The following is a 56,336-nucleotide window of genomic DNA, read 5'->3' as shown; positions in this document are numbered from 1 at the left end:
CGGGTCGGCACGAAACCAGCCGCAGTGTGGCCGGTGATGGAGACGCGCAAGGGGGTCGCCTTGAGCGGGACCGCAAGCTTCTCGATCAGCCGGCGGGTGCGGTCGTAAGGCACCTTGGAGCCATCCGCGAACATTGAACGGCCGTCCTGGTCGACGATCTCGAGGTTGAGGCCCTGCTTGGTCTCCTCGAACATGATGTGCTTGGACATCTCGGTCAGTTCCGGCATGTCCTGCAGCGCCTGACGCAGCGAGGCCGCAGCGAGCGCAAAATTCCGATCGATCTTCAGCTTCGCGCCCGAGGTACGGTCGCGATCTTCCTGGTCCGGCGTCGGCGTATTGGAGGCGTCCTCGGGGGCGATGTGATCGACGTTCTTCAGCCGCGGCCGGGTCGGCAGACCATCCGACTCGACGATGCCGGCATATCGCGCTTCGCTCTGGACGCCGAAGGCGTCGCGCATGGAGCCGGCGACGACCTTCAGCTTGTTGGCATCCTGGGTCGAGAACGCGACGAGCATCACGAAGAAGCTCATCATCAGTCCCATCAGGTCGGCGAAGGTCACGAACCAGCCGTGACCGCCTCCATGTGCATCGCCGCGTTTTTTCTTGGCCATGATCTAGCCCCGGCGCCCGGCTTCAGGCCGGCACCGGCTCGCCTTCAGCGTGACGATGCTTCTCCGGCAGATAGGCCAGCAGCATCTCACGCACGAGCGTCGGGCTCTTGGAGTCGCGGATCATCAGGATGCCGTCGATGATCAGGGTGCGGTTGGTCTCTTCATCGAGCAGCTTGCCGTGCAGCTTGTCGGCGATCGGCAGACAGAACAGGTTCGCGACGAGCGCGCCGTAGAGCGTGGCAAGCAGCGCGGTCGCCATGAACGGTCCGAGCTTGGAGGGGTCGGTCATATTGGCGAACATCTGCACCATGCCGATCAGGGTGCCGATCATGCCGAAGGCCGGGGCGCAGTCGCCGATGGCGCGGTAGATCTTGCTGCCCTCGTCGAGATGCATCAGGAAGTTGTCGCGGTCGCGCTCGAGATTGTCGCGGATGAAATCGAGGTCGTAGCCGTCGGCGACGTAGCGGATGCCCTTGGCGAGGAACGGCTCGTCCGTCTCGACCTTTTCGAGACCAACCGGACCCTGCTTGCGGGCGATCTCGGCGATCCGGGCGAGCTCGTCGACCAGATCGTGCGCCGACAGGCGGCTCATGGTGAACGCGAATTTGGCACCGAGCGGCAGGCCATGCAGCAGCGCGCTCAGGGGAAAGCGGATCATGGTGGCCGAGATCGAGCCGCCGAAGATGATGATCACAGCATGTTCGGAAACGAACATGTGCAGGTCGCCGCCCATGAGGACCATCGTCGTGATGACGATGATGCCCGCCGTGAGACCGACGCCCGTCATGATATCCATGGGAGACTCCAACGCGAACGCAACAACGGCCGTCCTGGCCGCTGGCGCGGCCCAACCCCGAACCGCATCGGAAACCCTAGAGCGCCGCCCTTAAAGCCGCGTAAAGGTTAAGTTCCGCCGGTGCGACGGAGCGGCGCGGTGCGTCGAAAGGAGGGCGGCCTTGCCGGCCCACGACACGAATCTCAACGCTTTGCTAACCATAAATGAGCTGTCAGGACGAAAGTCCTGTCAGCTCGAGGCTGAGCGCGCGCAGGCGCCTGCGCGCCTCGGGATCGTAGGCCTGCGGATTGGCGCGCGCCTCGTTCATGCCGTTGAAGAACAGGCCGCTTCGGCCCGCGACCTCCTCGCCCTCAACGAGATGCAGGATCGCCGCGCCACCCTGCTCCACGGTCGAGATCGGCGTGATGCCGCCGGCGCGGACCATCGTGGTGTTCATGTAGGTCGCCGGATGCAGCGCGTTCACGGTGACGCCGGCGCCCTTCAGTTGCTCCGCGAGATCGATGGTGAACATGATCTGCGACAGCTTGCTCTGCGCATAGGCGCGCGACCCGCTATAGCCTTTCGTGATCATGACATCGTCGAAGTCGATCGGATGCTGGCCGAGGGAAGCGACGTTGACGATGCGTGAGGGCGCGGCCGCCTTCAGTAGCGGCAGCAGCAGATGGGCAAGCAGGAAGCCCGAGAGGTAGTTCACGGCAAAGCGCAGCTCGTAACCGTCGCGGCTCTCCTGCCGTGCCGGCCCGTCGTTCTGCGAGCCGATGCCGGCATTGCTGACGAAGACATCGAGACGTTGATGATCGCGGATCACCGCGGCCGCAAGCTCGCGCGTACCCGCCATCGACGACAGATCGGCTTGATAGAAGATCGGCGCTCGATGACCCGCCTCCACGATCTCGTCGATCAGCGCTTTCGCCCGCGCCGCGTCGCGGCCATGGATCAGGACGTGAGCGCCTTCGGCGGCAAGGCGGCCCGCGACATAGCGCCCGACGCCGTCGGTCGAGCCCGTGATCAGCACCGTCTTGCCGCGCATATCCATGGCTCTTACTCCACGTTCAATGAATCTCCGCCGAGCGCTTCAGCGCGGCCTTGAGCTTCTCCAGCGAGAAATCGGGGCTGCGCGCGATCTCGAGGATCGGCGTCTCGCGGCGGCCGCAGAGCTCGGCGGCCTCGGGGAGTTTTGCTGCGAGATCCAGCGGGATGACGATGGCGCCATGCCGGTCGGCGTGGATCAGATCGTCGGAATTCACCGTCATGCCGGCAACACGAACCTGACCGCCAAAGCTTTCCGCGTGCACCCAGGCATGCGACGGGCCGATCGAGCCGGCCAGCGCCTGGAAGCCGGGCGCCCATTGCGGGACGTCGCGGATCGAGCCATCGGTGACGACGCCGAGGCAGCCGAGCGCCTTGTGGACGTTGCTCTGCACCTCGCCCCAGAACGCGCCGTAGCCGATGTCAGGACCATCGACGTCCTGGATCACCGAAATGCGCGGGCCGTGACCGGTGCCGACATATTCGTAATATTCGATGCGGCGCTTGGCCTGCTCCGCGGCCGGTAGCGGAGACTTCTGCACTGCGCGGATCGTGACAGTGCGGGCATAGCCGACCATCGGCGGCAGCTCGGGGAACGGGCAAACCAGCTGCTTGGTGGTGAAGCCGATCAACCGCCGCTCCGGGGCGATGACTTCCATCGCGTTGCAAATCGTCGGCGTGTCGTAGCGGCCCAGCGCTTCGAGGACGGCAGCGGGCAGCGGCCCGGTCACGGTATCAGTCACGGCGTTCTCTCCCAGATTGGCGGCCGCTGTTGGCGCGGTGCCGCCGATACCGGGCGATATAGCCGAGATCGGGCCTCAGCCCAACTCGAGCGCTCTCATGGCAGATATCCGCGTGCGTTTCCTCAGTGCAGCCGTCCGGGCCGGTCGTCGTCGTCGTGAGGCGGCTCAGACAGGCTCGCCATTGTTGGCGCCGACGGCGGCGACGAGATCTCGCCACCCGCAGCCGCTGCGGCTTCCGCTGCACGCGCCTGATCGCGGTAGGATTTGTAGCCGAGCGGCAGGCCGAGCAGATACAGCACGGTCCCGATCGAGAGCACGTACCAGGGATAGCTGATCAGAAGCGCGATGAAGAAGATCACCGCGACGAACGCCGGCAACACCAACTCCGGAGGCACCCGCATCCGCATGCTCTTGCCGGAGAACACCGGCAAGCGCGACACCATCAAAAAGGCGATCAGCAGCGTGTAGCCGGCCGTCAGGGCCGCGGGCCAGCGTCCCAGGTCGAGGAACGCCGCATATATCGGCAACATCACGGTGATGGCACCGGCCGGCGCCGGCACACCGGTGAAGAAATTGGAGGCAAATGCCGGCTTGTTCGGATCATCAAGGGTGGCGTTGAAGCGCGCGAGCCGCAGGCACATGGAAATCGCAAACACCATGGCCGCGATCCACCCGGCGTTGCCGAGCTCGTGCAACTGCCAGAAATACAGCATCAAGCCTGGCGCCACACCGAAATTGACGAAGTCGGCGAGGCTGTCGAGCTCGGCGCCGAATTTGGACTGACCCTTGATCAGACGCGCAATGCGCCCGTCGATGCCGTCGAGCGCGGCTGCAAACACGATCGCGTAGACGGCGAGCGCCATCCGTCCCTCGATCGACAGCCGGATCGCCGTCAGCCCGGCGCAGATCGCCAGCAGCGTGATGACGTTCGGCACCAGCATGCGCACCGGAATCGGGCGGAACCGCCGGCGCCGGACGTCGGGATTTTTGAAGTCATAGGGCGTCATAGCTCGTCCTCACCTTCAGGCAGGATATAGCAAGCCATGCGTCCCTCCGCCATTGTGGCCGAAGGCCCCCCTCCCGACACCGGCTTCCTGGTTAACCGGTGCGATAAACGCGGCCGGGGTCGTCCCCGGTGAGGTCGGCTAGGATCGTCTCACCGGCGATTGCGGTCTGCCCTTCCGAGACCAGCGCCTTGGTGCCGACAGGCAGATAGACGTCGAGCCGCGAGCCGAAGCGGATCAGGCCGAACCGCTCGCCGGCGCCGACCGCCTGCCCCTCCCTGACGAAGCAGACGATGCGCTTGGCCACGAGGCCCGCGATCTGGATCACGCCGATGCGGCCCTGCGGCGTCGAGATGACAAGCGAATTGCGCTCATTGTCCTCGCTCGCCTTGTCGAGCTCGGCATTGATGAACAGTCCCGGCCGATAGGCGATGCGATCCACCCTGCCCGCGACCGGGCTCCGGTTCACATGGCAGTTGAACACGCTCATGAACACCGAGATGCGCGGCAGCGGCCGGTCGCCGAGCCCGAGCTCGGCCGGCGGCAGCGCCATGGTGATCATCGAGACGCGGCCGTCGGCGGGCGACACCACGAGGCCGTCGCGCACCGGCGTCACGCGCGCGGGATCGCGGAAGAACAGCGCGCACCAAACGGTCAGGATGGTGCCGATCCACCCGAGCGGCGACCAAAGCCAGAACAGGATCAGGCTTGCCAGCGCAAAGCCGCCGATGAAGGGATAGCCCTCCTTGTGGGTCGGCGGGATCTGACGCTGGATCGAATCGAGAATGGACATCGCTCTCTGCCGCTGAAGGGGTTGATAGCGCGGGTCGTCCCGCGCACCGGGGTTGTTTAGGCCAGACTTGGGACCGGAGACAAGCTCACTCCGCGGCGGCCTGCGCCGTGAGAGCGTCCTGGACCGGCGGCGGCTCCCGATTGGGCGCCGCGCCCGAATCGGCCATCCGGGCCAGCTTCTCGCGTGCGGCCTCGGCCTCGCGCTGTCTGTTCCACATGCTGGCATAGAGACCGCCCTGCGCGAGCAAGCCGGCATGTGTGCCGCGTTCGGCGATGCGGCCTTGGTCGAGCACGATGATCTCGTCGGCGCCGACGATGGTCGAGAGCCGGTGCGCGATCACCAGCGACGTGCGGTTTTTCGCGACACGGTCGAGCGCGCCCTGGATTTCGTGCTCGGTATGGGTGTCGAGCGCCGAGGTCGCCTCGTCCAGGACGAGGATCGGCGGCGCCTTCAACACCGTGCGCGCGATCGCGACGCGCTGCTTCTCGCCGCCCGACAGTTTCAGGCCGCGTTCGCCGACCTGAGTCTCGTAGCCGGCCGGCGCCATGCGAATGAAATGGTCGATCTGCGCCAGCCGCGCCGCTTCCTCGACCTCGGCATCGCTGGCGTCCCAGCGGCCGTAACGGATATTGTAACGGATGGTATCGTTGAACAGCACCGTGTCCTGCGGCACCATGCCGATCGAGGCGCGCAGACTCGCCTGCGTGACTTCGCGGATGTCCTGGCCGTCGATCAGAATCTTGCCGCCGGAGACGTCGTAGAGACGGAACAACAGCCTCGAGATGGTCGACTTGCCCGCGCCGGAGGGGCCGACGATCGCGACCGTCTTGCCGGCCGGCACTTCGAAGCTGATGCCCTTCAGGATCGGCCGCGTCGGTTCATAGGCGAAGCGAACGTCCTCGAACCGCACCGTGCCGGTGGAGACGGCCAGCGGCGCCGCGTTGGGGGCGTCCTTGATCTCGGCCTCACGGCCGATCACGGCGAACATCTTCTCGATGTCGATGATCGCCTGCTTGATCTCGCGATAGACCATGCCCATGAAATTCAGCGGCTGGTAGAGCTGGATCATCATGGCGTTGACCAGCACGAAATCGCCGACCGTGTTGGTGCCGTTGCGCACCCCGATCGCGCACATCAGCATGGTCGCGGTCAGCCCGAGCGTGAAGATCACGGCTTGCCCGGTGTTGAGAACGGCAAGCGAGGTGTAAGTGTGGATGCTGGCTTCCTCGTAGCGCGCGACCGATTTGTCGTAGCGCTGGGCTTCGCGGGCCTCGGCGCTGAAATACTTGACAGTCTCGTAATTGAGCAGCGAGTCGATGGCCTTGGTGTTCGCCTCGGTGTCGGAATCGTTCATCTTGCGCCGGATGCCGATCCGCCACTCGGTCGCGATGTAGGTGTAGTACATGTAGAGCGTGACCGTGATCAGCGTCGCGACCACGTAGCGCCAGTCGAACTGCCAGAGCAGCACGGCCATCAGCAGCGAGACCTCGACGATGGTCGGGATCAGCTGCAGGATCACCATGCGCACGATGACCTCGATGCCCTCGCGGCCGCGCTCGAGAACGCGCGTCAGACCGCCGGTCTTGCGCTCCAGGTGAAAGCGCAGCGAGAGCTCGTGCATGTGAATGAACGTGATAGTGGCGAGCTTGCGCACCGCATGCATGGCGACGCGGGCGAAGATGCCGTCGCGCCATTGCGTTAGCACCGCCATCAGGATGCGCGTCACGCCATAGCCGGCGGTCAGGAGCAGCGGCGAAGCCAGCATCCAGAGATGCCAATTGTCGGCGGCCACCGGTACGGTGTGGGCGCCGGTCAGCGCATCGGTTGCCCATTTGAAGCTGAACGGCACCGTCAGCGTGATCAGCTTGGCGGCGAGCAGCAGCACCATCGACCAGACCACCCGCATCTTCAGGTCGAAGCGGTCGCTCGGCCAGATATAGGGCCACAGATGCGCCAGCGTACCCATCAGGGTGGCCCGCTCAGGCGGGCCGTCGGCGGAATTGGGAACGTCGGCGCCGTGGGGCGATTGAGGTTGGTCCATCAAGAAGCCTGAAGAGCCCGCCGGGTGCGGGCGTCACTGCGAATAAGGATTTTCGCTTGTCATATAGAGCCTTCACGACGTCGGCGCACCCCGCCAGATGGCGAATCTTCGATTGCTTGTCGCTATTTACCGGTAGATTTCCGGGAGTATCGAATCACCGTTTGGGCTTGACGCCTCTTCGCTGCAATGCATCATGGCACCAATGAGCACGATCAAAACCGTCTGTGTCTATTGCGGCTCCGGCCCAGGAACCAATCCCAACTTCATCGAAGCGGCGAAAGCGCTCGGCAAGGCGTTGGCGGAAAATAAGATCCGCCTCGTTTATGGCGGCGGCTCGCTCGGCCTAATGGGGGCAGTCGCAACCTCGGTGCTGGATCACGGCGGCACCGTCACCGGCATCATCCCCGACTTCCTGCGGATGCGCGAGAATGCGCTGACGCGCGTGCAGGAGATGGTCGTCACCCCCGACATGCACGAGCGCAAGCGGCTGATGTTCGAACGCTCCGACGCTTTCGTCGCCTTGCCCGGAGGGCTCGGCACACTCGAGGAGCTGGTCGAGCAGCTGACCTGGCAGCAGCTCGGCCGTCACGCCAAGCCCGTGCTGCTCGCCAACATCGATAATTTCTGGGAGCCGCTGTTCTCCCTGGTGGCTCACATGCGCCAAACCGAGTTCATCCGCACGGGTCTTTCCGTCGACATCCTGAAGGCGGACAAGGTCGAGGAAATCGTGCCACGGCTGCGTGCCGCGGCTGCACAGATTCCCGACAGCCAGCGCGATCTCGCGCCGGACGTGGCGCGCAAGCTTTAGCTCGCAGGAAACGTCACCGCCTCGATGCGGTTGCCGTCGGGGTCGGTCACGAAAGCAGCGTAGTAGCGCACGCGATCGTGCGGGCGGATGCCCGGCGCGCCCTCGGATGCGCCGCCGGCGGACAAAGCAGCCGCATGAAAGGCATCGACCTCGCCAGTCGTCTTCGCCCGCAAGCAGATGTGCACGCCGCTCTCCGACGGGACAGGCGGCATCGCCTCGCGTAGATTGATCCAGAACTCCGGATAGGCCTTGCCGAAGCCGATCGTACGCGGCCGCGTGACGAGGCGGGTGAGGCCGAGGGCAGCGAGCGTAGCCTCGTAGAATCTTGCCGAGCGTTCGAGCTCACTGACGCCGACGGAGATGTGGTCGATCATGGCCTGCCCCCCTCACCCTCCGCTGTCATCGCCCGGCTTGGCCGGGCGATCCAGTACTCCGAGGCGCCGCGGCGTTCCGGAGAAGCCCCGGCGTACTGGATACCCCGCTTTCGCGGGGTATGACAGCCGTCGTGGGGCTCACGCCGGCGCGCCTGATTTCACCAGCTTGTAGATCACCGAATCCATCAGCGCCTGGAACGAGGCGTCGATGATGTTCGGGGACACGCCGACCGTGGTCCAGCGGTCGCCGTTCTCGTCCTCGCTCTCGATCAGGACGCGCGTGACCGCGCCGGTGCCTCCATTGAGGATACGGACGCGGTAGTCGATCAGCGTCAGCCCCTCGATGTATTTCTGGTATTTTCCGAGGTCCTTGCGCAAGGCAACGTCGAGTGCGTTGACGGGGCCGTTGCCTTCGGCGGCCGAGATCAGGTGCTCGCCGGCGACATCGACCTTGACCACGGCCAGCGCTACGGTGACCCGCTCTCCGAGCGCGTTGTAGCGCTGCTCGACATTGACGTCGAACTGCTCGACCTCGAAATAATGCGGCACCTTGCCGAGCGTGCGGCGCGCCAGCAGATCGAACGAAGCGTTGGCGGATTCATACGCGTAGCCTTGCGCCTCCCTCGCCTTCAGCTCCTCGACCAGCCGCGTCAGCTTGGGATCGCTCTTGTCGTAGGCGATGCCGGCGCGGTCGAGCTCGGCGATGACATTGGAGCGGCCGGCCTGGTCAGACACCAGCACCTTGCGGTGATTGCCGACCAGCTCCGGCAACACATGTTCGTAGGTCTGCGGATCCTTCATCACCGCGGAGGCGTGAATGCCCGTTTTGGTGACGAACGCGCTCTCGCCGACATAGGCCGCATGCCGGTTCGGCACGCGATTGAGCATGTCGTCCAGCGTGCGCGAGACCTTGACCAGCGTCGCCAGCCTCGAAGGCGTGACCGAGATCTCGAAGGCGTCCGAAAACTCCTTCTTCAATTTCAACGTCGGGATCAGCGAGCAGAGATTGGCGTTGCCGCAGCGTTCGCCAAGGCCGTTCAGCGTGCCCTGGATCTGCCGCGCACCGGCGCGCACCGCGGCGAGCGAATTCGCCACCGCCTGCTCGGTGTCGTTATGGGCGTGGATGCCGACGTGATCGCCGGGGATAAGCTTCGTGACCTCGGTGACGATGGTTTCGATCTCATCAGGCATGGTGCCGCCATTGGTGTCGCACAACACCACCCAGCGCGCGCCGGCGTCATAGGCGGCCTTGGCGCAGGCGAGCGCAAAATCCGCGTCCTCCTTGTAGCCGTCGAAAAAATGCTCGCAGTCGAGCATGACCTCGCGGCCGGCCGCCTTTGCCGCCGCGACGCTGTCGCGGATCGAGGCCAGGTTCTCTTCCTTCGTCGTCTCGAGCGCGACGCGCACCTGATAGGCCGAGGATTTCGCCACGAAGCAGATCGCATCGGCCTTGGCTTCCAACAGCCCGGCGACACCGGGATCGTTGGAGACGGAGCGCCCTGCCCGCCGCGTCATGCCGAAGGCGGTGAAGCGCGCATGGTTGAGCTTCGGCTTATGGCCGAAAAATTCGGTGTCGAGCGGATTGGCGCCGGGATAGCCGCCCTCGACATAGTCGATGCCGAGATCGTCGAGCATGCCGGCGATGATCTGCTTGTCTGCAAGCGTGAAATCAACGCCATTGGTCTGCGCGCCGTCGCGCAGCGTGGTGTCGAACAGATAGAGGCGCTCCTTGCTCATTGCGCAGCTCCAAGCGTCTTCTTCATCGTGGTGTTGGCGAGCCATTCGTCATTCATGGTGACGCTGTTGCGCTGCTGGGCCGTATAGCCGCGCCTGGCGAAGAAGCTCTGCGCGGTGTCGCTGGCATCGACCGTGAGAGCCGTCGCACCGCGGCCGCTGGCGAGCTTCTCCAGCGCATCCACCAGCATGGTCGCGATGCCCTGCCGGCCGACAGCGGGATGCACATAGAGCATGCGGATGTGATCGGTGCCGCGCAGCGAGGCGAAGCCGACCGGCGAGCCGTCGAGCGTCGCGATCAACGTCAGGTCGGCCGCGAGCCGCTTGCCGAACTCCTCGGTCTCGGCCGCCGCCATCCAGGCCTCCTGCTGTGCCTCGCTGTAATCGTCGCCGGTCAGCTCCTGGATGCTGGCGGCGAAGATCGCGGCGAGCATCGGAACGTCGGCAGGCAGGAACGGCCGAAGTGCGGGCTTGGGGTGCGCTTGTGCCATCGACTTCACCACATCCCGTAGAGTTTCAGCACGATGGCCACGGCAGCGCCGAGCAGCAGGATCTTCAGCGCGATGTAATAGAACCAGTGCCGCGGGAATGGCGTATCGGGCCGGGTCATCGCGCAACCTCCCAGGTGGTCCCGTCTTTGGAATCCTTGATCGCGACTCCCATTGCGGCGAGCTGATCGCGGATGCGGTCGGATTCCCCAAAATCCTTGCGTGCGCGCGCAGCGGTCCGCTCCGCGATCAGGCTCTCGACTTGCTTGGCGTCGATCCCGCTCGCCTGCTGCTTGCGCGCTTCCCATTGCGCAGCACTCTCGGAGAGGAAGCCGAGCAGCCGCAACGAGCCCGCAAGGGCAGGTATGTCGCTGCCGCGCAGGCCATGCAGCGCCGCGATGGCCTGCGGCGTGTTGAGGTCGTCGAGCAGCGCTTCGACCACGGACGCGGCCGCCTTGGCGGGTTCGACGTCGGCGGCGATCCGATACCAGTCGTCGAGCGTCCTGGCGCTCTCTTCCAGCGACTTCATGGTCCAGTCGATCGGCGACGTGTAATGCGTCTTCAGCATGTTCAGACGCAGCACCTCACCCGGCCAATCCCTGAGCAGCTCGTGGATGGTGATGAAGTTGCCGAGCGACTTCGACATTTTCTCGCTCTCGACCTGCAGGAAGCCGTTGTGCATCCAGTAGTTCGCCATGCGCTGCTGGTGGAAGGCGCAGCAGGTCTGCGCCACCTCGTTCTCGTGATGCGGAAACACGAGATCAATGCCGCCACCATGGATGTCGAACTGCTCGCCGAGATGCTTCCAGGCCATGGCCGAGCACTCGATGTGCCAGCCCGGACGCCCCTCGACCTTGATGCCTGATGGCGACGGCCATGACGGCTCGCCCGGCTTGGACGGCTTCCACAGCACGAAGTCGGTCGAGTCCTTCTTGTACGGCGCGACGTCGACCCGGGCGCCGGCAATCATCTCGTCCAGCGACCGCTTCGACAGCGCGCCATAGCGCGGCAGCCCGGAATTGGCCGCGTTCATCGCCTGGGGCGAGAATAGCACGTGATCCTCGGCGACATAGGCAAAGCCGCCCTTGACCAGCCGCTCGATGATCTCGCGCATCTCGCCGATATGTTCGGTCGCGCGCGGCTCGACGCTCGGCCGCAAGCAGCCGAGCGCGTCGACGTCGGCGTGAAACTGCCTGCCGGTCTCCTCCGTGACCTTTCGGATCGCCTCGTTCAGCGGCAGGCCGGGGAAATCCCGCGCGGCACGGTCGTTGATCTTGTCGTCGACGTCGGTGATGTTGCGGACATATTTGACGTGTGCCTCGCCATAGAGATGGCGCAGCAGCCGAAACAGCACGTCGAACACGATCACCGGTCGCGCATTGCCGATATGGGCGAAGTCATAGACGGTCGGTCCGCAGACATACATGCGGACGTTCTTCGCATCGAGCGGCACGAAGGTGCGCTTCTCCCGGCTCAACGTATCGTAAAGACGCAATTCCATTGGACACCCGTCGGCTGTTGGCCGGGCGTCAGTGCTCTCAATGTGTTTTGAGAAAAGACGGCTCCAGCCAGCGAATCGCTAGCTCGTAATCTCGCGGCAAATAATGCAGATGGCGAGGAGACCGTTCATGGGGCGACATATGGGCCATGAGGCTGGCTTCCGTCAAGGGAGCCGCGAAATCGCCGCTTTATGTCCGCAAAGCGCCGGCCGCCCGCGCAGATGGTTCATCATCGTTAACCATTTGAGCCCATTCTGGAACCGGCGGTTCCCGGTTTTTGCCCCAAGGTGTTTTCATGCGATCCTTGCTCGCGCTCATTTCCTGCGCCTCCATCCTCGCGGCCTCCAGCGCCTTCGCCGAGACCCGCGTCTTCATCATCGCCAACCAGGCCGAGGGCTACGGCGTCGACCAATGCCTGGCCAAAGGCGAGAAATGCGGCGCCCAGATCGCCCACACCTATTGCCAATCACGACAGTTTGCGCAGGCATCGAGCTACCGCCGGCTCGATCCCGACGAAATTACCGGCTCTGTCCCCAAATCCGGCGCAAACTGCTCCCATGGCCATTGCGACGAATATGTCGCAATCACCTGCCAGCGCTGAATTCGCTCGGAACTGGCGGACCTTAGGACCCACCTTCGGCCCCTGAAACGACGTGACGATGCCGCAGGAAGCGGCTAATGGAGGGCGCGCTTCGCCCCCCCAGATCACGCCCGGCCGTGACCTCGCTAGAATGGCGGATATGCCTGAATTTTTCTCTCTCTCCCGTCCACGCTCCCTGCTTGCCTGCACCGTGCTTCTCAGCGTCGTGCTCGCCGCCGACGCCTTGGCCCAGGCCGGCCCGCCCGGACCGCCTCCGCCCGTCCAGGGCGGGCTCGGGCCGAACCCGATGTGCGTGCGGCTGGAAGGACAGCTCGCCGCGCTCGACCGTGGCACGAACGGTGATCCCGCCCGCGAGGACCAGATCCGCCGCTACCAGGATTCCCAGAGCCGCCAGCAGGCCGAGCTCGACCGCGTCACCATGCAGGCCAAGCGCATGGGCTGCGATTCCACCGGCTTCTTCTCGCTGTTCAACGGCCAGTCGGCGCAATGCGGTCCGGTCAACACCCAGATCCAGCAGATGCGCGCCAATCTGGACCAGATCAACGGCAGCCTCGAACGCCTGCGCAGCGGCGGTCCCGGCGGCAGCCCCGAACGCGACAGCCAGCGCCGCTCGGTGCTGATTGCGCTCGCGCAGAACAATTGCGGCCCGCAATACGCCAATGCCGTGCAGTCGCAGGGCGGCAACTTCCTGACCAACCTGTTCGGTGGCGGCAACAACCCGAACAACCCGCCGCCGGGCGCGCCACCTGCCGATTTCGGCGGCCCGCAATCCGGCACCTATCGCACCGTGTGCGTGCGCACCTGCGACGGCGCCTATTTCCCGATCTCGTTTGCGACCGTGCCGGCGCGCTTCCCTGATGACGAGAGAACCTGCAAGGCGCTGTGCCCGGCGGCCGAAGCCGTGCTCTACGCACACCGCAACCCCGGCGAGGACATGAACTCCGCGGTCTCCATCAGCGGCCAGCCCTATACGGCGCTGCCGACCGCGTTCAAATTCCGCAGCGAGTTCAACCCGTCCTGCTCCTGCAAGGCGGCGGGCCAGAGCTGGGCCGACGCGCTGAAATCGGCCGACGACAAGGCCGCCGTCGAGCAGCAGGGCGACATCATCGTCACCGAGGAGAGCGCCAAAAAAATGCAGCAGCGGCAGCTCACCAAGGGCGCGCCGGCGAATGGAAAGAAGGGTGCAGCTCCTGCGCCGGCCACCGCCGCAGCACCGACGGGGCCCCCTGCAGATGCGAGCCCCACCACCACATCCGAGAACAAGCCCATCCGCTCGGTCGGCCCGCAGTTCTTGCCGCAACAGAAGTAGCTCCGGCTGCACTGTGAGTTCGTGGTCCACCTCTCCCCGGCGGGGAGAGGTCGGATTGCTTTGGCGCGTAATTGCGCCTGAGCAATCCGGGTGAGGGGCCGCGGCACCCAGTGAGACAAAAACCCCTCACCCGGATCGCATTGCATGCGATCCGACCTCTCCCTATGGGAGAGGTAAGCAACAACTCACCCCTCGAACGCGTCGATCGAGGCCTTGCTGCCGCGCGAGACCAGCGTCTCGTCGGGCGCGGGCAATGTCTCGCCGCGATCGCGGAAGCGGTTGGTGATGGGATAACGGCGATCGCGGCCGAAATTTTTCCGCGTCACCTTCACGCCGGGCGCGGCCTGGCGGCGCTTGTATTCGGCGACATTGAGGAGATGGTCGATGCGGGTCACGGTCTCGCGGTCGAAGCCGGCAGCAATGATCCGGTCGAGCGGCTCCTCGCGCTCGACCAGACGCTCCAGGATCGCATCCAGTACGTCGTAAGGCGGCAATGAATCCTGATCGGTCTGGTTGTCGCGTAGTTCGGCCGACGGCGGACGCGTGATGATGTCGGGCGGGATCACCTCGCCCGCGGGTCCGAGCGCGCCGTCGGGCTTCCAGCTGTTGCGCAGCGCCGCCAGGCGGAACACCTGCGTCTTGTAGATGTCCTTGATCGGATTGAAGCCGCCGTTCATGTCGCCATAGAGCGTGGCATAGCCGACCGACATTTCCGACTTGTTGCCCGTCGTCACGACCATCAGCCCGATCTTGTTGGAGATCGCCATCAAGAGCGTGCCGCGGGTGCGCGCCTGGAGGTTCTCCTCGGTGATATCAGGCGGCAGGTTCTTGAAGAGGCCGGACAGGATGGTCTCGAAGCCGGTCACGGCTTCGGCGATCGGCAGCACCTCGTAGCGGATGCCGAGATGGCCGGCGAGCTCGCCGGCGTCGGCAATGGAATGCGCCGCGGTGTAGCGATAAGGCAGCATCACCCCGTGCACCTGATCGGCGCCCAGCGCATCGACCGCGATCGCCGCGCACAGCGCCGAGTCGATGCCGCCGGAGATGCCGAGCAGCACGCCGGGAAAACCGTTCTTGCCGACATAGTCGCGCAAGCCCAGCACGCAAGCGGCGTAGTCGGCGCGGTCGCCTTCGGGCTGCTCCGCGATCGGACCGGTGCAGCGCCAATCGCCGCCGGTCCTCGTGAAGCGCAGCGTGGTGATGCTTTCCGCGAATGCCGGCAGTTGCGCCGCGAGCGAGAGATCGCCGTTGAGCGCGAACGAGGCACCGTCGAACACGAGTTCGTCCTGGCCGCAGACCTGGTTGAGATAGATCAGCGGCAGGCCGCTTTCGGTCACCCGCGCAACCGCCACCGACAGACGCACATCGTTCTTGTCGCGGGCATAGGGCGAGCCGTTCGGCACCAGAATGATCTCGGCGCCGGTCTCGGCCAGCGTCTCGACCACGTTCTCGTAGTCCTCGGATTCTTCCAGCCAGATGTCCTCGCAAATCGGCACGCCGATCCGCACGCCGCGCACGGTGACGGGACCCGCCGCAGGCCCGCGCGAGAACAGACGTTTCTCGTCGAACACGCCGTAGTTCGGCAGATTGCATTTGAAGCGAAGCGCGGCGATACGCCCGCCATCGAGCAGCGCGCAGGCATTGTAGAGCTTACCGTCCTCGACCCAGGGCGTGCCGACCAGCATCGCCGGGCCGCCGTCGGCGGTCTCGCGCGCCAGCGCTTCGATGGCGGCGCGGCAGGCGGCCTGGAAGGCCGGCTTCTGCACCAGATCTTCGGGCGGATAGCCGGCGATGAACAATTCCGGAAACAGCACGAGATCGGCGCCATCGGCGATCGCACGCGCGCGCGCCGAGCGAACCTTGGCGGCATTGCCCTCGATGTCGCCCACGGTCGGATTGAGCTGGGCGAGCGTGACTGCAAATGCGTTGAGACGTTCGGTCATGGCCGCCGTCCTCGTCTTAAAGAAATCCCAATCGCTCGATGATGGCGATGATCCAGAACGCGCCGGCCATCAGCAGCGCAACGCCGACCGCGGCCGAGCCCATGTCCTTGACCCGGCCGATCTGCTTGTCGTGATCCATGGTGAGGCGGTCGGCGAGCTTCTCGATCGCGGTGTTGAGCAGCTCGACCACCAGCACGAAGGCGACCGCACAGACCAGCTCGACCGCGCGCATCGCGGTCGCCGCGACGAGCCACGCCACCGGCAGCGACAGGATCAGCGCAAATATCTCCTCGCGGACGGCCTGCTCCGAGCGGAACGCAAAGGCCAGACCGTTGCGGGAATTGATCGTGGCCTTCCAGATGCGCAGCAAGGTCTCAGAGCCCCGCTGCGGTCGGCATCGGCCGGACCTTGCCGGCGCGTTCCTGCTTCAGCAGTTCGGCGATCAGGAAGGCCATATCAATGGATTGCTCGGCGTTGAGGCGGGGATCGCAGACCGTGTGGTAGCGGTCGTTGAGATCCTCGTCCGTGATGGCGCGGGCGCCGCCGATGCATTCGGTGACGTCCTGGCCGGTCATCTCCAGATGCACGCCGCCGGCATGGGTGCCTTCCGCCGCATGGATCGTGAAGAACGACTTCACCTCCGACAGCACGCGGTCGAACGGCCGCGTCTTGTAGCCCGTGGTCGACGTAATGGTGTTGCCGTGCATCGGATCGCACGACCAGACCACCACCCTGCCCTCGCGCTTCACCGCGCGGATCAGGCCCGGCAGGTGATCGGCAACCTTGTCGGAGCCGAAGCGGTTGATCAGCGTCAGCCGGCCCGGCTCATTGTCGGGATTGAGCACGTCGATCAGCTTCAACAGCTCGTCGGGTTTGAGCGACGGGCCGCACTTCAGGCCGATCGGGTTCTTGATGCCGCGGAAATATTCGACATGGCCGTGATCGAGCTGGCGGGTGCGGTCGCCGATCCAGATCATGTGGCCCGAGGTCGCGTACCAGTCGCCGGTAGTGGAATCGACGCGGGTCAGGGCCTGCTCGTAACCGAGCAGCAGCGCCTCATGGCTGGTGTAGAAATCGGTGGCGCGCAGCTCGGGATGGCTCTCCAGATCGAGGCCGCAGGCGCGCATGAAATTGAGCGCGTCCGAGATGCGATCGGCCAATTCCTTGTAGCGGCGGGACTGCGGACTATCCTTCAGGAAGCCGAGCATCCACTGATGCACGCTGCCGAGATTGGCGAAACCGCCGGTCGCGAAGGCGCGGAGCAGGTTCAGCGTCGCAGCCGACTGGCGATAGGCCATCAGCTGGCGCTGCGGATCCGGCACGCGCGCTTCCTTGGTAAAGGCGATGTCGTTGACGATGTCGCCGCGATAGCTCGGCAGTTCGACGTCATTGACCTTCTCGGTCGGCGAGGACCGCGGCTTGGCGAACTGGCCGGCGATGCGGCCGACCTTCACCACCGGCACCGCGCCGGCATAGGTCAGCACCACCGCCATCTGCAGCAGCACGCGGAAGAAGTCGCGGATGTTGTTGGCGCCATGCTCGGCAAAGCTCTCGGCACAGTCGCCGCCCTGGAGCAGGAAGGCCTCGCCGGCCGCGACACGGGCCAGCGCCTTCTTGAGATTGCGCGCCTCGCCGGCAAACACCAGCGGCGGAAAGGTTGCCAGCTGCGCCTCGACGTCGGCCAAAGCCTTGGCGTCGGGATAGTCGGGCACCTGTAGCACCGGCTTGCTGCGCCAGGACTCGGGCGTCCACCGCTCGGACATCGCAATCTCTCCGTGAAGCAAAAAAGTGCAACCTGATCTGTGGGTTGCGAGGGCCGCCTTATACACAGGCTGGCACGACACCGCCAGTTGTAAATCCGTTTTGCATTGCAAACCCTTGCAGGAAAAGCTGAATTCGCATTTGCTAGAGGTCGCCTGAGGAAACCGGCAAGACAGCTTCCATCCATGGATGCGCGACTGGACGACGTTTTCATCGACGAGATCAGCTTGCCGGCGACCGACGGTTATGCGCTGGCCGGCACCCTGTTCCTGCCGCGCGGCACCAAGCGACATGCCGTGCTGATCAATTCGGCGACCGCCGTCCCACGAAAGATCTATCGCGGCTTCGCCTCCTACCTCGCCCATCGCGGCTGCGCGGTGCTCACTTACGATTATCGCGGAATCGGCGACTCCCGCTTACCGGCCATGGTCGGCTACAACAGGCCGAAATCGCTGGTCGGCTTCAAGGCTTCGATGTCGGACTGGGCCGCGCAGGACGTCACCGCCGCGGTGCGCTGGATGCGCGAGCGCTACAGCACCCTGCCGCTGGCCTATGTCGGCCACTCCTATGGCGGCCAGGCGCTCGGACTGATCGAAAACAACAGCGAGATCTCGCGCGCCGCGTTCGTCGCCTCGCAGGCCGCGACCTGGCGGCTGATGACGTCGCCGGAGAAATACCGCGTCTTCGCCTTCATGAACCTCGTCGGCGTTCCGCTCACCCACGCGCTCGGTTACGCACCGGGTTGGGCCGGCATCGGCGAAGATCTGCCCAAGGGCGTGTTCCTGCAATGGGCGGATTGGGTCTCGAGCCCGCGCTATCTGTTCGATTCCAAACTGCCGGCGCTGGAGAATTTTGCAAAATTCAAGGGCGAGCTGCGCGCGCTCTGCTTCTCCGACGATCCCTGGGCGACGCGGCCGGCTGTCGAGTTGCTGACATCGGGCTTCACGTCGATCAAGCCGGAGGTGCTCGACGTCAAACCGTCAGAAGTCGGCGCCAAGGCGATCGGCCATTTCGGTTTCTTCCGCCCCGGGCACCGCGACACGCTGTGGCGCGGCGTGGCGGAATGGATCCAGGGGGAGTGAGCGTCACGCCTTGTTGAAGGCAGTCGCCTTCTTCACGTCATCGATCCCATGAAACTGATCTCAGCCGTTACCGTTTGCCAACTGCACACCGTCGGCAACGCAATTGATCGCGCGCGGCGAGGAGATCATGCAAAATTCCAGCAAGAGCGCCCTCTTCAGCGAAAGCAAGGTCCCCGAAGTCACGCTCGGCTTCTGGATCATCAAGATCGCCGGCACGACACTGGGCGAGACCGGCGGCGATACGGTCACGATGACGCTGAACTGGGGCTATCTCGCAGGCACATGCCTGTTCCTGGCGGCGATGGTCGTCCTTGTCGCCGCGCAAATCCGTGCGCAGAGATTCCACCCGGCGCTGTATTGGGCGACCATCGTGGCCTCGACCACCTTCGGCACGACCATGGCCGATTTCGCCGACCGCTCGCTCGGCATCGGCTATACCGGCGGATCCACGCTGCTCCTCACCTGCCTCGTGCTGGTGCTCGGCCTCTGGTATCGCACGGAAGGAACAATCTCGGTCAACAGCGTCAGCAGCAGGCGGGCCGAAGCGTTCTATTGGGGCGCGATCACGTTTTCACAGACGCTCGGCACCGCACTCGGCGACTGGATCGCTGACACCGGCGACCTGGGCTATCGTGGTGGCGCGCTGATCTTTGCAGCGGGGCTCGCCATCGTCGCAGCGCTGTATGTCTGGACCCGCGTCTCACGTGTGACGCTGTTCTGGGCCGCGTTCATCCTGACGCGTCCGCTGGGTGCCACCGTCGGCGACTTCCTCGACAAGCCGCTCGACCAGGGCGGCCTGGCCTTGAGCCGGCCGCTGGCTTCCGCCGTGATCGCCGCGTTCATGGTGGTCTGCCTCTTGCTGATCCCGCAACGCGCGGGTCAACATCCCCGCGAACATGCGGCCGGGCGCGCTTAGCGGATGATCGTCGTCAGCGATGAATAGCGCTTGTTCGGCTTGGCCTCGGCCGCCGAGAACTGCGCGAAGGCGTCACTGACGCGCTTTGCGGGCGGCGTATCGCCAGCGAAGCGGAATTCCTGCGGCTTCGGTGCATAGAAGCTGGCGCTGTAATAGGAATCGTCGAAGCGCGCCTCGCCGACCCCGAACAATGCGTCGCAAACGAACAGGAGCGCGTAGACCCCCGCGACCGCTGCGATGACCTCCTTGAGAACTGACATGATGTTGCCCTGCCCTTTTGCGCGCAGGATGCAGGCCGGTTCCAAAGCTCTGGTTTAAGGGGCTCTCCTTCTTGTTTGCAGGGTTTGCCGCCGCTGAGCGAATTGCCGACAATTTTATCGATTGCAAAAAAAGAAGCCCGCCTGACCGGATCAGGCGGGCTCCAGGGTTGGCCGCTCGGGAGGTATCAGACGGCCAGATTCATCCAGACAGCCTTGGGCTCGGTGAAATTGTCGAGCGCGGCGGTGCCGTGCTCCCGGCCGAGGCCGGAATCGCGCTCGCCGCCCCAGGGCAGGCGCACGTCGGTATAGCCATAGGTGTTCATCCAGACTGTGCCGGCCCGCGCCCGCTTGGCGAAGCGCTGCAGCTTGCCGATGTCGCGGCTCCAAACCCCGGCGGCGAGGCTGTAGGCGGTGCCGTTGGCGATCCGCAAGGCATCAGCCTCATCCCTGAACTTGATGACGCTGACGACGGGACCGAAGATCTCCTCCTGCGATATCCGCATCTCGTGCGCGACATCTGCGAACACCGTCGGGCTGATGAAGTAGCCGCGCTCGCCGACGCGCTCACCGCCGGTGACGAGCCTCGCGCCTTCCTGCCGGCCGATGTCGACATAGTCGAGGATCGATTTCATCTGCTTCTCGGAGATGACAGGCCCGAGCGCCGTCTTGCGGTCGAGCGGATCGCCGATTCTGATCGACTTCGCGCGCGCCGCGAGGCGCTCCACGACCTCGTCATAGGCCCTCTCCTGCACCAGCACGCGGGAGCCGGCCGAGCAGACCTGTCCGGCGTTGAAGAAGATGCCTGAGGCCGCGGCCTTGCTCGCGGCTTCGAGATCGGCATCGTCGAAAATCACGTTGGCCGACTTGCCGCCGAGCTCGAGCGAGACGCGCTTGAAGTTGCTTGCGGCACCTTTCATGATTCCGCGGCCGACGCCCGGCGAGCCGGTGAAGGTGACCTTGTCCACATCAGGGTGATTGACCAGCGCATCGCCGACGATGCGACCAGGTCCGGTGACGACGTTGAAGACGCCCTTCGGCAGGCCGGCTTCGAGCGCGAGCTCGGCGATTCGCAGCGCCGACAGCGAGGTCAGCTCGGCCGGCTTCATCACGATGGTGCAGCCGCAGGCCAGCGCCGGCGCGAGCTTCCACATGCCGATCATCAGCGGGAAATTCCACGGCACGATGGCCGCGACCACGCCGACCGGCTCGCGCACCGTGTAGGTCAGGGCCTCGTCACGCACCGGCACGACATCGCCGCTGATCTTGTCGGCCCAGCCGGCGTAGTAGGTCAGCGTGTCCAGAGCGGCCGGAAAGTCCTGACGCGCGGTCGCTGCGATCGGCTTGCCGGCATCGATCGACTCCAGCTCGATGATCTCGTCGGCGTGCGCTCTCAGCAGGTCCGCCCAGCGCAGCAGGATCTGGCCGCGCTCGGAGGCGCGCATCGTACGCCACGGGCCTTCGAAGGCGCGGCGCGCGGCGGCGACCGCATGCGCGACATCGGCTTCGCCGCCCTCGGCGATGGTGGCAATGACCTGGCCGTTGGCGGGATTGAGGGATTTGAAGGTGCGGCCGGAGCTCGCCGGGACGCGGCGGCCGTCGATCAGGAGAGGCTGGGGCTGGGCCATGAACGCGGCGGCCGGCGAATGTGCAAAGTCATATGCAACAGACATCATATTTCCTCCAGATCTTCTGGACGAAACTAGGCCAGATATCATAGGAGTAAATATGATATGGCTTGCAATTGGACGGTCCACATATGAAGCGTATTTCATAAGGAAGGCCGATGCTTCAGATCGAAATCGAGGCCGTCTGGCGGTTTCGCCAGGAAGGCAGCCCGCGCACGGCCGTGGTCATGCTCGGTGTCCTCAATGAAATCCGGAAGACCGGAAAGATCACGAGCGCGGCGAGCGATGCGCACCTGTCGTACCGGCACGTCTGGAATCTGATCGAGCAATGGTCGGAGTTCTTCGGGACGCCGCTGGTCGAGACCCAGCGCGGCAAGGGCTCGAAACTGACCCCGTTCGGCGAGCGGCTGGTGTGGGCCGGCGAGCGCATGCAGGCGCGGCTCGGGCCGCAGCTGGAAAACCTCGCGCAGGAGCTCGCGAGCGAGATCAAGCCGTTTCTCGAACAGCGTCCCTCCGTGATCCGCGTCCATGCGAGCCACGGTTTTGCGGTGGCAAAGCTGCGCGAATTCCTCGACCGCGAGCCCGGCATCGGCGTCGATCTGCGCTACGTCAGCAACCAGCATTCGCTGGTTTCGCTGGCGCAGGGCGCCTGCGATCTCTCCGGCCTGCATCTGCCGCACGGCGCGTTGCGCGCGCAAGGCATCAAGGCGGCGCGCGAATGGCTCGATCCGCGCGAGGACCGCATCATCAGTTTCGTCACCCGCGAGATGGGCCTGATGGTCGCCCGCGGCAATCCGCGGCGCATCGCCTCGCTCGATGATCTCACCAGGCCAAACGTGCGCTTCGTCAACCGCGACCATGATTCCGGCACGCGGCTGTTGTTCGACCAATTGCTTGCCGCGCAGGGTGTCGACGAGAGCAAGATCAACGGTGCGCAGCAGATCGAGTTCACCCACGCCGCGGTCGCGGCCTATGTCGCCAGCGGCATGGCGGATGCGTGCTTCGGCGTCGAGGCGGCCGCCCGTCAGTTCGGCCTCGATTTCATCCGCCTCCTCACCGAGGATTATTTCTTCGTCTGCAAGCGCGCCTTCCTCGACACCGCGCCCATGCAGCGCATTCTCGAAATCATCCGCAGCGCCGATTTCCGCGCCGCCGTCGCGACGCTTCCCGGCTACGTACCGTCGGACACCGGCACCGTGACCGGCGTGAAGGCATTCCTGGAGATGCACGCTGTGCGATGACGCGGCGGCTCGCCTTCACTTGTCGTCGATGGGCAACAATGGCAATCTCGATTGAGAGCCATTCAAGAGAGCCCGTCATGTCGCGCGCGAGCGCCAAATCGCTGCCCCAGCTGAGCCTTCGCATCGACCTCGACGGCGAGGACCGGATCGGGCCCGGCAAGATCGAGCTTCTGGAGCAGATCCGCGAGCAAGGCTCGATCTCGGGCGCCGGGCGCGCCATGGACATGTCGTACAAGCGCGCCTGGGATCTCGTCGACGAGATCAACCGCATCTGCGGACAGGTGGCGGTCGAGCCGCAGGCCGGCGGCAAGAACGGCGGCGGCGCCATGCTGACGCCGTTCGGCGAAAAGCTCGTCGCGCGCTACCGCAAGATCGAGCGCGACGCCGCTCGCGCCGTGCAAAAGGAGCTGGAAGCGCTCAGGAGCGACATCGCCCGCTCGCGCAAATCGTGAGCGGAGGGACGCGCATGGACGAGGCGCTGGTCATTCGCTCCGCTTTACCCTCCGATCTGCCGCAGCTTCTCGCGCTCTACCGCCACCTCGATCCCCAGGATGAAACTCCGCCACTCGACCTAGCCGCACAGCGTCTCGACGAATTAGGGGCCTATCGCGGAAGCGCGGTCCTGATCGGGCTCAGGGCAAGTTCTGTTGTGGCATCCTGCACGCTCGTCGTGATCCCCAATCTGACGCGCGGCGGCCACTCCTACGGCCTGATCGAGAACGTCGTCACCGACGCCGCGTGCAGGGGCCGGGGCTATGGCAAGCAAATGCTGCAGGCAGCCGTCACCGCCGCATGGCAGGCCGACTGCTACAAGGTCATGTTGATGACCGGCTCCAGAAAGCCGTCGACCCTTGCCTTCTATGCCTCAGCCGGTTTCGAGCAGAGCAAGACCGGCTTCCAAATCCGGCGGCTGCAGGCGAGGATGGAGACCGCCGACTGATGCTGCATCAGTTCGGCCGCACCGTCATCCCGGGCATCGGCTGGGTCAACGCTTCGCCGAGCAGGCTCTGCTCGTCCTTGGGGATCGAGAAGCGGACCTTGAAACCCTCCTCGGTTTCCAGCGTGATGATGCGCTGGGTCGTGTCGGTGGATTGTTCCAGCATCCAGGATGCGAGCGGATAGGCGTAGCGCAGGCTCTGGTCGCCATAGCGGGCCTTCAGCGCCGCCTCGAGCAGGCCGGGCAGTGTCATGATCAGCGCGCCGATCTGACTGAGCGAGACGCTGACTGCGGCGGGATTGCCCGCCACATCCTCGAAGCCCAGCGAGATCGCGCCGCCATCGGCTGCCACCTCGCAGGTCGTGAGCTGCCTCACCTTGATTTCCATCGCCAGTCTCGGGGATGCACTCGCTATATCCATTACGATATATCGATAAGTCGACCCTCGTCCAGCCCACTTTCTTTGGAATTCATCGAGCCGACCGCCATGGCCGCTCGAACCAATGCAATCTGAAACAGACCGGCCACTCGGGTCAGAACGCCGGTTCGTCCTTCAGCGCGGCGATCACCTGCTCGCCGGGCGCGGTGAGACGGTAGGTCACCAGCGGACGGCTCGACGGCGGCTTGCGATCGATCTCGACGATGTAGCCACGCACCATCAGCGCTTCGAAGCTGCCATAATAGCCGTACATGCTGATTTCGTTCTGCTTGAGCAGCTTGAATTCGCGCAGCAGCCTGATCTCGTTGCCCGACAGCAGCGAACGGCGGACGCGTTGCACGAAGCTCGCGCGCTGCTCGAACCAGGCTGCATCGGGCAGCTCGCGCGAAGACGGCAGGGCGTCGCGATCACACGGGCGCATCTCGACATCGGCTCTCCGAGCCGGCGGCGACGGCAAGCTGCCACCGACTGCGTCCCTGGCCTCGTCGAGCAACGCGATCGGCCAGCGCCGCTTGTTGTCGACCATGACCGGCGGCGGCACGACATTGTCGCGCACCAGCTGCTCGAAACGGCCGGCGGTGACGCCGACATAGGCGGCCGCGCGGCGGCGGTCGACGAGACGGGCATCCCGCCCATGCTCCGGCTCGCATACGATCGTTTCGTTCACCCAAAATCCCCTGCCGCATCGTTGCGGGCGCGTCCTCGCGCGAGCCCGAGGGCCCGTCGGCGCATGACACTAGGGGGAAACGAGCGCTCTCAAAAGGCAGAGAAATTCGCACACATTGCTGCCGTTTCGGCAACGGCTATAGTGCCGTCCGGGGGTCCCATGCGCTTTCATTCACCTAGCATCCAATACTTCCATGCCGTCCGCCGCACCGGGTCGATCCGGGCCGCCGCGCGCCTCCTCAACGTCGCCTCGTCCGCCGTCAGCCGCCAAATTCTCAAGCTCGAACAAGAGGTTGGATCACCCTTATTCGAGCGCACCGCCCGCGGCCTGACGCTGACGACGGTCGGCGAGATGCTGGCCCGCCACGTCATGAACGTGCTCCAGGATCTCGACCGTTTCCGCTCGGACGTCGCGTCGCTCTCCGGCGCCTGGCACGGCACGATCAGCATCGCCTGCATCGAGTCCCTCACGGAATCGGTGTTGCCGGATTTGATCGCCGCGCACCGCAGCCGGGCCCGGCGCGTCAGCTTCACCACGATGGTAATGGGATCGTCCGACGTGCTTGAAGCGTTGCGGCGGGGCGAAGCCGATATCGGCATCGCCATGGCGCTCAGGCATCCACCTGACCTGCGGCAGGTCGCATTGAAGCGGTTTCGCCTCGGCGCACTGGTGGCGCGCGAGCATCCGTTGGCGCGCCGCAAGACGGTGACGCTGGAGCAATGCCTCGCCTTCCCGGTGATTCACGCGCTGCCGGAGCTGTCGATCTACCATTTGCTGCAGCCGCTGATCGCGCAGCTCTCCGAGACACCGGAGCCTGCAATCCAGGCCAACTCGATCGACCTCATGCGCGAGCTCGCCGCGCGCGGCGTCGGCGTTGCCTTCCAGACCCAGCTCGGCATCACTAGATTGTCGCGCGATGCGCAGCTCGTGTTCCTACCGCTCGACAATGCCGGCAGTCCGGTATGGTCGGATCTCGGCATCTACGTCCGCGCCGAGCGCACCCTGCCCGCCTTCACCGAGTCATTCTGCAGGAGCTGGTCCGCGAACTGGGTGAGCGCGAGCGGCGAGAGAGTGCGGCCTATCCGCACATCGCGTGACCTGAACTGGCAGTATTTTCCCGGAATATAGCCGCTGGTCGGGCGTTGGTATCCTTGTGGTTCCGCTCGCTGCCCCTCGCCCCTGGATCCCGAATGCCGCTCAACCGGTTGAAGCCATCGCGTGTCCTGACTATCGAGCGCTTCTCGGATTACGCCGAATTTCGCGCCAACGAGGTGCTCGGGCTCGGCACCAGCACACCGCTTCGTCCGCGCGAGTTCTCGCTGACACGGGCCATCCTGCCGCTTCAGAGCGGGGTGTTCGTATTGCAGCGCGCCTTCGCCCGGCGCTTTGAAGCCGAGATGGGAACGGATACCGGCATCGGCCTCGTTGTCCCCCTCACCTTTCATTCCATCACCAATGGCGTCGAAATCGACAGTTCGACGATCGGCGTCGTGCGCGGCAAGGCGCCCGTCGTCTCGATCGAGCACCAGCCCAACACCTACTTCATGCTGCGCTTCAACTCGGACATGCGGCACCGCGGATGGACGGATTTCGATACCGGGCTCGCTACTGTCCGTCCGCAGCACGACCCGATGGCACGTCTCCGCGCCGCCTTTCTCGAAATGTTCTCGCTCGCTTCGGGATGCGACGATCCTCGGCAGTTCGAGGCGCTCCACCGCCCGATCCAGGAAACGCTGTTCGCTTGCCTCGATGCCGCACTGGTGCCTGCAGGGTCTCTCGCTACTCGCCCTGGGTCGTTCGACAGGCACCGCAAGCTGATTGCCCGGCTCGACGAGGTCGTCGAGCTGTTCGGCAGCCAGCCGCTCTACAGCGACGACCTCGCCACCGCGCTCGGCGTATCCGTGCGGACGCTCCAGACTGCGACGCAAGTGGTGCATGGCGTCAGCCTGCATCACTATCTGCGTCTCAAGCGGTTGTGGGCCGTTCGCGTCCTGCTCATGACCGGAGGCGGCGGATTGACCGTGAAGGCCGCGGCACTCGCCAACGGCTTCTGGCATCTCGGCGACTTCTCGGTCGGCTACAAGCGCGCCTTCGGCGAAATGCCGTCCGAGACATTGGCGCGCGGACGAGGTTCGTTTTATCGCAGCTGAGGAGCGGATTGCGCGCTCAGCCGTGGCCGTTCTCCTTGCGGTGCCCGGTGTCGCCGAGGCGGTCGACCCAGGCGATGCCGATCGCCGAGACGATGAAGGTCAGGTGGATCAGCACCTGCCACATCACGCCGGTCTCGGTGAAATTGCTGCGCGTGGTGCCGAGATTGCCGGCCTCGATGAAGGTCCTGAGCAGCGAGATCGACGAGATGCCGACGATCGCCATCGCAAGCTTGATCTTGAGCACGCTGGCATTGACGTGACTGAGCCATTCCGGCTCGTCGGGATGGCCGCGCAGGTTCAGGCGCGAGACGAAGGTCTCGTAGCCGCCGACGATCACCATCACGAGCAGGTTCGAGATCATGACGACGTCGATCAGGCCGAGCACGACCAGCATGATCTGCTGCTCGCTGGCGTCGAACGAATGCGCGACCAGGTGCCACAGCTCCTTCAGGAACAGCAGCACATAGACCGCCTGCGCGACGATGAGGCCGACATAGAGCGGCAATTGCAGCCAGCGCGAGCCGAAGATCAGCCGCGGAAACAGGCCGACCGGCGGATTGGCCAAAGCTGCTTTGGGTTCGGACGACATCGATCACTCCTGGAAGGCGAAGGCAGGATTTAGAGACTTGCGATGACCGGAGCCAGCTCGAGCGAGCCGCGATAGATCATCTCGAAGGCGACGTAGACGATGATGGCGAGACCGACATAGCCGATCCAGCGCTGCTTCTGCAGCACGCGGCCGAGCAGATCTGCGGCAACCCCCATCAGTCCGATCGACAGCAGGAGCCCGAAGGCCAGGATGTAGGGATGCTCGCGCGCCGCGCCCGCGACCGCGAGCACGTTGTCGAGCGACATCGAGACGTCGGCGGCGACGATCTGCAAGGCCGCCTGCCTGAAGGTCTTGCGCGGCGCCGGTGCGGCGCCTCCGCCGCCGCCATGGCTGAACGCGAGTTCGCGGGAATGCGCGGACTGCTCCCGCAGCTCGCGCCACATCTTCCAGCACACCCACAGCAGCAGCACGCCGCCCGCAAGCAGTAGCCCGATCACCTGCAGGAGCTGGGTCGCTATGCCGGCAAAGGCGATGCGCAGGCCCGTGGCCGCGATGATGCCGACGACGATGGCGCGGCGGCGCTGCCCCGCGGGAAGGCCCGCCGCGGCAAGACCGATGACGACGGCATTGTCGCCGGCGAGCACGAGATCGATCAGGACGACCTGGAGCAGCGCTGTCAGCGCGTCGGCCGTGATGAAATCAGTCATGTCTCATCATTTTTTCGAAACGGACGGATCCAGCCAGTGCGGCTTGCGGCGCTCGATCCAGTCGAACACTTTTGAGCGCGAGGTCCGCAACGCCGGCACGTCCTCGGCGAGCAGCGCAAGGCCGAGCGGCAGCATCCAGATGCCGAGCACCGGCAGGAAGGACAGCACGCCACCGACGATGAGCAGCGCGCCCGACGGAATTCGGACCCAGCGGCTGGAGGGTTGCAGGAGATAGTCGACGGTGCCGGCGACGCGGGGCGGCAGCCGGTGAACGAGCGCGTCGAGCCGCGCGTCGCCGCCGGCCGGCTGGCCGTGATCGGATCTCGTTGCTTGCTCGTCCGACGCTACGCTCATGCTCACTCCTTGGTCACCACGTTAACTGCGGCGGGCCCGACCGGTTTCGCGCGCGGCAGCACCAGCGTCAGCAGGCGCAACAGCTTGATCGCCCGCACCTCATGCGGATGCACGTCCTCGTCCGCGGCCGCAACGCGCTCCGACAGTTCGATGAGATGGGACGAGAGCGGCAGGTCGGAGACTGGGCGCAGCGTGTCGATCACCACATTGGCGAAATCGGGCTCCTCGAGCCGTTCGGCCAGTTCGTCGAACATCGCGAACAGGCGATCATCGGCGATATGCGGCGCCAGGTCGCGCTCCCTGATGAAGCGGATCACCTCGTCGCGCTCGACCGGCGACACGCGGCGGTCGGCCACGGCGACCAGCGCGCCTGCAATCACCAGCGCCACGGCAGCCTGCTCGCTGAAGCGGCGCGGCTCGGTAATCTCGAGTTCGACCGGAGTGGAAGTGTTCACGTCAGACATCGATGCTCCCTTTATTTGCGAAATGGCCGCGCGGAGCTGCGATCGAGACGATTGTGTCGGAGGGAACTTGAGAAGGCCCGACAATCGGCCGATCCATCGCATTCGCGCGGGGACAGGTTCATCCGACATCGCGAGGTTTGGCCGACTTCGTCGACGTCCTCGCCAGAGGGGCCCGGATTCTTGTTCGCACTGGAGATAAAACCGCGCCATCCGGAATCAAGGCGACATGACTGCGACCAGCCGCCGCATCAATGGTCGGCCTGCGCGTGCTGCCGGTGGGCATATTCTGCGCCCCAGCCGAGGCCAAGCGTCACCGAGATGAGCGAGCCGAGCAGCACGCCGAATTTTGCGGCGTCCAGCAGCCGCTCATCGGTGAATGCGAGCATGGCGATGAAGATCGACATGGTGAAGCCGATTCCGGCCAACAATCCGATGAGGCAGACACCGGTCCACGTCACGTCCGGCGCCAGTCGGCATCGGCCGACACGCACGGCAAGCCAGGTCGCAGCGATCACGCCGATCGGCTTTCCCGCGCAAAGCGCAAGCCCGACGCCGAGCGTCACGAATTCAGCGCCGCCGCTGAGTTCGGCGCTCCGAAGATCGACGCCGGCATTGGCCAGCGCGAACAGCGGCATGATGGCGTAACCGACCCAGGGATGCAGCGCCGCCTCGACGCGAATGACCGGCGGCACGATCTCCTCACGTGCGGAGCGCACCGGCGTGATCAAGCCGAGCACGACGCCTGCGAGCGTCGGATGGATTCCGGCCATGAGGAATCCCGCCCAAACGACGAGCGCCGGCAGGACATAGGCAAACGCGGAGTTCAGGCCGAGCCGCTGCAGCCCGAGCGCCAGCAGCACGCCGAGCGATCCGATGAGAAAGCCGTTGAGGTCGAGTCCGCTGCTGTAGAACAGCGCGATGATGAGAACGGCGATGATGTCGTCGATGATGGCGAGAGCCAGTAGAAAGACGCGGATATTCGCGGGGATCGATCGCCCAAGCAGAGCGAGCACGCCGACCGCGAAGGCGATATCGGTCGCGGTCGGTATCGCCCAGCCCTGACTGCGACCTGCGACGTTGTTGAAGCTCAGATAGATCAGCGCAGGCACGATCACGCCGCCGATGGCCGCCAGCACCGGCAGGATCGCCTGATCGAACCGGCTCAGCGCGCCCTCGTGGATTTCGCGACGGACCTCCATGCCGACGACGAGAAAGAAGACCGTCATCAGTCCATCGTTGATCCAGAAATGCAGCGATCGCGTAAACGCGAATTCGCCTGACCGAAGCGGGACGGTCAGGTTCCAGAGATCGTGATAGGAATGGGCGAAGGGTGAGTTGGCCCACAGCAATGCCGCGGCTGCAGCCACGAGCAGCACGCCACCGCTGACGGCCTCGATGTGCAGGAACTGCTGGAGCGCAACGAGCGCGCGTTCGACAAGAGGAAGGGATTTCGGCAATTGCCTGCCGGGCAGCTGATCGTTCATGGGCACACGCATCCTGCGTGGCGGCCCGACCATCGCTTGACCTGTCGCTGCCACGTGCAGCGAGCACCCGAGGCGCGTTCTACACCGCGAGGAAATTAACGCAACCCGATTCGAACTTAGGGAACTCAAGAGCGGGGCGGCCCGTTGGTGCACCTCACGATGCGCTCGCCGCGCGACAGGAAGCCGCATCTGCCGCTGGATCGCGACATCGAGGATTTCAGCAACGAGCGCGCGCGTCGCGCTGGAGCGCCCTCATAGCGCTCGCGCAAGCTTCACCAACGAAAACGTCATCCCTGAATTTGCTACGTCGTCGAGGAATGTATGACTGACATCACCTGCTGCGCCGGTTGCGGCCACAGCCTGATCCCGATCTTGTCCGAGAACGGGCGCGCACGGCCGAGCTGCTTCTGGTGCGAGAGCCTCGACGCACGAACCATGGAGATGGCCAAGTGGGCAGACAGCCCGGCCGGCAAGCCGGATCGGGCCGTGCCTCACGCCTTCGATTAAGGCGCCCCCGCCTCAAACCCGCGCCACAAGCCGCGGACGGAACACGGACTCGGCGGTCGGCGCCGGTGTAGCAGCGAGCTTACGCGCGGACCGCCGCCGCGGGATGAAGAAGCTGCTCACGACGATCGGCTCGAAATCGCCGAGTGCGGCGCGCTCCTTCACAAGCAGGCTCATGACCGAGCGCATCTTGATGACTTCCTGCGCCACGAAGCTGCAGTCCTCGTCGCGATTGATCTGCTCATGCATGATCGCCTCAGCCTCGCGCATGCTGACGCGGAGCGCTCTGATGGTTCTTCTGATCTCGTTGATGCGGTTGTCCATGGCGGCCTCCATCTCGGTCACATCATAAGAACAAAACATGAACATATTGTCAATCGCCCTGCCCGGCCGCGCGGTCATCGCGCTAATCCCCAACGCGGCAGCGCGTCGGTCACCCGCGCCGCTGCACGCGCGCTGGCGATGCTTGCCGACAAATTAGACAAGTCGGTTCGTTGCTCAGGAAGCGCTGGCCCGCCGCTCAACATCGGAGGATGCAAGCCGGCGCGCGACCTAACGTCCCATGCAACCACCGGATTTTTCCCTGAACGGACTCGCCGCGTCGCAGCCCCCGGCTCGCCTGCCGCTTCGCAAACGAACTGGCCCGAAAATCGCAACGACACTTACCGAGCGAAGCAACGGCGCAGAGCGGAGAACGTCATGAACGTGCATGCTGCGGGCGATCTCAGGACGACTGGCCTCACCCGCCCGAACGGCGCGCCGCTCCGCCTCAATGCACAGGACTTCATCGCGATCGACCGCGACAGGAATGCGAAGTTCGAAGCGACCTATCGCCCGCAAGCGCTCTACAACCGAGCGAACGAAGGCTTTCACGCCAATAACGAGACCTTCCTGCTCCACGAGGTCGCGACCAACCTGCCGATCTATCGCCCGGACACCGGCCCCACCGACTTCCATCTGCATCTGCCGCCGGGCGGCTTTCAGCTGGTGCTGGTCACCTCGGGCGCGTTCACGTTCGACTATGACGGGCGCTTCTACAATGTCGGCCCCGGCGCAGTGATGCTGCAAAGCGCGATCGTGCATCGCCAGCTGTTCTACACCTGGTCGGGCCTCTCGACCGAAGAGAACCTGAAGACGCCGCAAACGGTGGTGCCGGATCCGATCTCGATGGGCTATTCCGGCAAATTTCTCGAGGCCTTCATCACCGACCCAACCACGTTTCCGAATCCGACGATCGTCGGACCTGACAAGATCGACGAAGCCGAGACGCCGCGCGTGGCCTGGAGCCACGAGCTGCATGATCGGCCTGCAAATGCCGGCTTCTGGCTTCAGGATCCCCTGGCGCTGGATGCGCTGTTCAAGCCGCTCAGTGACGGTTCGGTCAAATCGGCGCAGCCGGTTTACGTGCGCGATATCGGGATCGAAGCGCCGAGCGGCCAGCTCGTCACCGGACATATCATCGCGACCGATCCGCGCGGCCAGTCGTTGCTGCCGAAGAGCACATCGGCCTCGGCAGATGCCGCCTCCTTCGCCAAGGGCGAGGTCGTGATCTATCGCGTCATTCGCGGCACGGCCGAGTTCAAGAACAAGGCCGGCGAGATCTTCGAGCTCGCCGCCGGCGATGTCGTGACCGCGGGCAAGAATGCGATGAGCCTGATCGCGGTCGGCGAGAACACGCAGATGCTCCGGCTCGGCCTTCTCAAGGGGATCGACAACCTTCGCAGCTGGACACCGACCCAGCGCGACGAGATCGACGGTCTCGCCGGCCAGATCATCACGCGGAGGGACATCCGTCCCTTGCGCACCGAAGGCAAGCCGGTCGGATATCTGTACGCGTAGGCGCCAGCGCGAACGCAGCTGCGGGCCTTGCTCGTTCCTGAAGGGTGCTGCTAGTCCATAGGCGATCGAGATGCGCCTGGAGCAGCGGTTTCGCCCGTGAGCGGCAACGTCACCAGAACCTGCGGAAGCTGCACGGCCTGCTGCGATGGCTGGCTGCAGATCGAAGTGCGCGGACACAAGGTGCGCAAAGGGCAAGCGTGCCCATTCAGCATTGCGCACCGATGCTCGATCTATCTCGAACGTCCGCAGCACCCCTGCCGCGAATTCGTCTGCGGCTGGCTGGTTGCTTCGAGCCCGCTGCCGGATTGGATGCGGCCCGATCAATCCAGCATGATCATGCTGGCCGCCAATTTCTTCTGGCAGGGTCTGCCCGTGGATGTCGTGGTGCCTGTCGGCGAGCAGCCGAAGAAGAAAGCGCTGGATTGGCTGACGCGATTTTGCGCCGAGAACAGGCGGCTGCTCGTCTACCAGATCAGAGATGAGTGGTTCGCGTTCGGGCCGCCGGCATTCCAGACCGACATCGCCGACCGCCTCGGACGCGGTGAAACGCCGTGGGGCGCTTGAAGCAAGTCCTGGGATCTCTTGGCATTTTAGCGACTGACCCGCTTTGCAGCACGCAATGCGGCAGATCGCCGCGCGACACGCTTTGTCAGGAATAGTTGCACGTTAGACACATTCCGCTGGAAAGCGAAGTAGCATCACACCAATCCATTTGTATATGGTATCTGGCATACATTATCTTCCTCTTTATCCCGGGCCCATTGGAGAGCTCGCGGCGATAAAGGGGAAACGAGATGAGGAAGGCCTTTCTGCTCGGCACAGGCTTTGCGGCCCTTTGTGCAACCACAATGAGTCATCCCTTGCGAGCTGCAACCATCGACGATGTTGTTGCCCGCCTCGATGCACTCGAGCGTAGCAACGCCAAGCTCGCGAGGGAGAACGCGCACCTTCGCGACCGCGTCAATCACATGGGTACGCCCAGGGCCGCGGCGACGGCAGTCGTCCCGGCTTCGCCGAAGGGCAACCCGGTTCTCCACGCGGCGGTCGCACCATCGCCGGCACCTGTGCCCGAGCACACCGTCGTCAGCATCGGCGGCGCTCCGCTCTACAGCAAGGCGCCGGGAAGCAATCCGTTCATCGACAACACCACCGTGACGCTCTACGGCCACGTAGACCTCTCCGGCGACATCTTCAATCCGGGCGTCTACGACCAGGGCACGAAGTTCGGCGTCTCAAGCAACCTCACCTATTTCGGCGTGCGCGCCCGGCACAATCTCGATCCCTATGGCTATCCCGGCTGGGCAGCCATCGCGCAATTCGAATCCCTCGTCGAGGTCGCAGCCGTTCCGACCGAACGCGCGGCCTTCGGCACCCGCGACAGCTTCCTCGGCATGGAAAGCCCTTGGGGCACGATCAAGGCCGGCAAGGCCGACACGCCCTACAAGAGAGCGACCTCGAAGTTCGATCCGTTCTCGGCCACGCTCGGCGACTACAACTCGATCATGGGCAACACCGGCGGCGATCTCCGCGCCGAGTTCGATTGGCGCGCGTCTCACGCGATCTGGTATGAATCGCCGATCTGGAACGGCTTCCAGGCCGCCGTCATGGTCTCGCCAGGACAGAATACGGCGCGGGACAACAGCGACTACGCGCTGGGCGACTTCAACTGCCCCGGCACTTCGTCGCGCGGCAGCGGTTCAGGCTTCCCGGCCACGTCGCCGCCCCAAGGCTGCACCGACGGCTCCTACGGCAATCTCTACAGCGCCTCGCTGACCTACAACCAGGCAGGCTTCACGGGAATCGCCGCTTACGAGTTGCACGAAAGCACCAACCGGACCGGCGACGAGGGCGCAGTTCTGCTGACCAACGGCACGACATTCACCGTACCGGCTGGTGCAGTCGGAATCGCCAATGAATGGGCAGCCAAGGTGGGCGCGGGCTACAAGTTCAACGACATGATCGGCACGCTGCAGCTCTACGGCATCTACGAGGTGCTGCGCCGTGAGCATACGGTGGCCGCCTTCAACGAGCGTGCGCGCGACGGCTACTTCCTGAGTGCGACCCAGACCGTCGACAAGTGGGACGTGAGCGCGTCGTGGGCTCACGCCAATGCCTCGCCCGGCTCGCCCGGCACCGGCACCAACAACACCTACACGGTGGCGGCGCCCGCGCCCGCCGGCACCGCCGACTTCGCTCTCAACAGCGTGGACTCCAGTGCCGATCAATATGCGATCGGCGTGAAGTACCATTTCAGCCCGTTCGTGAGCTGGTACATGGTGGGCAGCTATCTGCGCAACGGACCGGGCGCGCATTACTGCCTCGGGGTCAGCGGACACGGCTACGGTGTGTGCGGACGCGACGCCAACAACAACGTCGTTGCGGGCAACAAGGCCGAAGCCGTCACGACCGGCATGACGTTCGACTTCTGACGCAGGAGGGAATGATGGGGAGCCTCACGGCTCCCCATCGTTTGACGCTACTCCGCCGCCTGACGCACGTGGCGCGCGGTCGGCGTGCGCATCGTCACCAGCTCTTCGGCCGCGGTCGGATGCAGCGCGATGGTCGCGTCGAAATCGGCCTTCGTCGCCTTCATCTTCACCGCGATCGCGACGGCTTGCGTGATCTCGGCGGCGGCATCACCGACGATGTGGCAGCCGAGCACGCGGTCGGTCGCGCCGTCGACGACGAGCTTCATCAGCACGCGGGTGTCGCGGCCGGACATGGTCGCCTTGATGGGACGGAACGTGGTCTTGTAGATGTCGACGTGGCTGAACTGTGCGCGCGCCTCGGTTTCGGTCAGACCGACCGTGCCGACCTCCGGCTGCGAGAACACCGCGGTCGGGATGGTCGCATGATCGACCTGGACCTCGCGTTTGCCGAACACGGTGTCGGCAAACGCGTGGCCTTCGCGGATCGCGACCGGCGTCAGGTTGAAGCGATGGGTGACGTCGCCGATCGCATAGATGCTGTCGACCGAGCTCCTGGAGAAATGGTCGACCGCGATGCCGCCATTGTTCGGATTGATGGCGACGCCGGCCTTCTCCAGGCCGAGATTGGCAACGTTCGGGTGGCGGCCGATCGCAAACATCACCTGGTCGGAGGCGAGGCTCGAACCGTTCGACAGATGGGTGGTGAACTCCTCGCCGTGGCGATCGACCTTGGTCACCGTGCAGCCGGTGAGAACGGTGATGCCCTGCTTCTCCATCTCGGCCCGGACGTGGCTGCGCACATCCTCGTCGAAACCGCGCAGGATGTTGTCGCCGCGATAGATTACCGTGACGTCGGACCCGAAGCCGGCAAAGATCCCGGCGAACTCCAGCGCGATGTAGCCGCCGCCCTGGATCACGATCCGCTTCGGCAGCTTCTTCAGATGAAACGCCTCGTTGGAGGAAATCACGTGCTCGATGCCGGGGATCGCGGCGCCATGATTGGGCGCGCCACCGGTGGCGATCAGGATGTATTTGGCGGTGATCTTCCTGTCGTTCTCGAGCAGGCGGATTGTGTGCTTGTCCTCGATCACCGCGCGGCTCTTGACGACCTGCGCGCCTGACTTCTCGACATTGGTCGTGTAGGCCGCCTCCAGCCGCGCGATCTCCTTGTCCTTGTTGGCGATCAACGTCGCCCAGTCGAAGGTCGCGGGCGGAACGGTCCAGCCGAAGCCGGCAGCGTCCTCGAGCTCGTGGCGGACATGCGAGCCGATCACGAACAGCTTCTTCGGCACGCAGCCGCGGATCACGCAGGTGCCGCCCATGCGGTATTCTTCCGCGATCATCACGCGGGCGCCGTAACCGGCCGCGATGCGGGCGGCGCGCACGCCGCCCGAACCGCCACCGATGACAAAGAGGTCGACGTCGAATTCAGCCATTGTCCACTCCGACCTCGTTCAAGGATGATTTGGACAGATAGGTACTGTCAGATTTCCTTGCCACGCTTGCGCATCTCGGCGCGGAAGGCTCCCATCACGGTCTCGGAGAAGTTCTGGGCCCAGGAGTTCATGAAGGCCATGCTGAGACCGATCGCGCGCGGCTCCGCGGTGATCAGCTTCTGTCCGAGCGGCGACTTGTAGAAGACGACGAGATCCTTGAGCTCCTGCTCGGTGAACTCGCTGGCGTAGATCTGGGCCATGCCCTCGCCGATCTCGTTCTGCCGGCCCTCGAGCTGCTTGGCGACGATCGGGGCGACCTCGTTGAGATCCTTTTGATAGTTCAGGTTCTGCTGGATCAGCGCGACCTTGGTCTTCTCGACGAGGCCTGGCACGGCGCCCGCATACATCGCGCCGGCGTTCTTGATCTGGAGGATTTCCTTGGCGGCCGCAATTGCCGCCGGCGAAGCCTTCGGCGGGGCTGCCTGCTGCTGCGCCGCAGCCGGGACGGCGGAAAGGGCCAGTCCCACAGCGAGGGTCGCGGCCGGCAAGAATTTCAAAACGCTCTTCATTCCTAGTCTCCTTTCGGCTTTCGCCGTTCAATCACGCGAATTCCCTCGCCACCCGCCAAAACGGCCGAGCTGGCCAAGCCGATGAACAACCCATGCTCGACGACGCCGGGGATCGTGCTCAAAGCCCCGGCGAGGCCGGGCGGATCCGCGATACGTTCGAGCTGGGCATCGACGATCCAGTGGCCGCCATCAGTGACGAAAACGTGGCCATCTTTGGCCTTGCGGACTGCCATTTGCCCGGAAACGCCGCATTGCGCAAATGCCTTCTCGATCGCCCGCCGTGTCGCGCCAAGCCCGAACGGAATGACCTCGACCGGCAGCGGAAAGCGGCCGAGCGTCGGCACCCATTTGCTCTCGTCGGCGATCACGATCATGCGATCCGAGGCCGCCGCCACGATCTTCTCGCGCAGCAATGCGCCGCCACCGCCCTTGATCAGATTGAGCTCGGGATCGATCTCGTCGGCACCGTCGACGGTGATGTCGAGATGGTCGATCTCATCCAGCGTGGTCAGCGGAACGCCGCAACGCGTCGCGTCGGCACGCGTCGCTTCGGAGGTCGGCACACCGATCACCTTGAGGCCGGCGCGCACGCGCTCGCCCAGCAGCTCGACGAAATGCTTGGCGGTCGAACCAGTGCCGAGGCCGAGCTGCATGCCGTCACGCACCTCCTCCAGCGCGCGCGCCGCCGCCTGCCGCTTCAACTGGTCCATGTCCACGTTTGCGCCCGCTTTGGAGGTCAGGAATGCCGCCGGCCGTTCGCTTGCGGCGGCCTATGTAGCCTCGTTTTCATCGGGAGAACAGGGTCTGGGAACAGGTCTATAAGGTGATCTTATGGGGCCGCCCCTTGCGCCGGCCCGGGCGGACCGATAGCGCTTTTTAGCATGAGCTCCCGCTACACCCTCGTTTTCGATCTCGACGGCACGCTTGTGGATACGGCGCCCGACCTGATCACCGCGCTGAATTACGTGCTCGACCGCGAAGGCCTGCCGCCGGTGCCGATGGCCTCGGCCCGCAACATGATCGGCGCCGGCGCCCGCAAGCTGATCGAGCGGGGCCTGGAGGCCGAAGGCCGTACGGTAACGCCCGCCGACATGGACCGGATGACGGCGGATTTCATCGCCTATTACGCCGATCATATCGCGGTCGAGTCGCGCCCGTTCGAGGGGCTGCTGGACGCGCTCGATCTGTTTGCGGCGCAGGGCCATCGGCTGGCGGTCTGCACCAACAAGCTGGAATGGCTGTCGAAGCGGCTCCTGGACCAGCTCGACCTCACCAGGCGATTCGGAGCGATCTGCGGCGCCGATACGTTCGGGGTCCAGAAGCCCGACCCGACCATTTTCCGCCAGACCGTGGCGCGGGCCGGCGGGGAGGTCAAAGCCAGCATCATGGTCGGCGACGCCGGAACCGATGTGGGCGTCGCCCGCCGCGCGGGGGTGCCCGTGATCGGGGTCAGCTTCGGCTACACGGATGTGCCGATTGCCGAGCTGAAACCGGACCGGCTGATCCATCATATGCGTGACCTGCCGGCTGCCGCGCACAGCCTGATGACGCCGCAGGCCGGACAAACCGCTGATTGAGCTGCATTATTCCGCGTAACCCTGCATTAACCATCTATTAACTATGCATGGCCCGCCGGTTGCGTGCCCGGAACGACGCTCCTAAGGTCCGGCCGGGGTCATGTGGCGGTTCGTCGCAGTAGAAGTGGATGGGTCATGCGTCGCGTCTTGGTAGTTGCCTTAATGGGGGCGAGCCTGGGTGGCTGCTCCTCGATGTCCTGGTTCAAATCGGCCCCGCCGCCCGTTCAGGTCAGGCTCGAATCCAACCCTCCGGGGGCTGACGCCACGACATCGCTCGGACCGGGCTGCAAGACCCCCTGCTCCGTCTCGGTTCCTGCCCCTGACGCCCCGTTCACGGTCGCTTTCGCGCTGCCCAAATACCAGCCGGCGAGCGTGCCGGTGAACGTGATCAAGACGCCCGGCGATTTCACCACCCCGGCCTCGGTCACAACAGATCCGAATCCGGTGTTCGCGGAGCTAGCGCCGGCGGTGCCGCCGAAGCCCGTGAAGAAGAAGCCGCACCGGCCAAGGAAGCCGAAACCGGCCGCAGCCGCACCGGAGGCCGCACCGGCGGATGCTGCACCGCCCGCAGCCGCCTCGCCGTTCCCCGATCCGAATGCAGGCAAGCGCTGACTTACGTATACCACCCGATTGTCTGAGCCGCGTCCGATGCTTAGATTGCGGGCAAGGCGCCGTTGAAGCAAAGGTGCCCCCGTCGCCGTAAGTGACAAGGCATTTTGTATGAACGGATCCACTGCGAGCCCCCGCACTGCGCTGTCGAGCGCGATGACCGATCCGTTCGGGCGGACAATCTCCTATTTGCGCGTCTCCGTCACCGACCGCTGCGATCTGCGCTGCTTCTACTGCATGTCGGAAGACATGACGTTCCTGCCGAAGGCCGACCTGCTGACCCTGGAGGAACTCGACCGGCTCTGCTCGGCGTTCATCGCCAAGGGCGTGAAGAAGCTTCGGCTCACCGGCGGCGAGCCGCTGGTCCGCCGCAACGTGATGACGCTGGTGCGCTCGCTGTCGCGGCATCTGTCGAGCGGCGCCTTGAACGAGCTGACGCTGACCACCAACGGCACCCAGCTCGCAAAGCATGCCAGGGAGCTGGCCGATTGCGGCGTCCGCCGCATCAATGTCTCGCTCGACACGCTCGACCCGAAGAAGTTTCGCGAGATCACCCGCTGGGGCGAGATCGACAAGGTGCTCGAAGGCATCGAGGCCGCGCGCGCCGCGGGGCTGGCCGTGAAGATCAACGCAGTGGCGCTGAAGAACCTCAACGAGGACGAGCTTCCCGACTTGATGCGCTGGGCCCACGGCAAGAGCATGGGCCTCACCCTGATCGAGGTGATGCCGATGGGCGAGATCGGCGCAGGCCGCATCGATCAATATCTGCCGTTGTCCCTGGTGCGCGCGCGGCTCGCCCAGCAATTCACATTGACAGATCTCGCGGAGAGCACCGGGGGCCCGGCGCGCTATGTCAGCGTCGCCGAGACCGGCGGCAAGCTCGGCTTCATCACGCCGATGACCCACAATTTCTGCGAATCCTGCAACCGGGTGCGCATCACCTGCACCGGCACGCTGCACACCTGTCTCGGCCACGAGGATGCCTCGGACCTGCGCAAACCTCTGCGTGCATCCGATGACGATGTGCTGCTTGCGGATGCGATCGACCGCGCCATCGGCTTGAAGCCCAAGGGCCACGATTTCATCATCGACCGTCGTCACGACCGCCCGAGCGTCTCGAGGCATATGAGCGTCACTGGCGGCTGAGGAACGGCCGGCTGCGGCCCTATTCCCCTGAGATATCAACAAACTTCCGATTGACTGGCGGCACGCCCGCTGGTTTGGTGCGCCAGCCTCATGCCTGCGCGGCGAGACAAGCCACGCGCCTCGTCGGCGCAGTCAAGACGGCTGGGGCACCATCGGGGGAGGACCAATCTTTGCAAGCGCTCCTTAGGCTGAGCAGTGGGATCGACGCGTTCACGCGCTGGACGGGCAAGCGTCTGGCCTGGATGATCGTCTTGGCGGTCGTCGTCTCGGCGCTCAATGCGATCGTTCGGAAGGTGTTCGACACCTCCTCCAATTCCTGGCTCGAGCTGCAATGGGTGCTCTTCAGCATCGTGTTCCTGCTCTGCTCGCCGTGGACGTTGCTCGATAACGAACACATCCGCATCGACATCGTGAACAACACATTGCCGAAGAAGGTCCGCAGCATGATCGACGTGATCGGTCATGTGTTCTTCCTCATTCCGCTGTGCGTCGTCATGATCCTCACCGGCGTACCGTTCTTCGAGCGGTCGTTCCAGATCAACGAGCAGTCGGGGAATGCCGGCGGCCTGCCGCAATGGCCTGCCAAATCGCTAATCATGATCGGGTTCGCGTTCCTGCTGGTTCAGGCCATCTCCGAATTGATCAAGCGGATCGCGGTGATGCGCGGATTGATTCCAGATCCTCACGAGTCCCAGGTCTCGGCGCTCGAGGCGGAAGTCGAGCATCTCGTCGAAGCGATCGAGAAGAAATAGCCGTTGGCGACGGTTCAGGGGGAATTATGACCGCATTCATTATCGCCAATCTGGCGCCCATCATGTTCGCGACGCTCGTCGTCGTGCTGCTGCTCGGCTATCCCGCGGCATTTTCGCTCGGCGCCGTCGGCCTCTTCTACGCCGTGATCGGCATCGAACTCGGCGAATTCCGCCCCGACTTCCTCAACGCGCTTCCCGAGCGCGTCTACGGCGTGATGAACAACGACACGCTGCTCGCCATCCCCTTCTTCACCTTCATGGGGCTGGTGCTGGAGCGGTCGGGCATGGCCGAGGACCTGCTCGACACCATCGGACAGCTGTTCGGCACCATCCGCGGCGGCCTCGCCTACGCGGTCGTGTTCGTCGGCGCCCTGCTTGCGGCAACGACCGGCGTGGTCGCCGCGTCCGTGATCTCGATGGGGCTGATCTCGCTGCCGATCATGCTGCGCTACGGTTACGACCGGCGCATGGCGACCGGCATCATCGCGGCGTCAGGCACGCTCGCGCAGATCATTCCGCCTTCGCTCGTCCTGATCGTGATGGCCGACCAGCTCGGCAAATCCGTCGGCGACATGTACGAGGGCGCCTTCATTCCGGGTCTGGTGCTCGCGGGCCTCTACGCGGGCTATGCCTTCCTCGTCAGCATCATCTTCCCGAAGGCCGCCCCCGGCCTGCCGAAGGAGGCCATCGGCTTCCGCGAAGACAATGGCAGCCGTGGCCTTATCTCCCTCGGCGTGCTCTTCATTGCGAGCTGCGTGTTCGGCTGGTTCATGATGCGCAACTCCGAGACGCACGGCGCCGACTTCGTCGTGCTCAGCATGTTCAACGGCATCATCTTCGCCTTCGCCGTCGCGGTGCTGAACTGGGTCATCGACAAGCTCACCGGCTTCCGCTTCCTGTCGAAGATGGCGCAGCAGACCACCTTCGTCATGGTGCCGCCGCTGTTCCTGATCTTCCTGGTGCTCGGCACCATCTTCATCGGCCTCGCGACGCCGACGGAAGGTGGCGCGATGGGCGCTGCCGGCGCCCTCATCCTCGGCGCGGCGAAACGGCGGCTGAGCTGGGACCTGATCCGGCAGGCGACGGAATCGACCGCCAAGCTGTCGGCGTTCGTGGTGTTCATCCTGGTCGGCGCCCGCGTGTTCTCGCTCACCTTCTACGGCGTCAGCGGACACGTCTGGGTCGAGCACCTGCTCACCTCGCTGCCCGGCGGCCAGGTCGGCTTCCTGATCTTCGTCAACGCCTTCGTGTTCGTGCTGGCCTTCTTCCTCGACTTCTTCGAGCTGGCCTTCATCGTGATCCCGCTGCTGGGGCCTGCCGCCGAGCACCTGGGCATCGATCTGATCTGGTTCGGCGTCATCCTCGGCGTCAACATGCAGACCTCGTTCATGCATCCGCCGTTCGGCTTCGCCCTGTTCTACCTCAGGTCGGTCGCGCCCAAGGAGCGATACACCGATCGCGTCACCGGCAAGAGGATGGACCCGGTCACCACGGGGCAGATCTATTGGGGCGCGGTGCCGTTCGTGGTGATCCAGATCATCATGGTCGCGCTGGTGATCGCGTTCCCGTCGATGGTCATGCACTACAAGGGCACCCAGTCGAACATCGACCCGAACTCCGTCAAGATCGAGGTGCCGCAGATCGAGCTGCCGCCGCTCGACTTCGGTCCGCCGCAGAAGTAGCCGTCCTGGTTCTCGCCGTCATGTACCGCTTCGGCGGAGCATGACGCGCGTGACACGCGCGGCGATCACGGGCATACCGGACATTCCTTAAATCCTGGGAATGCCGCGCATGCTCCGATCGTCCCCCGCTTCCTCGCTCGCCGGTTCGCTAATTGCCTGCCTGTGGCTCGCCTGTGCCGCAACCATCGTCCACGCCGAGCCAGTCGCCGACGTTCACGCGCTGGCGCAGAAAGAGCAGCAGCCGCTGCTCGACACGCTGCGCGATCTCGTCAGCATCGAATCCGGCAGCAAGGATATCGAAGGCCTGAACGTGATCGCCGGGCGCGTCGCCGACCAGCTCAAGCAGCTCGGCGGCACGGTGGAGATCCTGCAGCCTGCCGACATTGATCGTCTCGACGACACGCCCGAAAAGATCGGCCCGGCCGTGCACGCCACCTTCAAGGGCACCGGCACCAGGAAGATCATGCTGATCGCCCACATGGACACGGTGTACCTGAAGGGCATGCTGAAGGACCAGCCGTTCCGCATCGACGGCGACAGGGCCTACGGCCTCGGCATTGCCGACGACAAGCAGGGCGTCGCGCTCATTCTCCACACGGTGGCGATGCTGCAGAAGCTGAACTTCAGGGATTACGGCACCCTCACGGTGCTCACCAATGGCGACGAGGAGATCTCCTCGCCCGGCTGGCGCAGCACCATCACCAAATTCGCCTCTGATCAGGACGTGGTGTTCTCGTTCGAAGGCGGCGGTACCGATGGCACGCTGCGCCTCGCGACCAGCGGCATTGGCTCGGCCTATCTCAAGGTGATCGGCCGGTCCTCGCATGCCGGCGCAAGGCCCGAGGGCGGCATCAATGCGCTCTACGAGCTCTCCCATCAGGTGCTGCAGATGAAGGATCTGTCCAAGCCCGAGCAGGGCCTGAAGCTGAACTGGACGGTGTCCAAGGCCGGCACCAACCGTAACGTGATTCCTGCCGAAGCCACGGCCCAGGCCGATGCGCGCGCCCTCAAGGTGTCCGATTTCGACGAGCTCGAGAAGGCGCTGCAGGAGAAGATCAAAAATCACCTGCTGCCGGAGTCCAAGGTCGAGCTGAAATTCGAGGTGCGCCGCCCTCCGCTCGAGGCGACCGACGCCTCGCGCCGCGTCGCCGCCTATGGCAAGACGATCTATCAGGAGCTCGGAATGTCCATGAACGTCGCCGAGAAGGCGACGGGCGGCGGCACCGACGCTGCCTTCGCCGCGCTCAAGACCAAGGGCGCCGTGGTCGAAGGCATGGGCCTGTCGGGCTTCGGCGCCCATTCCAACGATGCCGAATACGTCCAGATCAACAGCATCGTGCCGCGTCTTTACCTGACCACACGCATGATCATGGACCTGTCGACCGGCAAGCTGAAATAGCGATCAGCTCCGGCCAACGGCGGAGGCGCCCTCCTCCGCCAGCCTGAACCGCAGCGTGAACTCGGCGCCGCCGCCGGGGAGGTTGTCCACCGCGACCGTCGCGGCGTGGTCGTCGGCAACCCCGCGCACGATCGACAAGCCGAGGCCCGCGCCGTCGCTGCGCTGGCGATCCCTGCGCCAGAAGCGCTGGAAGATCAGCTCGCGTTCGGACTCCGCGACGCCGGGGCCGCAATCGCGCACGCGCACCGAGCCGTCGTCGCCGACCTCGATGTCGACCGAGGTCTCCTTCGCCGTGAACTTGATGGCGTTTTCGGCGAGGTTGAACACCGCGCGCTGAAGCATCTCGGAATTGCCGTGGATCATCACCGGCGCCTCGGCGCCCTTGAGTGCGATGTCCTTGTGCTGGGCGATCGCGAACGGCGCGATCGACCCGACCACTTCGGCGCAGACGGCGCGCAAGTCCGCGGTCTCGCCTGGATCGAGCACCAGCGTATCGAGCTCGGCGATCTCCAGCAGCTGGGCGACGATCCGGCTCATGGCTTCGATGTCGTCATGCAGCGCCTGCCGCGCGGCAGCATCGCCAAGCGTTTCGATCCGGGTCCGCAGGATCGCAAGTGGCGTGCGCAATTGATGGGCGGCGTCGGCCGTGAACTGGCGTTGCACGCGAAAGCCGTCCTCGAGCCGATCCAGCGCCTGGTTGACGGCCGTGACGAGCGGCACGATCTCGCGCGGAATCTGCTCCGTCGGCAGGCGAATGTCGGTGCGGGCAGGACCGATGGCGCTCGCCTTCTCCGAGGCCTTCCAGAGCGGTGCGATCGCGCGGCGGAAAATGATGATGTCGGTGGCGAGCAGGACCAGAAGAATCGGAATGGTGATCCACCCGACCCGGCGGAAGAAGTTCGATATGATGTCGTCGGTGATGACGTCGCGGTGGGAGAGGTCCTCCGCCACGTGAATGCGAACCATGGTGTCGCCGATCATCTGGGTCACGTCGGCACCGGAAATCGACTCTGACTCGACGTTCCCGGTCTTCTTGTGGGACGAGAACAGCAGGCGGCCACCGGCGTCACGGATGTCGTACTGATAGCGGCCATAGGCTTCCGAATAGAGACCGCGAAGGCTGTCGGGAAGATTGAACGTCACCTTGCCGTCCGGCCCAACGGCGATGCGCTCGGCCAGCGTCTCGGCCTGGGCCCGCATCGCGGCGCGATGCAGCTGGTCGATCTCGGAATTCAAAAGCCAGAACAGGACCAGCGGCAGGAAGATCGCAACCACCGCGACCGCGATGATGTGCAGGAACACGATGCGCGAGATCAGCGATTTGAACGATGGCGGCCTCACTCCTCGCCACCCCCGGGACCTGTTCTGGGATCCGGCCCCGGCCATCCTATTTCTCCTCGGCCATCATGTAGCCGACGCCGCGGATGGTGTGGATCACGACCTTGGCGCCATGTTCAGCGAGCTGCTTGCGCAAGCGCGAGACGTAGACCTCGACCGCATTGGAGGCGACCTCGCCCTCGAGCCCGAAGATGTGATCTTCGACGTTCTTTTTCGACACCACGCGGCCCTGCCGGCGCAGCAGGATTTCAAGCACCGAGGTCTCGCGCGAGGAGATGATCCGCGGCTTGTCGTCGACGAAGATCTGGCGGCTCTCGGTGTCGTAGACGAGATTGGCGAGGTGCAGCGAGCGGCCGAGCAACTGGCCCGGACGGCGCAGGATCGCCTCCAGGCGCGCCACCAGTTCCTCCATCGCGAAAGGCTTTGCGAGGTAGTCGTCGGCGCCGCTGCGCAAGCCGTTGACCCGGTCCTGCAGCCCGCCCCGCGCGGTCAGCACCAGCACCGGCAGCGGCTCCATCTGCCGCCGCAGCTCGCGCAGCACCGACAGCCCGTCGCCGTCGGGCAGACCGAGGTCGAGGATCATCGCGGCATAACCGACGCTGCTCACCGCCTGGCGCGCTTCGTCCGCCGTCCCGACGACATCGCTCTCGTAGCCCGCCCCCGCCAGTCCGCTGGCCACGAGCCGCGACAGTTCGGCATTGTCCTCGACGATCAGAAGGCGCATGGCATTCCCGGCCGGATGTTCCGGTGTCACCCTACGGCCTTGGCCGCATCTGCGCTTTCTTCCACCATTCGAAGCGTCCCGGCCAGCGAAAAAGCGCTTGGCCACGATCGCCCGCCGTTGTCAGGTTCATGTAAGTCAACCGGGCTGGGCCCGTTGCCGCCCTGCGGGCCGGATCGCCGCCGAGGCACGGAGGCCGGAAATCACGCAAACAGCCAAGGTTCGTCGGCGTTGTGCGGAAGACCTCTCTAGCTCCGCCCCTCGAAGTAGGCGCAAAGCAGGGTCGTGTCCTTCGGGGTCAGGGACTTCCGAAACAACCGGCACCTGAACTGGTGGTCCTTCCCCTCTCCGCTCTCGACCAGGAACATGCATCCGCTGCAAACGTCGGCACGGTGCCGGCGCTTGGCAACGTCGAGCCCGCTCAGAACGCGACCAAGCGTATCGTGCAGACGGGATCGCTCGCCGGCCTCGAGTGCCTCGACCTGGTCACGCAGCACGTTGATCGGATCGCGCTCGAGGAACTTCTCGCCCTCACCCGTGACACAGAGCACGATCGAGCGCTTGTCCTCCGCGGAGGGCTTGCGGACTAACAGCCCCTTGTTCTGGAGTGCGGCGGCAACCTGCGATGCGGCACTGCGCGTCGCGCCCAGGAAGCTGGCGAGAGCGGTCGGCGTTCGCGAAAATCGGTTTGCACCGGCGAGAAAGCGCAACGCCATCCATTCCCGATCGCTCAGGCCGGAAAGGTTGCCTTCGAACAGCCAGGTGTCGGCCGATTGCACCAGCAGTTGTAAGATCTCGATCGCCATTCTCACAAGGAGTCCCCAAGGGAAACGCGCATTGGCATCTCGATCGGGGATCGAGAACTGCCGTATTCGGTGAAAGCTGAATTCGCGTCGGGACTGGTTGAGTCCGGTATACCGTACCGTGAAGCCGGAGCGGCGGTAACGCCGCCGCGAACTTCAGCCCGATTGCCGAATCTCGATAGCCTGATCGTTCCGCAAAAGGAACACCGAAAAAATACGTACCTAATCGCGTTGAAATAGCGCGTATCTGCTTCCGCACGCAGAACAATATCGGTGCATCCTCGAGCGGCAGGCTTGCGCCGGCTTTTGACTTAGCCTGAGCTGGCGCGGCATCTTCCAAAAGCCATTCTGAGCGCAGCCCTTTGCGCACTCGTCGCCCCCCGCTGCGCCTCGGTCCGGCTTGTGGGCAAGTCCGCGTAAGCGATCGGCTCATCGAATTGACTTGACGTGAAGTCGTATCGCCGCCCCTCGATCCGGTTGTAGAAATGATCGCCGGCCGGCAGCGGCGTCTTCAACAAATCGCCGCCGAAGAGCTCGTGAACGAGCAGCGCCGTGACGTTGCATTGCCCCTTCGCGGGATTGTCCGCCGTCCATTGGCTGGCCGTCGACAACGACCATGCCTTGCGCAGTACGCTTTGAACCTCGTCGGGATCGAAGCTCATCGTCACGTCCTGTCTTGTAGATTTCCCACGATAAAGGCCCCGGAGCTTGCGTTCCGGGGCCAGCATCGAGACCGCAGCCCTCAGCCTTGCGAGCGCCGCGCCATGAAGACGTCGTAGCCGACCTCGGCGACCTGGAACCAGGCGTAGCCGTCGCTCGAGAATTTCGCGAGGGAGTCGTGGACCTTCTTGAAGTTGGCGTTGGTTGCGCCGACCTCGGCATGCAGCTCCTTGGCCGCCTTGAAGCAGGCATCCATGATCGGCGGCGAGAAGGCGTGCAGCTTGGTCCCGCCCGCAAGCAACTTCTTCAGCGCCAGCGGATTGGCCTGATCGTAGCGCGCCATCATGTAGTTGTTGGCGTAGTGCCCGGCCTGCTCCAGCACGCTCTGGTAATATTTCGGCAGCGCGTTCCATTTGTCGAGATTGACGAAGGCGAGCAGCATCGGCCCGCCTTCCCACCAGCCGGGATAGTAGTAGTGCGGCGCGATCTTGTAGAAGCCGAGCTTCTCGTCGTCATAAGGACCGACCCATTCGGCGGCGTCGATGGTGCCCTTCTCCAGCGCCGGATAGATGTCGCCGCCGGCGAGCTGCTGCGGCACCACGCCGAGCTTCTGCAGCACGCGGCCGGCGAAGCCGCCGATGCGGAATTTCATGCCGCTGAGATCCTCGGGCGTGTTGACCTCTTTCCTGAACCAGCCGCCCATCTGGCAGCCGGTGTTGCCCGCCAGCAGCGAGACGACGTTGTAGTTCTTGTAGAACTCGTTGAGGACCTCGCGCCCGCCGCCCTGCATGTACCAGGCCTGGTTGATGCGCATGTTGGGACCGAACGGCACCGACGAGCCGAAGGTGAAGGTCGGGTCCTTGCCGAAATAATAATACGAGGCGGTGTGGCCGATCTCGCAGGTGCCGTTCTGCACGGCGTCCAGCACCTGCAGGCCCGGCACGATCTCTCCGGCCGCGAAGGTCTGGATCTGGAATTTATTGTCGGTTGCCTCAGCAACCATCTTGCTCATCATCTCGGCGCCGCCGTAGAGGGTGTCGAGCGATTTCGGCCAGCTTGTCGGCATGCGCCATTTGATTTCCGGCATCGATTGCGCGATCGCCGGAGCCGCGAGCGTGGCGGCACCGGCCGCACCAAGTCCCGTGACCTTGATGAAGTCTCTTCTCTTCATGATGTCCTGCCCTGATGGATTGTGACTGTGAGCCTTCTTGCCGAGGCTTGGAGCGCAGCATGACGCAAGGTTCCAGCGATTTCCACCGTGATCGCACTGCGGCAAAGAAAAAGCCGGCCTCGCGACAGCGGCCGGGTCATTTCGTCCTACGACTTAAGCCGCAGACGGTACGCGCCGAAGCTCATGGTTCGTCAAATGCTCACACTCGCGTGGCAAAATTTCGGATTAATCGATTATTGATTTATGCCACTGTTTTGCCCGACGTGTCAACCGAGCTTGGACTCGCCCTCTCCATCCCCACGTCATTGCGAGCGCGGCGACGGTTGCCGCCTCTACTGTGCATGGGGTTGTTTTGCGGATTTTGAATGTGCCCGTCACAGCGCCAATGAAAAAGCCCGGCCTCGCGAACGAGGCCGGGCCTTTCAGCCTGACAGCGTGAGCTGCAGATCAGCCGCGGGTGCGCGAGCGGATCATGAAGCTGTCGTAGGTGTATTCGGCGACCTGCCACCACAGATATTCATCGGAGCGATAGGCCTGCATGGCGTCGATCGACTTCTTGAAGTCGGGGTTCTTGGCCGAGATCTCGCCCCACAGCTCGTTGGTCGCCTTGAGGCAGGCTTCCAGAACTTCGTTGGTGAAGGGACGAAGCTGGGTGCCGCCGGCGACCAGACGCTTCAGCGCCGCCGGGTTCTGCATGTCGTAGCGCGCGGCCATCCAGCTGTTGGCGTTGGCCATCGCGTTGGTGAGGATCGCCTGGTAGTTCTTCGGCAGCGAATTCCACTTCTCCAGATTGGTGAAGGCGTGAACGGTCGGACCGCCTTCCCAGAAGCCCGGATAGTAATAGTACTTCGCGACCTTGGCGAAGCCGAGCTTCTCGTCATCGTAAGGACCGACCCACTCGGCCGCATCGATGGTGCCCTTTTCCAGCGCCGGATAGATGTCGCCGCCGCCGAGCTGCTGCGGCACCACGCCGACTTTCTGAAGCACCTGGCCGGCGATGCCGCCGATGCGCATCTTGAGGCCCGAGAGGTCCGCGACGGTCTTGATCTCCTTGCGGAACCAGCCGCCCATCTGGGTGCCGGTATTACCGCAAGGAAAGCCGATCACGTTCGACTTCTTGAAGAACTCGTTGCCGAGCTCCTGGCCGCCGCCCTGGTACCACCAGGAATTCTGCTGGCGCGCGTTGAGGCCGAACGGCACCGACGCGTAGATCGCGAAGGTCGGGTCCTTGCCGACGTAGTAGTAGGAGACGGTGTGGCACATCTCGACGGTGCCGTTCGAGGTCGCATCGAGCGCCTGCAGCGGCGGGACGATCTCGCCGCCGGCGAACACCTGGATCTGGAACTTGTTGTCGGTCATCTCGGCGACGTACTTCGCCACCTGCTCGCCACCACCGTAGATGGTGTCGAGCGACTTCGGGAAGCTCGACGTCATGCGCCACTTGATCTCGGGCGAGGACTGCGCAATCGCCGGCGAGGCCACCGCGGCTGATGCCGCCGCGCCCGCTGCCGACACTTTCAGGAAATCACGACGCTTCATCTTCAGGTCTCTCCTTGCTGGGGTGTTTCCCCTACTTCCTCTTCACGGCCGCTCGTTCCGGCGACGCGATCCTCATCGCGTCAAACCGAAGGGGCTTCGCTGCCGTGGGCGTTTAACACGGAAGCCACTCGCGCGGAACGCGACAATGGCATGACGGGGGTCGACGAAAGTCGCATGTCCCCAGACATTGGCTTCAGGCTGCCGCGATCACGCCCTTGAGCTGGTCGCGCACCTGCCCCGCTATGGCGCGATAGATCGCCGCATGGGGGCCATCAGGCTCGCTGTCCACGACGGGATTGCCGGCGTCCGAGGTGGCGCGAATCGCCATGTGCAGCGGGATTTCGCCCAAGAACGGTACTCCGAGCTTGTCGGCCTCATGGCGCGCGCCGCCATGGCCGAAGATGTCCGATTTCGTGCCGCAATGCGGGCACTGGAAATAGCTCATGTTCTCGACGATGCCGAGCACGGGCACGTTGACCTTCCTGAACATGGCGAGCCCCCGCCGGGCGTCGATCAGGGACAGGTCCTGCGGGGTCGAGACGATGACGGCACCCTTCAGCGGCACGTTCTGCGCCAGCGTGAGCTGGGCATCGCCCGTGCCCGGCGGCATGTCGACGACGAGCACGTCGAGCGTACCCCACGCGACGTCGCGCAGCATCTGCGTCACCGCCGACATCACCATCGGGCCGCGCCAGATCATCGCGGTCTCTTCCTCGACCAGGAAGCCGATCGACATGATGGCGAGGCCGAAGCGCCGGAGCGGAATCATTTTTCGCTCGCCGTCCAGCTCCGGCTTCTCGTGCAGGCCGGTCAGCCGCGGCACCGAGGGACCGTAGATATCGGCGTCGAGCAGCCCGACCTTGAGACCGAGGTCCCGCAGGCCCAATGCCAGATTGAGTGCGGTGGTCGACTTGCCGACCCCGCCCTTGCCCGAAGCCACCGCGATCACGGCGGCGACGCCAGGAATTTCGGACTGCCGCGCCATCGGCGATTGGGCGCCGCCCTGCGGCGGCGGCTTATGGGCATGGGCGGGCTGCACGCCGGGCGTGCCGCGACCAGGTTGCGGGGGTGGCGGCGCGGAGCCCGGCTTGCGCTCGGCCGTCAGGGCCACCATCGCCGTGGTGACGCCAGGAATGGCGCGCACGGCGGCTTCAGCCTCGGCCCGCACGGATTCCCAGGCCCGCGCCTCGGCGGCATCGACATTGATCGAGAAGAAGACCTTGCCGTCGGCGGCGCTGATCGCGCTCAGCACATTGGCATTGGTGAGCGCAACCCCGCGGGGCGACTTGATTTTGGCGAGGCTGTCGAGAACCTGTTGCTGCGTCACGCTCAAAGCGCATCTCCTGGAGTAGAGCACGATCCGAAAAAAGCGTGGTGCGGTTTGCCGGTCAGATCATGCTCAAGGCTTGAGGATGCCCCATTAGAGCGGAAACGGCCAAAAGGCTACTGCCTGCCGATATCGCCAGCCATTTCCGCGGGCGCCGCCCCCTGCTCCTGGGCCGCCTCGTAATTGAGTTCGATCATGACCCCGTTGGGGTCGTGGACGAAGATCTGCCAGAGGTCGCCGCCAGGCACCTGGCGGGCGTCGAATGTCATGCCCTTGGACGCCAGCCTTTGCTTCATGCCTTCGAAGCCACGGCTGACGAAGGCGACGTGGTGGACAACGCCGGAATCCGGCTTTTGTGGCTCGGAGGTCGGCGAAATATCGACGAGATGCACCACGGGCTTGCCCTCGCTGTACATCCAGGCCCCCGGGAAGGCGAAATTCGGCCGGGCGCCTTTTTCCAGGCCCAGCACGTCTTCGTAGAAGCGGACCGTCTCGGCCAGTTTCCGGGTCCGGATGTTGAAATGATCGAGCACGCCGACGCTCACGCCGCCCATTGCCTTTGCTCCCTTGTTTTGAAGTCCTTGAGGTCGGCCATCCTAGCACAGGGGCCCGCCAAACGAAGCCGTTGCCCTCCGCTCTCAAGGGTTTATGGTGCGCCCGGTCCGCTCCCGGCGGAACCTTGTAGGATCCCGGCTGGGCGCCCCTCGCCCGGCTGCAACCGTAAAACTCAAGCTACGGACACACACATGGCTAAAGTCGCTTTCCTCGGTCTTGGCGTCATGGGTTTCCCCATGGCCGGACACCTCGTGAAAAAAGGGGGCCATGAGGTCACCGTCTATAACCGCACCTCGGCCAAGGCGAAGGAATGGGCGGACAAGTTCGGCGGCAAGACAGCGGCGACCCCGAAAGCCGCCGCCGAAGGCCAGGATTTCGTGATGTGCTGCGTCGGCAATGACAACGATCTGCGCGCGGTCACGATCGGTCCCGACGGCGCCTTTGCCGGCATGCGGAAGGGAGCGACCTTCGTCGACCACACCACGGCTTCCGCCGAAGTCGCGCGCGAACTGGACGCGGCTGCCACGAAGGCCGGCTTCAAATTCGTCGACGCGCCCGTCTCCGGCGGCCAGGCCGGCGCCGAGAACGGCGTGCTGACGGTGATGTGCGGCGGCGCTCAGGACGCCTATGCCGGCGCCGAGCCGATCATCACGGGCGCCTATGCGCGGATGTGCAAATTGCTCGGACCCGCCGGAAGCGGCCAGCTGACCAAGATGGTCAATCAGATCTGCATCGCCGGCCTCGTGCAGGGCCTCTCGGAGGGTATCCACTTCGCCCAGAAGAGCGGCCTCGACGTCGCCGCCGTGATCGAAACCATCTCCAAGGGCGCTGCGCAGTCCTGGCAGATGGAGAACCGCTACAAGACCATGAACGAGGGCAAGTACGATTTCGGCTTCGCCGTCGAATGGATGCGCAAGGACCTCTCGATCTCACTGGCCGAAGCCCGCCGCAACGGCGCCAACCTGCCGGTCACCGCGCTGGTCGATCAGTTCTATTCCGAGGTCGAGAAGATGGGCGGCAAGCGCTGGGATACGTCCAGCCTGCTCGCGCGCCTGTCGCGCTGACGCCTGACCAAGCCGCTGCCGCCGTGCTGATCGCGATCGCCGCAATCTTCGTCCTCGCCTACGCGGCGATCGCGCTCGAGCACCCCATCGGGGTCAACAAGAGCGCCTCTGCGCTGCTCGCTGCGGGCCTGCTCTGGACGGTCTATGCGGTCGCGACCGGCGACCACGCTCTCGTCGGGCGCCAGCTCGACGATTCCGTCGGCGCCACGGCGCAGATCGTGTTCTTCCTGATCGGCGCGATGACCATCGTCGAGGTGATCGACGCCCATGACGGCTTCGAGGTCATCACCTCGCTGATCCGCACGACGAGCCAGGTGGGGCTGATCTGGCTGATCGGCTTCGTGACGTTCTTCCTGAGCTCGATCCTGGACAATCTGACGACCACCATCGTCATGGTCGCACTGATCCAGAAGCTGATCGCCCGTCGCGAGGACCGGCTGCTGTTCGCCTCCCTCATCGTGATCGCCGCCAATGCGGGCGGCGCGTGGACGGTGATCGGCGACGTCACCACGACCATGCTCTGGATCGGCGGAAATATCTCCCCGGTGAAGATCATGGGCGCGGTGTTCCTGCCCTCGCTCCTCAATCTTCTCGTCCCGCTCGTCTTCGTCAGCTTCTCGCTCAAGGGCAAGACCATCGCAGCGCCGCCGAAGGACGATGGACTGCTGGCCGTCGACCGGTTCGAGCGCAATTTGATGTTCTATCTCGGCCTTGGCACGTTGATCGCGGTGCCCGCGTTCAAGGCGGTGACGCATCTGGCGCCCTTCATGGGGATCCTGTTCGGGCTCGGCGTGCTGTGGCTGGTCGGCGAGATCGTCCATCGCCACAAGGACGAGCACGTACGCCAGCCGCTGACGCTGGTGCACGCGCTGACGCGGATCGACATGGGCTCGGTCGTATTCTTCGTCGGCATCCTGCTCGCGGTCGCCTGCCTCGAACATGCCGGCCTGCTCTCGATGCTGGCGCGCTGGCTGGATACCGTGATCGGCCGGCAGGACGTCATCGTCGTCGTGCTCGGCCTGCTCAGCGCCATCATCGACAACGTGCCACTGGTCGCCGCAACCATGGGCATGTACGACCTCGGGCATTATCCGCCGGACAGCTTCATCTGGGAATTCATTGCCTATTGCGCCGGCACCGGCGGCTCGATCCTGATCATCGGATCGGCCGCAGGCGTCGCCGCCATGGGGCTCGAGCGGATCGACTTCCTCTGGTACGCCCGCCGCATCGCGGTGCCGGCGCTCGCGGGATACCTGGCGGGAGCCGTGGTCTACGTCGCGCAGCATGCGTGGTTGCACTGAGCACCCACCGGGCAGCTTCCGGATTAACGCCCGGTTAACGTAATTTTTTAGCTCCTTAAGTCACCTCTTAAGGATTTCTTGCCAGAGATAGACAATGCAGAAGGCCCGCGTCCGACGTGGGCAGGAATCGTTGTTGCTTGATGAGTAACCCCGCTGAAAAGCCTGAGGTAGTGCAGCTTCCGGCCGAGCCGGTCAGCGCTCCATCACCGAGCAGCCGACGGGCTGCCGCGCAGCGGGTGCGCGAGGCACGCGATAGGTTAACGTCGACCAGCGGAACCCGGCCGGCCTTCGACGCCGAGCTGCTGCGCCAATATGCCCAGACGCGGCTCTCCGCTTCTTATGTCGTGATGCTGCTGGTGGTCGCCACCGGTATGTTGTTCGGGTTGTGGATGCAGCCGATCCCGGCCGCGCTCTGGACCACCGGCATGCTCTGCATCCATGTCGCCATGACACGCAGCTGCCGCCGCTTCCTGGCCGAACCTGCTTCGCCCACCGCGACGCGCAGCTGGCGGACACGCTTCGTCGTGCTCGACCTGCTCTACGGGTTGTGCTGGATGGCGATTCTGATTCATCCCGTGCTCGATATGGTCACGGAAACGCTGATGATGTTCCTGATGCTGCTGGTGATTGCGGTATCGAGCATGCTCGCGGCCAACCTGCCGATCGCAGCTCTCGCCGCGACGGCGCCCGTTGCTGTCGCGATGGCGCTGAGCTTTGCGATGACCGGTTCGCTGGACAACTACATACTGGCCGCGCTTGCGCTCGCGGCCGAAGGCTATTTCGTGCTGCTGGCACATCGCCTGCATTCTTCGACCTTCGCGACGCTGGAGGCGCGCGCGGAAAAGGATGCGCTGATCGGCGAACTCGAACAAGCCAAGGCGATCTCCGACGAGGCGCGTCACCGCGCCGAATCCGCCAACGTCGCCAAATCGCGCTTCCTGGCACAGATGAGCCATGAGCTGCGCACGCCGCTCAACGCCATCCTCGGCTTCTCGGAGGTGATGAAGAGCGAGATTTTCGGCGCGCATGCGGTGCCGGTCTACAAGGAATACTCGGCAGACATCCATAATTCGGGGGTGCACCTGCTCAACCTCATCAACGAGATCCTCGATCTGTCGCGGATCGAGGCCGGCCGCTACGAATTGAATGAGGAGGCGGTCTCGCTGGTCGGCATCGTCGCCGATTGCCATCATCTAATGAAGCTGCGCGCTTCGAGCCGCGGCATCACCATCCACGAAGTGTTCGAGCAATCGATGCCGCGGCTCTGGGCCGACGAGCGCGCGATCCGCCAGGTCGTGCTCAACCTGCTCTCCAACGCGATCAAGTTCACCCCGCAAGGCGGCGAGATCTGGCTCAAGGCCGGTTGGACCGCCTCGGGCGGACAGTACCTCTCGGTGAAGGATACCGGCTCAGGCATCCCCGAGGACGAGATCCCGGTCGTGCTCGCCTCCTTCGGGCAGGGCTCGAACTCTGTCTCTTATACACATCTGACGCTGCCGACGAAC

57 protein-coding genes and 1 pseudogene (1 of these 58 running past the window's edge) are annotated in these 56,336 nt (G+C 64.5%); 23 read left to right on the top strand and 35 right to left on the bottom strand.

Annotated elements, in window-relative coordinates:
* From IF809_RS14220 to IF809_RS14190, 7 genes are all read right to left on the bottom strand, one after another.
* Window positions 1-611: the 5' portion of an OmpA/MotB family protein gene (locus IF809_RS14220; RefSeq protein WP_128967084.1), read on the bottom strand. 220 nt of this gene lie to the left of the window's left edge; 611 of the gene's 831 nt are visible here — the first part of the coding sequence; its start codon is at window positions 609-611; its stop codon lies off the left edge, out of view.
* 22 nt (window positions 612-633) lie between these two features.
* A complete protein-coding gene (locus IF809_RS14215) occupies window positions 634-1,407 on the bottom strand; it encodes a motility protein A (RefSeq protein WP_092291629.1) in 774 nt (257 codons plus the stop codon).
* Between the two features lie 211 nt (window positions 1,408-1,618).
* Complete coding sequence (locus IF809_RS14210; RefSeq protein ID WP_462837881.1) at window positions 1,619-2,443, bottom strand: SDR family NAD(P)-dependent oxidoreductase; 825 nt, start codon at window positions 2,441-2,443, stop codon at window positions 1,619-1,621.
* 16 nt (window positions 2,444-2,459) lie between these two features.
* Window positions 2,460-3,179 (bottom strand): RraA family protein, encoded by a 720-nt coding sequence (locus IF809_RS14205; RefSeq protein ID WP_128967086.1) that lies wholly within the window; start codon window positions 3,177-3,179, stop codon window positions 2,460-2,462.
* Between the two features lie 122 nt (window positions 3,180-3,301).
* Window positions 3,302-4,186 carry a CDP-alcohol phosphatidyltransferase family protein gene (locus tag IF809_RS14200; RefSeq protein WP_128967087.1) on the bottom strand — a complete coding sequence of 295 codons (885 nt, stop codon included), beginning with the start codon at window positions 4,184-4,186 and terminating at the stop codon, window positions 3,302-3,304.
* Window positions 4,187-4,277: 91 nt separating this feature from the next.
* The gene (locus IF809_RS14195) at window positions 4,278-5,117 is read right to left on the bottom strand and encodes a phosphatidylserine decarboxylase (protein WP_462837930.1); all 840 of its coding nucleotides are present in this window, start codon (window positions 5,115-5,117) and stop codon (window positions 4,278-4,280) included.
* Window positions 5,062-7,017, bottom strand: coding sequence for an ABCB family ABC transporter ATP-binding protein/permease (locus IF809_RS14190; protein ID WP_462837880.1), 1,956 nt, complete (start codon window positions 7,015-7,017; stop codon window positions 5,062-5,064). The genes IF809_RS14195 and IF809_RS14190 overlap by 56 nt, the downstream gene beginning before the upstream one ends.
* 202 nt (window positions 7,018-7,219) lie before the next feature.
* On the opposite strand from IF809_RS14190, the gene IF809_RS14185 reads away from it, so the two are divergent.
* Window positions 7,220-7,825, top strand: a complete 606-nt coding sequence (locus IF809_RS14185) for an LOG family protein (protein ID WP_462837879.1) — start codon at window positions 7,220-7,222, stop codon at window positions 7,823-7,825.
* Here the strand turns inward: IF809_RS14185 and IF809_RS14180 are convergent.
* The 4 genes from IF809_RS14180 to cysS all read right to left on the bottom strand — a co-directional run bounded on the left by IF809_RS14180 (window position 7,822) and on the right by cysS (window position 11,922).
* A complete protein-coding gene (locus tag IF809_RS14180; protein WP_462837878.1) occupies window positions 7,822-8,199 on the bottom strand; it encodes a VOC family protein in 378 nt (125 codons plus the stop codon). The genes IF809_RS14185 and IF809_RS14180 overlap by 4 nt on opposite strands.
* A 138-nt stretch (window positions 8,200-8,337) precedes the next feature.
* Window positions 8,338-9,936 (bottom strand): citramalate synthase, encoded by a 1,599-nt coding sequence (gene cimA, locus IF809_RS14175; RefSeq protein WP_462837877.1) that lies wholly within the window; start codon window positions 9,934-9,936, stop codon window positions 8,338-8,340.
* Window positions 9,933-10,424, bottom strand: coding sequence for a GNAT family N-acetyltransferase (locus tag IF809_RS14170; RefSeq protein ID WP_462837876.1), 492 nt, complete (start codon window positions 10,422-10,424; stop codon window positions 9,933-9,935). Before IF809_RS14170 ends, cimA begins: the two co-directional genes overlap by 4 nt.
* Before the next feature lie 115 nt (window positions 10,425-10,539).
* Window positions 10,540-11,922: a cysteine--tRNA ligase gene (gene cysS / locus IF809_RS14165; RefSeq protein WP_462837875.1), complete on the bottom strand. Its 1,383-nt coding sequence runs from the start codon at window positions 11,920-11,922 to the stop codon at window positions 10,540-10,542.
* Window positions 11,923-12,215: 293 nt separating this feature from the next.
* On the opposite strand from cysS, the gene IF809_RS14160 reads away from it, so the two are divergent.
* Both IF809_RS14160 and IF809_RS14155 read left to right on the top strand, forming a co-directional pair.
* Window positions 12,216-12,521, top strand: a complete 306-nt coding sequence (locus tag IF809_RS14160) for a hypothetical protein (protein ID WP_462837874.1) — start codon at window positions 12,216-12,218, stop codon at window positions 12,519-12,521.
* Between the two features lie 130 nt (window positions 12,522-12,651).
* Window positions 12,652-13,830 (top strand): DUF2865 domain-containing protein, encoded by a 1,179-nt coding sequence (locus IF809_RS14155; RefSeq protein ID WP_462837873.1) that lies wholly within the window; start codon window positions 12,652-12,654, stop codon window positions 13,828-13,830.
* 185 nt (window positions 13,831-14,015) lie between these two features.
* Here IF809_RS14155 and IF809_RS14150 read toward each other — a convergent pair whose 3' ends face one another.
* The 3 genes from IF809_RS14150 to IF809_RS14140 are packed head-to-tail and all read right to left on the bottom strand — an operon-like array spanning window position 14,016 to window position 17,536.
* Complete coding sequence (locus IF809_RS14150) at window positions 14,016-15,773, bottom strand: NAD+ synthase (RefSeq protein WP_462837872.1); 1,758 nt, start codon at window positions 15,771-15,773, stop codon at window positions 14,016-14,018.
* Window positions 15,774-15,789: 16 nt separating this feature from the next.
* Window positions 15,790-16,143 (bottom strand): diacylglycerol kinase, encoded by a 354-nt coding sequence (locus tag IF809_RS14145; protein WP_271613865.1) that lies wholly within the window; start codon window positions 16,141-16,143, stop codon window positions 15,790-15,792.
* A gap of 4 nt (window positions 16,144-16,147) precedes the next feature.
* Window positions 16,148-17,536 (bottom strand): class II 3-deoxy-7-phosphoheptulonate synthase, encoded by a 1,389-nt coding sequence (locus tag IF809_RS14140; RefSeq protein WP_462837871.1) that lies wholly within the window; start codon window positions 17,534-17,536, stop codon window positions 16,148-16,150.
* Between the two features lie 183 nt (window positions 17,537-17,719).
* Between IF809_RS14140 and IF809_RS14135 the strand changes: the two genes are divergently transcribed.
* A complete protein-coding gene (locus IF809_RS14135) occupies window positions 17,720-18,616 on the top strand; it encodes an alpha/beta hydrolase family protein (protein WP_462837870.1) in 897 nt (298 codons plus the stop codon).
* A gap of 127 nt (window positions 18,617-18,743) precedes the next feature.
* Complete coding sequence (locus IF809_RS14130) at window positions 18,744-19,532, top strand: COG4705 family protein (RefSeq protein ID WP_462837869.1); 789 nt, start codon at window positions 18,744-18,746, stop codon at window positions 19,530-19,532.
* Here IF809_RS14130 and IF809_RS14125 read toward each other — a convergent pair.
* Window positions 19,529-19,792: a hypothetical protein gene (locus IF809_RS14125; protein ID WP_128967102.1), complete on the bottom strand. Its 264-nt coding sequence runs from the start codon at window positions 19,790-19,792 to the stop codon at window positions 19,529-19,531. The two genes, IF809_RS14130 and IF809_RS14125, sit on opposite strands and share 4 nt — an antisense overlap.
* Window positions 19,793-19,977: 185 nt before the next feature.
* On the bottom strand, window positions 19,978-21,462 hold the full coding sequence (locus tag IF809_RS14120; protein ID WP_462837929.1) for an aldehyde dehydrogenase family protein: 1,485 nt from the start codon (window positions 21,460-21,462) through the stop codon (window positions 19,978-19,980).
* 113 nt (window positions 21,463-21,575) lie between these two features.
* Between IF809_RS14120 and IF809_RS14115 the strand changes: the two genes are divergently transcribed.
* From IF809_RS14115 to IF809_RS14105, 3 genes are all read left to right on the top strand, one after another.
* Window positions 21,576-22,658, top strand: coding sequence for a substrate-binding domain-containing protein (locus IF809_RS14115; protein ID WP_128967106.1), 1,083 nt, complete (start codon window positions 21,576-21,578; stop codon window positions 22,656-22,658).
* Window positions 22,659-22,735: 77 nt separating this feature from the next.
* Window positions 22,736-23,110 (top strand): winged helix-turn-helix domain-containing protein, encoded by a 375-nt coding sequence (locus tag IF809_RS14110; protein WP_128967107.1) that lies wholly within the window; start codon window positions 22,736-22,738, stop codon window positions 23,108-23,110.
* A 14-nt stretch (window positions 23,111-23,124) separates the two neighbouring features.
* On the top strand, window positions 23,125-23,598 hold the full coding sequence (locus IF809_RS14105; RefSeq protein WP_128967109.1) for a GNAT family N-acetyltransferase: 474 nt from the start codon (window positions 23,125-23,127) through the stop codon (window positions 23,596-23,598).
* Window positions 23,599-23,605: 7 nt separating this feature from the next.
* Here IF809_RS14105 and IF809_RS14100 read toward each other — a convergent pair whose 3' ends face one another.
* Entirely contained in the window at window positions 23,606-23,983 is a 378-nt protein-coding gene (locus IF809_RS14100) for a hypothetical protein (RefSeq protein ID WP_462837868.1), read from the bottom strand.
* Window positions 23,984-24,128: 145 nt separating this feature from the next.
* The gene (locus tag IF809_RS14095; RefSeq protein ID WP_462837867.1) at window positions 24,129-24,701 is read right to left on the bottom strand and encodes a hypothetical protein; all 573 of its coding nucleotides are present in this window, start codon (window positions 24,699-24,701) and stop codon (window positions 24,129-24,131) included.
* A 159-nt stretch (window positions 24,702-24,860) separates the two neighbouring features.
* Here IF809_RS14095 and IF809_RS14090 point away from each other — a divergent pair.
* Together IF809_RS14090 and IF809_RS14085 are read left to right on the top strand one after the other, a co-directional pair.
* Window positions 24,861-25,798, top strand: a pseudogene (locus tag IF809_RS14090) (LysR family transcriptional regulator).
* A gap of 93 nt (window positions 25,799-25,891) precedes the next feature.
* Window positions 25,892-26,851, top strand: coding sequence for a helix-turn-helix domain-containing protein (locus IF809_RS14085; RefSeq protein WP_128967112.1), 960 nt, complete (start codon window positions 25,892-25,894; stop codon window positions 26,849-26,851).
* A 16-nt stretch (window positions 26,852-26,867) separates the two neighbouring features.
* Here the strand turns inward: IF809_RS14085 and IF809_RS14080 are convergent, their stop codons facing one another.
* From IF809_RS14080 to nhaA, 5 genes are all read right to left on the bottom strand, one after another.
* Complete coding sequence (locus IF809_RS14080) at window positions 26,868-27,440, bottom strand: TIGR00645 family protein (RefSeq protein WP_462837866.1); 573 nt, start codon at window positions 27,438-27,440, stop codon at window positions 26,868-26,870.
* Window positions 27,441-27,469: 29 nt separating this feature from the next.
* Window positions 27,470-28,108 (bottom strand): TerC family protein, encoded by a 639-nt coding sequence (locus IF809_RS14075; RefSeq protein ID WP_462837865.1) that lies wholly within the window; start codon window positions 28,106-28,108, stop codon window positions 27,470-27,472.
* Between the two features lie 6 nt (window positions 28,109-28,114).
* On the bottom strand, window positions 28,115-28,462 hold the full coding sequence (locus tag IF809_RS14070) for a hypothetical protein (RefSeq protein WP_462837864.1): 348 nt from the start codon (window positions 28,460-28,462) through the stop codon (window positions 28,115-28,117).
* Between the two features lie 2 nt (window positions 28,463-28,464).
* Window positions 28,465-28,926: a tellurite resistance TerB family protein gene (locus IF809_RS14065; protein ID WP_462837863.1), complete on the bottom strand. Its 462-nt coding sequence runs from the start codon at window positions 28,924-28,926 to the stop codon at window positions 28,465-28,467.
* A 248-nt stretch (window positions 28,927-29,174) separates the two neighbouring features.
* Window positions 29,175-30,410, bottom strand: a complete 1,236-nt coding sequence (gene nhaA, locus IF809_RS14060; protein ID WP_462837862.1) for a Na+/H+ antiporter NhaA — start codon at window positions 30,408-30,410, stop codon at window positions 29,175-29,177.
* Window positions 30,411-30,731: 321 nt separating this feature from the next.
* On the opposite strand from nhaA, the gene IF809_RS14055 reads away from it, so the two are divergent.
* A complete protein-coding gene (locus tag IF809_RS14055; protein WP_453991677.1) occupies window positions 30,732-30,917 on the top strand; it encodes a hypothetical protein in 186 nt (61 codons plus the stop codon).
* 12 nt (window positions 30,918-30,929) lie between these two features.
* On the opposite strand, the gene IF809_RS14050 is transcribed toward IF809_RS14055, so the two are convergent.
* The gene (locus IF809_RS14050; RefSeq protein WP_453979484.1) at window positions 30,930-31,238 is read right to left on the bottom strand and encodes a hypothetical protein; all 309 of its coding nucleotides are present in this window, start codon (window positions 31,236-31,238) and stop codon (window positions 30,930-30,932) included.
* Between the two features lie 375 nt (window positions 31,239-31,613).
* Between IF809_RS14050 and IF809_RS14045 the strand changes: the two genes are divergently transcribed.
* The 3 genes from IF809_RS14045 to IF809_RS14035 all read left to right on the top strand — a co-directional run bounded on the left by IF809_RS14045 (window position 31,614) and on the right by IF809_RS14035 (window position 35,182).
* A complete protein-coding gene (locus IF809_RS14045) occupies window positions 31,614-32,753 on the top strand; it encodes a hypothetical protein (protein ID WP_462837861.1) in 1,140 nt (379 codons plus the stop codon).
* Window positions 32,754-32,849: 96 nt separating this feature from the next.
* Entirely contained in the window at window positions 32,850-33,317 is a 468-nt protein-coding gene (locus IF809_RS14040; protein WP_128967120.1) for a hypothetical protein, read from the top strand.
* 230 nt (window positions 33,318-33,547) lie between these two features.
* A complete protein-coding gene (locus IF809_RS14035; RefSeq protein WP_462837860.1) occupies window positions 33,548-35,182 on the top strand; it encodes a porin in 1,635 nt (544 codons plus the stop codon).
* Window positions 35,183-35,229: 47 nt separating this feature from the next.
* Here IF809_RS14035 and gor read toward each other — a convergent pair whose 3' ends face one another.
* The 3 genes from gor to rpiA are packed head-to-tail and all read right to left on the bottom strand — an operon-like array spanning window position 35,230 to window position 37,903.
* A complete protein-coding gene (gene gor / locus IF809_RS14030; protein ID WP_462837859.1) occupies window positions 35,230-36,618 on the bottom strand; it encodes a glutathione-disulfide reductase in 1,389 nt (462 codons plus the stop codon).
* A gap of 47 nt (window positions 36,619-36,665) precedes the next feature.
* Window positions 36,666-37,187, bottom strand: coding sequence for a DUF2059 domain-containing protein (locus IF809_RS14025; protein ID WP_128967123.1), 522 nt, complete (start codon window positions 37,185-37,187; stop codon window positions 36,666-36,668).
* 2 nt (window positions 37,188-37,189) lie between these two features.
* The gene (gene rpiA / locus IF809_RS14020) at window positions 37,190-37,903 is read right to left on the bottom strand and encodes a ribose-5-phosphate isomerase RpiA (protein WP_462837858.1); all 714 of its coding nucleotides are present in this window, start codon (window positions 37,901-37,903) and stop codon (window positions 37,190-37,192) included.
* Between the two features lie 165 nt (window positions 37,904-38,068).
* On the opposite strand from rpiA, the gene IF809_RS14015 reads away from it, so the two are divergent.
* The 6 genes from IF809_RS14015 to IF809_RS13990 all read left to right on the top strand — a co-directional run bounded on the left by IF809_RS14015 (window position 38,069) and on the right by IF809_RS13990 (window position 44,352).
* Window positions 38,069-38,764, top strand: coding sequence for an HAD-IA family hydrolase (locus IF809_RS14015; protein WP_462837857.1), 696 nt, complete (start codon window positions 38,069-38,071; stop codon window positions 38,762-38,764).
* Between the two features lie 135 nt (window positions 38,765-38,899).
* Window positions 38,900-39,376 carry a hypothetical protein gene (locus tag IF809_RS14010; protein WP_164938766.1) on the top strand — a complete coding sequence of 159 codons (477 nt, stop codon included), beginning with the start codon at window positions 38,900-38,902 and terminating at the stop codon, window positions 39,374-39,376.
* 108 nt (window positions 39,377-39,484) lie between these two features.
* The gene (gene moaA, locus IF809_RS14005) at window positions 39,485-40,519 is read left to right on the top strand and encodes a GTP 3',8-cyclase MoaA (protein ID WP_462837856.1); all 1,035 of its coding nucleotides are present in this window, start codon (window positions 39,485-39,487) and stop codon (window positions 40,517-40,519) included.
* A 170-nt stretch (window positions 40,520-40,689) separates the two neighbouring features.
* Window positions 40,690-41,271, top strand: a complete 582-nt coding sequence (locus IF809_RS14000) for a TRAP transporter small permease subunit (RefSeq protein ID WP_128967128.1) — start codon at window positions 40,690-40,692, stop codon at window positions 41,269-41,271.
* Between the two features lie 26 nt (window positions 41,272-41,297).
* The gene (locus tag IF809_RS13995) at window positions 41,298-42,953 is read left to right on the top strand and encodes a TRAP transporter large permease (RefSeq protein WP_462837855.1); all 1,656 of its coding nucleotides are present in this window, start codon (window positions 41,298-41,300) and stop codon (window positions 42,951-42,953) included.
* A gap of 109 nt (window positions 42,954-43,062) precedes the next feature.
* A complete protein-coding gene (locus IF809_RS13990) occupies window positions 43,063-44,352 on the top strand; it encodes a M20/M25/M40 family metallo-hydrolase (protein ID WP_453979492.1) in 1,290 nt (429 codons plus the stop codon).
* Between the two features lie 3 nt (window positions 44,353-44,355).
* On the opposite strand, the gene IF809_RS13985 is transcribed toward IF809_RS13990, so the two are convergent.
* The 8 genes from IF809_RS13985 to IF809_RS13950 all read right to left on the bottom strand — a co-directional run bounded on the left by IF809_RS13985 (window position 44,356) and on the right by IF809_RS13950 (window position 52,465).
* Window positions 44,356-45,738, bottom strand: coding sequence for a sensor histidine kinase (locus IF809_RS13985; protein WP_462837854.1), 1,383 nt, complete (start codon window positions 45,736-45,738; stop codon window positions 44,356-44,358).
* 1 nt (window position 45,739) lies between these two features.
* Window positions 45,740-46,414, bottom strand: coding sequence for a response regulator (locus IF809_RS13980; RefSeq protein WP_128967132.1), 675 nt, complete (start codon window positions 46,412-46,414; stop codon window positions 45,740-45,742).
* Between the two features lie 245 nt (window positions 46,415-46,659).
* Entirely contained in the window at window positions 46,660-47,217 is a 558-nt protein-coding gene (locus IF809_RS13975; RefSeq protein WP_462837853.1) for a MarR family winged helix-turn-helix transcriptional regulator, read from the bottom strand.
* A gap of 308 nt (window positions 47,218-47,525) precedes the next feature.
* The gene (locus tag IF809_RS13970; RefSeq protein WP_462837852.1) at window positions 47,526-47,876 is read right to left on the bottom strand and encodes a YunG family protein; all 351 of its coding nucleotides are present in this window, start codon (window positions 47,874-47,876) and stop codon (window positions 47,526-47,528) included.
* Window positions 47,877-47,956: 80 nt separating this feature from the next.
* The gene (locus IF809_RS13965) at window positions 47,957-49,045 is read right to left on the bottom strand and encodes a TRAP transporter substrate-binding protein (RefSeq protein ID WP_462837851.1); all 1,089 of its coding nucleotides are present in this window, start codon (window positions 49,043-49,045) and stop codon (window positions 47,957-47,959) included.
* Between the two features lie 447 nt (window positions 49,046-49,492).
* The gene (locus IF809_RS13960; protein WP_128967136.1) at window positions 49,493-50,584 is read right to left on the bottom strand and encodes a TRAP transporter substrate-binding protein; all 1,092 of its coding nucleotides are present in this window, start codon (window positions 50,582-50,584) and stop codon (window positions 49,493-49,495) included.
* Between the two features lie 193 nt (window positions 50,585-50,777).
* A complete protein-coding gene (locus IF809_RS13955; RefSeq protein WP_462837850.1) occupies window positions 50,778-51,917 on the bottom strand; it encodes an Mrp/NBP35 family ATP-binding protein in 1,140 nt (379 codons plus the stop codon).
* Window positions 51,918-52,027: 110 nt separating this feature from the next.
* Window positions 52,028-52,465, bottom strand: a complete 438-nt coding sequence (locus tag IF809_RS13950; protein ID WP_128967138.1) for a VOC family protein — start codon at window positions 52,463-52,465, stop codon at window positions 52,028-52,030.
* A 132-nt stretch (window positions 52,466-52,597) separates the two neighbouring features.
* On the opposite strand from IF809_RS13950, the gene IF809_RS13945 reads away from it, so the two are divergent.
* The 3 genes from IF809_RS13945 to IF809_RS13935 form a co-directional block, all read left to right on the top strand.
* Window positions 52,598-53,530: an NAD(P)-dependent oxidoreductase gene (locus IF809_RS13945; protein WP_462837928.1), complete on the top strand. Its 933-nt coding sequence runs from the start codon at window positions 52,598-52,600 to the stop codon at window positions 53,528-53,530.
* Window positions 53,531-53,553: 23 nt separating this feature from the next.
* Window positions 53,554-54,831 (top strand): sodium:proton antiporter NhaD, encoded by a 1,278-nt coding sequence (gene nhaD, locus IF809_RS13940; RefSeq protein ID WP_462837849.1) that lies wholly within the window; start codon window positions 53,554-53,556, stop codon window positions 54,829-54,831.
* A 140-nt stretch (window positions 54,832-54,971) separates the two neighbouring features.
* Window positions 54,972-56,336, top strand: a 1,365-nt coding sequence (locus IF809_RS13935; RefSeq protein WP_462837848.1) for a sensor histidine kinase, incomplete at its 3' end; no start/stop codon positions are given.

It is taken from the genome of Bradyrhizobium sp. UFLA06-24 (assembly GCF_054967145.1).
Note: the sequence above shows the minus strand (reverse complement) of the source record. Positions and strands in the feature narration are given on the sequence as shown.

Bases quoted from the DNA above. Each gene is read 5' to 3' on its own strand.
- IF809_RS14215 (WP_092291629.1), bottom strand. From the start codon at position 1,407: ATGGATATCATGACGGGCGTCGGTCTCACGGCGGGCATCATCGTCATC.
- IF809_RS14210 (WP_462837881.1), bottom strand. From the start codon at position 2,443: ATGGATATGCGCGGCAAGACGGTGCTGATCACGGGCTCGACCGACGGC.
- IF809_RS14200 (WP_128967087.1), bottom strand. From the start codon at position 4,186: ATGACGCCCTATGACTTCAAAAATCCCGACGTCCGGCGCCGGCGGTTC.
- IF809_RS14190 (WP_462837880.1), bottom strand. From the start codon at position 7,017: ATGGACCAACCTCAATCGCCCCACGGCGCCGACGTTCCCAATTCCGCC.
- IF809_RS14185 (WP_462837879.1), top strand. From the start codon at position 7,220: ATGAGCACGATCAAAACCGTCTGTGTCTATTGCGGCTCCGGCCCAGGA.
- IF809_RS14180 (WP_462837878.1), bottom strand. From the start codon at position 8,199: ATGATCGACCACATCTCCGTCGGCGTCAGTGAGCTCGAACGCTCGGCA.
- cimA (WP_462837877.1), bottom strand. From the start codon at position 9,936: ATGAGCAAGGAGCGCCTCTATCTGTTCGACACCACGCTGCGCGACGGC.
- IF809_RS14170 (WP_462837876.1), bottom strand. From the start codon at position 10,424: ATGGCACAAGCGCACCCCAAGCCCGCACTTCGGCCGTTCCTGCCTGCC.
- cysS (WP_462837875.1), bottom strand. From the start codon at position 11,922: ATGGAATTGCGTCTTTACGATACGTTGAGCCGGGAGAAGCGCACCTTC.
- IF809_RS14160 (WP_462837874.1), top strand. From the start codon at position 12,216: ATGCGATCCTTGCTCGCGCTCATTTCCTGCGCCTCCATCCTCGCGGCC.
- IF809_RS14155 (WP_462837873.1), top strand. From the start codon at position 12,652: ATGGCGGATATGCCTGAATTTTTCTCTCTCTCCCGTCCACGCTCCCTG.
- IF809_RS14150 (WP_462837872.1), bottom strand. From the start codon at position 15,773: ATGACCGAACGTCTCAACGCATTTGCAGTCACGCTCGCCCAGCTCAAT.
- IF809_RS14140 (WP_462837871.1), bottom strand. From the start codon at position 17,536: ATGTCCGAGCGGTGGACGCCCGAGTCCTGGCGCAGCAAGCCGGTGCTA.
- IF809_RS14135 (WP_462837870.1), top strand. From the start codon at position 17,720: ATGGATGCGCGACTGGACGACGTTTTCATCGACGAGATCAGCTTGCCG.
- IF809_RS14130 (WP_462837869.1), top strand. From the start codon at position 18,744: ATGCAAAATTCCAGCAAGAGCGCCCTCTTCAGCGAAAGCAAGGTCCCC.
- IF809_RS14125 (WP_128967102.1), bottom strand. From the start codon at position 19,792: ATGTCAGTTCTCAAGGAGGTCATCGCAGCGGTCGCGGGGGTCTACGCG.
- IF809_RS14120 (WP_462837929.1), bottom strand. From the start codon at position 21,462: ATGTCTGTTGCATATGACTTTGCACATTCGCCGGCCGCCGCGTTCATG.
- IF809_RS14115 (WP_128967106.1), top strand. From the start codon at position 21,576: ATGCTTCAGATCGAAATCGAGGCCGTCTGGCGGTTTCGCCAGGAAGGC.
- IF809_RS14110 (WP_128967107.1), top strand. From the start codon at position 22,736: ATGTCGCGCGCGAGCGCCAAATCGCTGCCCCAGCTGAGCCTTCGCATC.
- IF809_RS14105 (WP_128967109.1), top strand. From the start codon at position 23,125: ATGGACGAGGCGCTGGTCATTCGCTCCGCTTTACCCTCCGATCTGCCG.
- IF809_RS14100 (WP_462837868.1), bottom strand. From the start codon at position 23,983: ATGGAAATCAAGGTGAGGCAGCTCACGACCTGCGAGGTGGCAGCCGAT.
- IF809_RS14085 (WP_128967112.1), top strand. From the start codon at position 25,892: ATGCCGCTCAACCGGTTGAAGCCATCGCGTGTCCTGACTATCGAGCGC.
- IF809_RS14080 (WP_462837866.1), bottom strand. From the start codon at position 27,440: ATGTCGTCCGAACCCAAAGCAGCTTTGGCCAATCCGCCGGTCGGCCTG.
- IF809_RS14075 (WP_462837865.1), bottom strand. From the start codon at position 28,108: ATGACTGATTTCATCACGGCCGACGCGCTGACAGCGCTGCTCCAGGTC.
- IF809_RS14070 (WP_462837864.1), bottom strand. From the start codon at position 28,462: ATGAGCGTAGCGTCGGACGAGCAAGCAACGAGATCCGATCACGGCCAG.
- IF809_RS14065 (WP_462837863.1), bottom strand. From the start codon at position 28,926: ATGTCTGACGTGAACACTTCCACTCCGGTCGAACTCGAGATTACCGAG.
- nhaA (WP_462837862.1), bottom strand. From the start codon at position 30,410: ATGAACGATCAGCTGCCCGGCAGGCAATTGCCGAAATCCCTTCCTCTT.
- IF809_RS14055 (WP_453991677.1), top strand. From the start codon at position 30,732: ATGACTGACATCACCTGCTGCGCCGGTTGCGGCCACAGCCTGATCCCG.
- IF809_RS14050 (WP_453979484.1), bottom strand. From the start codon at position 31,238: ATGGACAACCGCATCAACGAGATCAGAAGAACCATCAGAGCGCTCCGC.
- IF809_RS14045 (WP_462837861.1), top strand. From the start codon at position 31,614: ATGAACGTGCATGCTGCGGGCGATCTCAGGACGACTGGCCTCACCCGC.
- IF809_RS14035 (WP_462837860.1), top strand. From the start codon at position 33,548: ATGAGGAAGGCCTTTCTGCTCGGCACAGGCTTTGCGGCCCTTTGTGCA.
- gor (WP_462837859.1), bottom strand. From the start codon at position 36,618: ATGGCTGAATTCGACGTCGACCTCTTTGTCATCGGTGGCGGTTCGGGC.
- IF809_RS14025 (WP_128967123.1), bottom strand. From the start codon at position 37,187: ATGAAGAGCGTTTTGAAATTCTTGCCGGCCGCGACCCTCGCTGTGGGA.
- IF809_RS14015 (WP_462837857.1), top strand. From the start codon at position 38,069: ATGAGCTCCCGCTACACCCTCGTTTTCGATCTCGACGGCACGCTTGTG.
- IF809_RS14010 (WP_164938766.1), top strand. From the start codon at position 38,900: ATGCGTCGCGTCTTGGTAGTTGCCTTAATGGGGGCGAGCCTGGGTGGC.
- moaA (WP_462837856.1), top strand. From the start codon at position 39,485: ATGAACGGATCCACTGCGAGCCCCCGCACTGCGCTGTCGAGCGCGATG.
- IF809_RS13995 (WP_462837855.1), top strand. From the start codon at position 41,298: ATGACCGCATTCATTATCGCCAATCTGGCGCCCATCATGTTCGCGACG.
- IF809_RS13990 (WP_453979492.1), top strand. From the start codon at position 43,063: ATGCTCCGATCGTCCCCCGCTTCCTCGCTCGCCGGTTCGCTAATTGCC.
- IF809_RS13985 (WP_462837854.1), bottom strand. From the start codon at position 45,738: ATGGCCGGGGCCGGATCCCAGAACAGGTCCCGGGGGTGGCGAGGAGTG.
- IF809_RS13980 (WP_128967132.1), bottom strand. From the start codon at position 46,414: ATGCGCCTTCTGATCGTCGAGGACAATGCCGAACTGTCGCGGCTCGTG.
- IF809_RS13975 (WP_462837853.1), bottom strand. From the start codon at position 47,217: ATGGCGATCGAGATCTTACAACTGCTGGTGCAATCGGCCGACACCTGG.
- IF809_RS13970 (WP_462837852.1), bottom strand. From the start codon at position 47,876: ATGAGCTTCGATCCCGACGAGGTTCAAAGCGTACTGCGCAAGGCATGG.
- IF809_RS13965 (WP_462837851.1), bottom strand. From the start codon at position 49,045: ATGAAGAGAAGAGACTTCATCAAGGTCACGGGACTTGGTGCGGCCGGT.
- IF809_RS13960 (WP_128967136.1), bottom strand. From the start codon at position 50,584: ATGAAGCGTCGTGATTTCCTGAAAGTGTCGGCAGCGGGCGCGGCGGCA.
- IF809_RS13950 (WP_128967138.1), bottom strand. From the start codon at position 52,465: ATGGGCGGCGTGAGCGTCGGCGTGCTCGATCATTTCAACATCCGGACC.